The 51,211-nt window shown below is 46.7% G+C and carries 43 protein-coding genes and 2 tRNA genes (1 of these 45 running past the window's edge); 25 read left to right on the top strand and 20 right to left on the bottom strand.

All coding sequences use genetic code 11. The features are described 5' to 3' along the window. Nucleotides 1-150 precede the first annotated feature (150 nt). Complete coding sequence (gene glyS / locus PMG25_RS21970) at nt 151-2,289, bottom strand: glycine--tRNA ligase subunit beta (protein ID WP_283769038.1); 2,139 nt, start codon at nt 2,287-2,289, stop codon at nt 151-153. A 325-nt stretch (nt 2,290-2,614) separates the two neighbouring features. On the opposite strand from glyS, the gene PMG25_RS21965 reads away from it, so the two are divergent. Next, nucleotides 2,615-3,343 (top strand): Bax inhibitor-1/YccA family protein, encoded by a 729-nt coding sequence (locus tag PMG25_RS21965; RefSeq protein ID WP_283769037.1) that lies wholly within the window; start codon nt 2,615-2,617, stop codon nt 3,341-3,343. A gap of 88 nt (nt 3,344-3,431) precedes the next feature. Here the strand turns inward: PMG25_RS21965 and PMG25_RS21960 are convergent, their stop codons facing one another. From PMG25_RS21960 to PMG25_RS21945, 4 genes are all read right to left on the bottom strand, one after another. Continuing rightward, nucleotides 3,432-3,683: a hypothetical protein gene (locus tag PMG25_RS21960; RefSeq protein WP_283769036.1), complete on the bottom strand. Its 252-nt coding sequence runs from the start codon at nt 3,681-3,683 to the stop codon at nt 3,432-3,434. 238 nt (nt 3,684-3,921) lie between these two features. Beyond that, nucleotides 3,922-5,187 (bottom strand): carboxyl-terminal processing protease CtpC, encoded by a 1,266-nt coding sequence (ctpC, locus tag PMG25_RS21955; protein WP_283769035.1) that lies wholly within the window; start codon nt 5,185-5,187, stop codon nt 3,922-3,924. A gap of 194 nt (nt 5,188-5,381) precedes the next feature. Continuing rightward, nucleotides 5,382-6,605, bottom strand: coding sequence for a (E)-4-hydroxy-3-methylbut-2-enyl-diphosphate synthase (gene ispG / locus PMG25_RS21950; RefSeq protein WP_283769034.1), 1,224 nt, complete (start codon nt 6,603-6,605; stop codon nt 5,382-5,384). 77 nt (nt 6,606-6,682) lie between these two features. Continuing rightward, nucleotides 6,683-6,889, bottom strand: coding sequence for a hypothetical protein (locus PMG25_RS21945; RefSeq protein ID WP_283769033.1), 207 nt, complete (start codon nt 6,887-6,889; stop codon nt 6,683-6,685). A gap of 146 nt (nt 6,890-7,035) precedes the next feature. On the opposite strand from PMG25_RS21945, the gene PMG25_RS21940 reads away from it, so the two are divergent. Further along, nucleotides 7,036-7,109, top strand: a tRNA-Val gene (locus PMG25_RS21940). A 117-nt stretch (nt 7,110-7,226) separates the two neighbouring features. Here PMG25_RS21940 and PMG25_RS21935 read toward each other — a convergent pair. After that, nucleotides 7,227-7,299: transfer RNA gene (locus tag PMG25_RS21935), tRNA-Ala, on the bottom strand. Nucleotides 7,300-7,435: 136 nt separating this feature from the next. Between PMG25_RS21935 and PMG25_RS21930 the strand changes: the two genes are divergently transcribed. Then, complete coding sequence (locus tag PMG25_RS21930) at nt 7,436-8,512, top strand: RuBisCO accumulation factor 1 (RefSeq protein ID WP_283769032.1); 1,077 nt, start codon at nt 7,436-7,438, stop codon at nt 8,510-8,512. Next, nucleotides 8,509-8,979 carry a P-loop NTPase family protein gene (locus PMG25_RS21925; protein ID WP_283769031.1) on the top strand — a complete coding sequence of 157 codons (471 nt, stop codon included), beginning with the start codon at nt 8,509-8,511 and terminating at the stop codon, nt 8,977-8,979. Before PMG25_RS21930 ends, PMG25_RS21925 begins: the two co-directional genes overlap by 4 nt. Here the strand turns inward: PMG25_RS21925 and PMG25_RS21920 are convergent. Then, complete coding sequence (locus tag PMG25_RS21920; RefSeq protein WP_283769030.1) at nt 8,963-9,163, bottom strand: hypothetical protein; 201 nt, start codon at nt 9,161-9,163, stop codon at nt 8,963-8,965. The two genes, PMG25_RS21925 and PMG25_RS21920, sit on opposite strands and share 17 nt — an antisense overlap. A gap of 198 nt (nt 9,164-9,361) precedes the next feature. On the opposite strand from PMG25_RS21920, the gene PMG25_RS21915 reads away from it, so the two are divergent. The 11 genes from PMG25_RS21915 (at nt 9,362) to PMG25_RS21865 (ending at nt 20,541) form a co-directional block, all read left to right on the top strand. Beyond that, nucleotides 9,362-10,120: an RNA polymerase sigma factor gene (locus PMG25_RS21915; protein WP_283769029.1), complete on the top strand. Its 759-nt coding sequence runs from the start codon at nt 9,362-9,364 to the stop codon at nt 10,118-10,120. Next, entirely contained in the window at nt 10,110-11,018 is a 909-nt protein-coding gene (locus tag PMG25_RS21910; RefSeq protein ID WP_283769028.1) for a DUF1822 family protein, read from the top strand. The genes PMG25_RS21915 and PMG25_RS21910 overlap by 11 nt, the downstream gene beginning before the upstream one ends. A 153-nt stretch (nt 11,019-11,171) precedes the next feature. Beyond that, the gene (locus PMG25_RS21905; protein ID WP_283767998.1) at nt 11,172-12,338 is read left to right on the top strand and encodes an RNA-guided endonuclease InsQ/TnpB family protein; all 1,167 of its coding nucleotides are present in this window, start codon (nt 11,172-11,174) and stop codon (nt 12,336-12,338) included. A 163-nt stretch (nt 12,339-12,501) separates the two neighbouring features. Next, nucleotides 12,502-13,449, top strand: a complete 948-nt coding sequence (locus tag PMG25_RS21900) for an ABC transporter ATP-binding protein (RefSeq protein WP_283769027.1) — start codon at nt 12,502-12,504, stop codon at nt 13,447-13,449. Nucleotides 13,450-13,526: 77 nt separating this feature from the next. Next, entirely contained in the window at nt 13,527-14,726 is a 1,200-nt protein-coding gene (locus PMG25_RS21895; protein WP_283769026.1) for a Coenzyme F420 hydrogenase/dehydrogenase, beta subunit C-terminal domain, read from the top strand. 120 nt (nt 14,727-14,846) lie between these two features. Continuing rightward, nucleotides 14,847-16,502, top strand: coding sequence for a tetratricopeptide repeat protein (locus tag PMG25_RS21890; RefSeq protein WP_283769025.1), 1,656 nt, complete (start codon nt 14,847-14,849; stop codon nt 16,500-16,502). A gap of 59 nt (nt 16,503-16,561) precedes the next feature. Then, nucleotides 16,562-18,628: a potassium channel family protein gene (locus PMG25_RS21885; RefSeq protein ID WP_283769024.1), complete on the top strand. Its 2,067-nt coding sequence runs from the start codon at nt 16,562-16,564 to the stop codon at nt 18,626-18,628. 101 nt (nt 18,629-18,729) lie between these two features. Then, nucleotides 18,730-19,065, top strand: coding sequence for a photosystem II reaction center protein Psb28 (gene psb28 / locus PMG25_RS21880; RefSeq protein WP_283769023.1), 336 nt, complete (start codon nt 18,730-18,732; stop codon nt 19,063-19,065). 55 nt (nt 19,066-19,120) lie between these two features. Further along, nucleotides 19,121-19,585, top strand: coding sequence for a DNA phosphorothioation-associated protein 4 (locus tag PMG25_RS21875; RefSeq protein WP_283769022.1), 465 nt, complete (start codon nt 19,121-19,123; stop codon nt 19,583-19,585). Between the two features lie 88 nt (nt 19,586-19,673). Next, on the top strand, nt 19,674-19,844 hold the full coding sequence (gene rpmF / locus PMG25_RS21870; RefSeq protein WP_271940070.1) for a 50S ribosomal protein L32: 171 nt from the start codon (nt 19,674-19,676) through the stop codon (nt 19,842-19,844). A gap of 100 nt (nt 19,845-19,944) precedes the next feature. Then, nucleotides 19,945-20,541, top strand: a complete 597-nt coding sequence (locus PMG25_RS21865) for a sulfite oxidase-like oxidoreductase (protein WP_283769021.1) — start codon at nt 19,945-19,947, stop codon at nt 20,539-20,541. Nucleotides 20,542-20,564: 23 nt separating this feature from the next. Here PMG25_RS21865 and PMG25_RS21860 read toward each other — a convergent pair whose 3' ends face one another. Then, a complete protein-coding gene (locus PMG25_RS21860; protein WP_283769020.1) occupies nt 20,565-22,007 on the bottom strand; it encodes a PAS domain-containing sensor histidine kinase in 1,443 nt (480 codons plus the stop codon). A 168-nt stretch (nt 22,008-22,175) separates the two neighbouring features. Here PMG25_RS21860 and PMG25_RS21855 point away from each other — a divergent pair, with 168 nt between their 5' ends. Together PMG25_RS21855 and hflX are read left to right on the top strand one after the other, a co-directional pair. Further along, entirely contained in the window at nt 22,176-23,234 is a 1,059-nt protein-coding gene (locus PMG25_RS21855; RefSeq protein WP_283769019.1) for an AMIN domain-containing protein, read from the top strand. A 204-nt stretch (nt 23,235-23,438) separates the two neighbouring features. Continuing rightward, nucleotides 23,439-25,127: a GTPase HflX gene (hflX, locus tag PMG25_RS21850; protein ID WP_488199670.1), complete on the top strand. Its 1,689-nt coding sequence runs from the start codon at nt 23,439-23,441 to the stop codon at nt 25,125-25,127. A 71-nt stretch (nt 25,128-25,198) separates the two neighbouring features. Here the strand turns inward: hflX and PMG25_RS21845 are convergent, their stop codons facing one another. The 7 genes from PMG25_RS21845 to PMG25_RS21815 form a co-directional block, all read right to left on the bottom strand. Next, nucleotides 25,199-26,026 (bottom strand): pentapeptide repeat-containing protein, encoded by an 828-nt coding sequence (locus PMG25_RS21845; protein ID WP_283769017.1) that lies wholly within the window; start codon nt 26,024-26,026, stop codon nt 25,199-25,201. Between the two features lie 114 nt (nt 26,027-26,140). Next, nucleotides 26,141-27,973: a biosynthetic-type acetolactate synthase large subunit gene (gene ilvB / locus PMG25_RS21840; protein WP_283769016.1), complete on the bottom strand. Its 1,833-nt coding sequence runs from the start codon at nt 27,971-27,973 to the stop codon at nt 26,141-26,143. Between the two features lie 329 nt (nt 27,974-28,302). Continuing rightward, on the bottom strand, nt 28,303-28,722 hold the full coding sequence (locus PMG25_RS21835) for a DUF2996 domain-containing protein (protein WP_283764301.1): 420 nt from the start codon (nt 28,720-28,722) through the stop codon (nt 28,303-28,305). 101 nt (nt 28,723-28,823) lie between these two features. Further along, nucleotides 28,824-29,714: a hypothetical protein gene (locus PMG25_RS21830; protein WP_283769015.1), complete on the bottom strand. Its 891-nt coding sequence runs from the start codon at nt 29,712-29,714 to the stop codon at nt 28,824-28,826. Nucleotides 29,715-29,795: 81 nt separating this feature from the next. After that, nucleotides 29,796-30,470 (bottom strand): vWA domain-containing protein, encoded by a 675-nt coding sequence (locus PMG25_RS21825; protein WP_283769014.1) that lies wholly within the window; start codon nt 30,468-30,470, stop codon nt 29,796-29,798. Nucleotides 30,471-30,553: 83 nt separating this feature from the next. Continuing rightward, complete coding sequence (locus PMG25_RS21820; RefSeq protein WP_283762581.1) at nt 30,554-30,889, bottom strand: XisI protein; 336 nt, start codon at nt 30,887-30,889, stop codon at nt 30,554-30,556. Next, on the bottom strand, nt 30,877-31,293 hold the full coding sequence (locus PMG25_RS21815) for a XisH family protein (RefSeq protein ID WP_283762582.1): 417 nt from the start codon (nt 31,291-31,293) through the stop codon (nt 30,877-30,879). The genes PMG25_RS21820 and PMG25_RS21815 overlap by 13 nt, the downstream gene beginning before the upstream one ends. A gap of 344 nt (nt 31,294-31,637) precedes the next feature. Here PMG25_RS21815 and PMG25_RS21810 point away from each other — a divergent pair, with 344 nt between their 5' ends. From PMG25_RS21810 to PMG25_RS21795, 4 genes are all read left to right on the top strand, one after another. Next, complete coding sequence (locus tag PMG25_RS21810; RefSeq protein WP_347178910.1) at nt 31,638-32,900, top strand: FGGY-family carbohydrate kinase; 1,263 nt, start codon at nt 31,638-31,640, stop codon at nt 32,898-32,900. Nucleotides 32,901-33,138: 238 nt separating this feature from the next. Then, entirely contained in the window at nt 33,139-35,604 is a 2,466-nt protein-coding gene (locus PMG25_RS21805) for a response regulator (RefSeq protein WP_283769012.1), read from the top strand. Continuing rightward, nucleotides 35,601-36,599, top strand: a complete 999-nt coding sequence (locus PMG25_RS21800) for a diguanylate cyclase domain-containing protein (RefSeq protein WP_283769011.1) — start codon at nt 35,601-35,603, stop codon at nt 36,597-36,599. The genes PMG25_RS21805 and PMG25_RS21800 overlap by 4 nt, the downstream gene beginning before the upstream one ends. Nucleotides 36,600-36,647: 48 nt before the next feature. Next, the gene (locus PMG25_RS21795) at nt 36,648-37,952 is read left to right on the top strand and encodes a hybrid sensor histidine kinase/response regulator (protein WP_283769010.1); all 1,305 of its coding nucleotides are present in this window, start codon (nt 36,648-36,650) and stop codon (nt 37,950-37,952) included. Nucleotides 37,953-38,196: 244 nt separating this feature from the next. On the opposite strand, the gene PMG25_RS21790 is transcribed toward PMG25_RS21795, so the two are convergent. The 3 genes from PMG25_RS21790 to PMG25_RS21780 form a co-directional block, all read right to left on the bottom strand. Beyond that, nucleotides 38,197-38,805: a Uma2 family endonuclease gene (locus PMG25_RS21790; RefSeq protein WP_283769009.1), complete on the bottom strand. Its 609-nt coding sequence runs from the start codon at nt 38,803-38,805 to the stop codon at nt 38,197-38,199. 200 nt (nt 38,806-39,005) lie between these two features. Then, nucleotides 39,006-39,338: a (2Fe-2S) ferredoxin domain-containing protein gene (locus PMG25_RS21785; RefSeq protein ID WP_283769008.1), complete on the bottom strand. Its 333-nt coding sequence runs from the start codon at nt 39,336-39,338 to the stop codon at nt 39,006-39,008. Nucleotides 39,339-39,442: 104 nt separating this feature from the next. Further along, nucleotides 39,443-39,922, bottom strand: coding sequence for a hypothetical protein (locus PMG25_RS21780; protein ID WP_283769007.1), 480 nt, complete (start codon nt 39,920-39,922; stop codon nt 39,443-39,445). Between the two features lie 131 nt (nt 39,923-40,053). Between PMG25_RS21780 and aroA the strand changes: the two genes are divergently transcribed. Together aroA and PMG25_RS21770 are read left to right on the top strand one after the other, a co-directional pair. Beyond that, entirely contained in the window at nt 40,054-41,403 is a 1,350-nt protein-coding gene (gene aroA, locus PMG25_RS21775) for a 3-phosphoshikimate 1-carboxyvinyltransferase (protein WP_283769006.1), read from the top strand. Between the two features lie 214 nt (nt 41,404-41,617). After that, nucleotides 41,618-45,076, top strand: coding sequence for a PAS domain S-box protein (locus PMG25_RS21770; protein WP_283769005.1), 3,459 nt, complete (start codon nt 41,618-41,620; stop codon nt 45,074-45,076). Between the two features lie 110 nt (nt 45,077-45,186). On the opposite strand, the gene PMG25_RS21765 is transcribed toward PMG25_RS21770, so the two are convergent. Continuing rightward, complete coding sequence (locus tag PMG25_RS21765; protein ID WP_283769004.1) at nt 45,187-46,371, bottom strand: NAD(P)H-quinone oxidoreductase subunit H; 1,185 nt, start codon at nt 46,369-46,371, stop codon at nt 45,187-45,189. A gap of 46 nt (nt 46,372-46,417) precedes the next feature. Between PMG25_RS21765 and PMG25_RS21760 the strand changes: the two genes are divergently transcribed. Both PMG25_RS21760 and PMG25_RS21755 read left to right on the top strand, forming a co-directional pair. After that, a complete protein-coding gene (locus tag PMG25_RS21760) occupies nt 46,418-46,960 on the top strand; it encodes a hypothetical protein (protein ID WP_283769003.1) in 543 nt (180 codons plus the stop codon). A 176-nt stretch (nt 46,961-47,136) separates the two neighbouring features. Then, the gene (locus tag PMG25_RS21755) at nt 47,137-50,769 is read left to right on the top strand and encodes a PAS domain S-box protein (RefSeq protein ID WP_283769002.1); all 3,633 of its coding nucleotides are present in this window, start codon (nt 47,137-47,139) and stop codon (nt 50,767-50,769) included. Nucleotides 50,770-50,772: 3 nt separating this feature from the next. On the opposite strand, the gene PMG25_RS21750 is transcribed toward PMG25_RS21755, so the two are convergent. After that, nucleotides 50,773-51,211 carry the 3' portion of an EVE domain-containing protein gene (locus tag PMG25_RS21750; protein ID WP_283769001.1) on the bottom strand. The gene runs 11 nt beyond the window's last position, so 439 of the gene's 450 nt are visible here — the last part of the coding sequence; the start codon falls outside the window, past its right edge; it ends in the stop codon at nt 50,773-50,775.

Raw genomic sequence — 51,211 nt, 5'->3', positions numbered from 1 at the left:
TTTTGTTGTGGTATAATTTGTGAAAATGAAAACCCCCTGCTTTTTAAGGGGGGCAAGGGGGGATCTTTTCCTACTGTCCACCGATACAGCGCAAAGCGCTGTAACCCGCCCCTTGACATCCAAGACAGTATCTACAATAACCTGGGTTTTTTAATTGACGATCGCCCCAAAATCCGCCAATACCCGCGCATGATTCCGCAGAATGCTCAGTAAATTTAACCGGTTAGTTTGTATCTTTGAATCTTCCGCCATCACCAGGACGCTATCTTCGCCATCGAAAAAGCGACTCACCGTAGGCGCAATTTCGGCTAAAGCATTGACCAAATCTTGATAGTTGCGGGTTTCTTGACAGCGTTGGGTTTGGGGCACAATTTTTACCATGGCATCGTAAAAGGCTTGTTCTGAGGCTTGCTCGAATAAGTCGGGTTTGACGACTCCTACGGGATCGAGTTGTTCTTTATCCAAACTTCCTTTAGCGGCTAACCGAGTGGAACGGTTGACGGTGGCGTAAATGTCGTCTAATTTGCCGGATGTGCGGATTTCTTGCAAAAATAGGGCGCGTTTGAGCAAGTCTAGCAGATCGGCTAATCCACGACTGGCGTATTCTGGGTCATCTTCCCCTAAAACGGCATTGACGAGATCGTAATCAATGCTTTTATCTTCCTGGAGTTGGGTGCGGATGCGTTGCAGGAAGAAGTCTTCTAGGGTGGGGACTAAGTTGGGAAGGTCGCTATTGGGCCAGCAGGAGGCTACACTATCGGTTAGGAGTTGATGCAGATCCAGGGGTAAATAGCCCTCCCAGGTAATGCTAATGATGGCATTAGCCGCGCGTCTGAGGGCGAAGGGATCGGAGGAGCCACTGGGAATCATGCCTAAACTAAAGATACTAATTAAAGTGTCCAGGCGATCGCCCATTCCCACGACTTGACCCACTAGAGTTTGCGGTAAACTATCCCCAGCGCCTTTGGGGAGATAATGCTCTACAATGCCCGTAGCAACGGCTTCCGGTTCTCCACTGGCACGAGCATACTTTTCTCCCATCACTCCCTGCAACTCTGGGAACTCGTACACCATTTGGGTAACTAAATCTGCTTTACATAATAGGGCCGTGCGATCGCATAATTCCCTATCTTCACTGCTTAACTGGAGTTGCTCGGCCAACACCCGCACACAAGTGCGAATGCGCTCCACCTTATCGCGAACGGAGCCTAATTTTTCCTGAAATGTCACCGTTTCCAGCTTCTCGACATAACGTTCCAGGGGTTGAGCTAAATCCGCTTGATAGAAAAACTGACCATCAGCGAGTCTAGCGCGAATCACCCGTTCATTTCCCTGGGCAATGAGGTCAGATTTGGCGGGGTCACCGTTAGAAACGGTAATAAAATAGGGTAAGAGTTCTGCTGATGTTTCCGATTGAAACACGGGAAAATAGCGTTGATGGGACTCCATTTCCATGGTGGTCACTTCGGTGGGGATTTGCAGAAAGTCATCATCAAATTTGCCCACCACTGCCGTCGGATATTCCACTAGGTTAGTCACTTCTGCTAGTAAATCCGGTGAAATACGGGCATATCCGCCCACTTTTTCCGCACAAGCAGCCACTTGAGTTTTAATGATTTCTTCGCGCTTTTTGGGGTCAACCTGAATAAAAATCGACTCCATGGCTGCTAGATAGTCCGATGCTTGCTCAAGACTCACCGGTTGAGGATGGAGGACGCGATGACCGTAGGAGAGGCGATCGCCAAAAATTGGAGTTGAGCCATTTTCCAGTACAATCGGCAATACCTGCCGATCGAACAGTGCCACTAACCAGCGAATGGGACGAGGAAAGCGAATCTGACCATCTCCCCAACGCATAAACCGTCTTCCCTCTAACCCAGAAATCCATCGAGGAACCCATTGGGTCAACAATTTGGGAACAACGGAGCCAGGAATATGTTGGCGAATAAAGACAAAATCACCCTTTTCCGTCGGTCGAATCTCCAAGTCTTCTACATTCACCCCTTGGTTTCTGGCAAATCCTTCTGCGGCCTTTGTCGGTTTCCCGTCCTTAAATGCAACTTTTGCGGGGGGGCCTTTGATCTCTGCTTCTCGGTCAGGTTGTTGTAGAGGTAATCCCTCAATCAGGACACAGAGACGACGGGGAGTCCCATAGACCTCGATACTTCTGGGAGTCAGCAGTTCGTCTGCTAAACTTTGGGGAATGAGCGATCGCCACTGGTCGATAGCACTGGCGATAAAATCCGCAGGGAGTTCTTCTGTACCAACTTCTAAGAGGAATGTAGACATATAACCAGACGTTCAGGACGCAAATTTCAGGCGATCGAGATTCTTCAGTTTACCTTGGTTTGGCTCTGATTCACCCAAAATACACCCATCAGAATCATAGCACCGGCGATCGCCCCTTTCAGACTTAAACCACTTCGTGCTGCGATCGCAACCCCCAACGCCGTTAGAACTTTACCTTAAATCCTCAAACCTAGTTATCATAACCTTTTCGCCCTTGCCTTTTGGAACCTTAAAAAAGAAACTTGGGCAATTTGCTGAAACTCTACAGAGCTTTGCGCCACAATATAAGATAAGGCTTTGTGATAGACGTTTAACCTGAATACCCATGAGTAACAGTTCTAACTTTCTCAATGACATTCGCGAAGCAAAGGGGCAACTGATTGTCGGCCCCAATGTAATTCCTAATGCCCTTCCCTATGTCGGTGGAGGCCTGGTTTTAACTGCCCTAGGAACCTATGGCGGTTTAACTGTAATCAACACGAACCCTGGTATCTTCATGCCCACCTTTATTGTGGCCATGATTGCTGAGTTAGTGCTTTTCTTCATTGCTAGAGGAGTCGCTGAAAAAGCGAATAACAGCACGGCTTTGCCCTTACTGGCAACCTATAGCCTCCTCTCCGGTTATACCCTCAGTGGCTTAGTTTACGTTGCCCTAGGGACTGAAGGAGTCGGTATCCAAGGCATTGCCTTTGCCGCTCTCGGTTGTGGAGTCGCTTTTGTTCTCGCCCGTCAAATTGGATCAAATCTATCTGAGCAAGATGGTTTGGCCTTAACGCAAACGATTCAAATGGCCTTAGTTGCCTTTGTCGTGGTTATCTTAGCCCAATTTATCTTTGCTCTGTTTGGCGTTTATACTCCCAACTGGTTAGAAATTGCCATTTCTGGTTTTGGGGTTTTCCTCTTCTGTGGCGTTGCTGTAGTCGATTTCTTTATTCTGCCCCGTACCTATCAGGATGAGCAATACCTATCGGCTGCTTTGTCGATGTACCTCACCTACATTAACTTGTTTGTGTTTATCTTGCGTCTCCTGATTGCTATTTTTGGCCGAGATTAAGAGATTCATGAACTAAAATGAGGGTTAGCTGAAAAAAATCAGCTAACCTTTTTTTTGCTTTTTTAATATTATTCAACGATAATTGGTTCTAGAAATAATCTTTTTTCTTTTTTTTCTTCTTCTTGCTAATAAAGTTTTCTTGGATAATTTTATATCCTTTTGTACCTTGTTCGAGTAAGCTGGCAACTTCTGAATCGCTTAATCCATTTTTTTTTGCTTTATAGATCAAGTCAGCAATTTCTTTATCGGTCAAACTGTTGGTGGCTAATTTTTGAACAGTTGAGAAGCCTTTTTTAAGGGTTTTTCTCGCTTGTTTCGGATCGAGCAGGTCATCAAGCATGACTGTTTTGTTCAGAGAGTAAGTGAGTCTAACAGGCTGGGGAGAGGAGAGTCAGTTTACAGGTCTGACTCTCAAAAAGGACTCAGGTGGGCAGGGTCTGCGTGTATACTTTGAATGATATTGTGGCTTTCCCCTGCCCACCCTACGATGAGGGGTCATCATAGTGGTTTAATCGGACTTCATATCATGGGTATTTTTCGGCATGTTCTTTATAAGCCCTAGAGATCCGAGCTAGACGTTACTGTTTGGCGATTTCTTGAGTAAGAATCTTCAGGGCTTCGGCATATTGGGGATCGGTCTTCGTCCCAATTTGATCCCGATGTTTAACCAAGTATTCTTTTTGTTCTTCCGTGAGTTCTACAAGGATATCGGGTTCAATGCCCAACTTATTAATATCGCGACCATTGGGGGTGAGATATTTAGCAATCGTCACTGCTAACCCCGATCCATGGGCTAGAGGTTGCACCGACTGAACTAATCCTTTACCAAAGGTTTTTGTTCCCACAATTACCGCTCGTTCATTATCCTGTAAAGCTCCAGAAAGGATTTCACTGGCACTGGCCGATCCGCCATCGACTAAAACGACTAAGGGGAGATCTGTTAACGGTCGATTATTCGCCCGTTGCCGTTCCGTTTCTCCCTGTCGGTTAACCGTAGAAACGATCGCCTCCCGGCCCGGTAGCCACATGCGGGCGATCGCCACACTCGAATAGAGCAATCCTCCAGGATTTGAGCGTAAATCTAAAATATAACCCGATACGCCCTCAGATTCTAAATCCTCAATTGCGTCGCGCATCTCCTCAGCCGCCGGAGCGCTAAACTGGGTCAGTCGAATATAGCCTATATTATTCCCAGGCCCTTCCTGACGATAGCTATAGCGCACGGGATGGATTTCAATGCGTTGGCGCTTAATCGGAAAATCAATTTCCTCTTGACCGCGCAAAATGGTTAACACCACTTCAGAATCCACCGGCCCCCGGATCAGTTTTACCGCATCATTAACATCCATGCCTGCGGTATCTTCGCCATCAATTTTGACGATAAAATCCCTGGCCTGAATTCCCGCTTCAAACGCGGGAGAATCTTCAATGGGAGCAACCACTACCAATCGATCCGTTTCCTCATCCATGGAAATCTGAATACCTACCCCGGTCAGTTCCCCAGAAGTATCAATTTGCATATTGTTGAACTCTTCTGGGTCCATAAACCGGGTGTAGGGGTCGTTGAGTTGCTTCAACATTTCTCTGATGGCTGCATAGGCTTCTTGATCCGAGGTATATTGGCGACTCAGGTATTCCTGACGCACCTCTTGCCAATCAACCTGGTTAAATGTGCCATCAACATATCGATTGTTGATAATTTGCCAGACTTCATCCACTAATTCTTTTGGGCCATCCTGGAAAAATGCTTGGCCTCTTAAATGGATTCCTGCACCAGCAACGGTTACAGCGGTCAGCATAACTGCCGTTGCACCTAAAACAAGTCCGCGTGTGGTTTTGGTCATAAGCTTACTGAACCGGGGATATTACTTTAGGGGGAGTTTAGCCCAATCTAACACATGCTACTCTACACCGAGCTATAGAGAAGCGATAATGCTCCGCATCGCTTCGCGATCGCTCCTTTATGGTTCCCTTATGCGATCGCTCTTGAGCCAATTCCGGAGAATTCAATTCGACCTTCCCCTCCCTTATGATCAAGTTACGGATCGACCCAACGGCCATCCGCCTTAATTAAATTAATTAATTCTTCCACTCCTTGGTCTTCTGGAACCTTTTTAATTTCTTCTTTCCCGCGATACAGAGAAATATACCCCGGCTGTCTACCCACATAGCCATAGTCTGCATCTGCCATTTCTCCGGGCCCATTCACGATACAGCCCATGACTGCAATATCCAAACCCGTTAAATGGTTGGTCGCTTCTCGCACTTTATGCAGCACTTCTTCTAGGTTAAACAGGGTGCGTCCACAGGAGGGACAGGCCACATATTCAACCATGGTTTTACGCAGTCCCAGAGCTTGAAGAATGCTATAACAAACCGGAATTTCTTTTTCTGGAGATTCTGTTAAGGAAACTCGAATTGTATCCCCAATACCATCGGCTAGAAGGGTGGCAATACCTGCGGTAGATTTAATCCGCCCATACTCCCCATCTCCTGCTTCTGTGACTCCCAGGTGCAAAGGATAGCTCATTCCCAGCTCATCCATGCGCTTAACCATCAGGCGATAGGCCGCCAGCATGACTGGAACTCGTGAAGCTTTTAGGGAAATGACAATATTGTAAAAGTCCAGAGATTCACAAATCTGGATAAATTCCAGAGCCGATTCTACCATGCCCTCTGGGGTATCCCCATAGGTAAATAGCATCCGCTCTGCCAATGACCCATGATTGACCCCAATACGCATGGCTTTTCCCTGGTCTCGTAGAGAAATTACGAGGGGTTCTAAGGTTTGGCGAATTTTATCCCCGATTTCGGCAAATTCTGCCTCTGTATATTCTGTGCGATCGGCTTTGGGTTTTTCAAATACATATAACCCTGGGTTAATCCGCACTTTATCCACATGCTTGGCCACTTCCAGGGCAATTTTCATGCCATTGTGGTGAACATCAGCCACCAGGGGAACCGGCTGATAAGTATCTTTGAGTTTTTGCTTAATTTCACTGAGGGCTTTAGCATGGGCCAGACTCGGAACTGTGACCCGCACAATTTCACAACCGATTTCATGCAATCTGCGAATGGCTGCCACTGACCCTTCAATATCCAGGGTATCTTCGTTAATCATCGATTGGACGACCACAGGATGTCCGCCACCAATGGTAATATTTCCCACGGGAACGGGTCGGGTTTTCCGTCTCTCGATGCTCGTGGCGATCGCCGGTGACGAGGTTGATTGAGTTTGGATAGGATTGGGTAGAGTTTGCATAAACACTCAATACGGATGGAAAGGCTATCAATAGCGTCTCACATTCGGGCCGTCCTGGGAATAGGCAAGGCCCCTAATCATTCTTCATTAGCATCAGGGATAACCCATTGAGGAGGGGCCATTCTTTTTTTCCGCAGGGCCTCATCTGCAATATCCAGCATTCGATCGAGAGAAGTGTCTTTAATAAAATTGGAGGCTTGTTGAGCGTATTCTCGGTGAGGACATTGATCACCTAATACACATCCATTAACACAGGCTTTGGCACAATCAATTTTTGATTCCATGGTCGAGTTTCCTTGCTTCTACTCTTGACGTACCTTATCTTATCTTTTGCCAGTTGGACACCTCGATCTGGTTTCTATTGCTCAGGGGGTAAAAATGTTGAGATTCTTGATCTATGAGCTAAATTGTGCTATATTACCTGAGTTGCGGACGTATAGCTCAGTTGGTTAGAGCGCCACGTTGACATCGTGGAGGTCACAGGTTCGAGTCCCGTTACGTCCATTGGGATAACGCCTAAAAATCCCCTGAAACTGGCACGAAATTGGAACAAATAGCAAAATAAGATAGATTCGGGGAACCCAATCAAATCAAGCGGGGGAACCATTGCCCATCGGGGAATGGAGCTAACCGGACTCGAACCGGTGACCCCCTCAATGCCATTGAGGTGCTCTACCAACTGAGCTATAGCCCCGAAGTGCATTTAACAGTATGCCTTGATTCCGAATCGTTTGTCAAGAGCTAGACTGAAAATTGATATCCTCCTAGGCCGATCGCCCCCCAGAAAGCGATAAAGTAATCAAAGGACTATCGAGTGAAGAGTTACGGCCATGAGTTATTCCCCCTATTCAGCCCCTAATGCCGAACCCATTGATGCAGAGGCCTTGTTGCTGCAACTGCGGCGCAAACAAGGTACATGGGTTGACTGGGGACACGCTTGTAGCCAATTGCAAAAGGCGGGATATCAACCCGATCGCATTTTTGAAGAAACGGGATTTGAACCGGTACAACAAAATCAGGTGATGGTGGCGGCTCAAGTTTACACCAGTTTAGTCAAGGGGGAGATTAACGAAAATGTGCGATCGCACTATAACCAAAAAGGCTCAGATCTTCTCTATGAGTTTCGCATCCTCAGCCAACCCCAACGGGTGGCAGCAGCCGAGTTTAGCTTAGAGCAGAACCTGGATGCCGATCAGGCCCACGAACTGGCCAGAGCGATCAAAGACTTCTCTGGCAACAGTTCCCCCAGCGAAGGCTTTTCTCAGCATCCGGGAGATATCATGGCCCATCAATGCTGGAAAAGTGCGCGGCAACACAAAGATATTCAAGAGCGATCGCGGCTGATTGCTAAAGGATTGCGGTATGCTCACAGTGCGACAGCTCGCCAACATCTGGAACATCTGCTGACGGATTTTACCGTCGTTCCTCAAAAAAGCGCCCCCAGATTGCCGGTATATCGCCTGGAATCGGTGGATGAATCTCCCCGCGTGATTCCGGTGGTCGGTCAATTTCCCCTCAGTTTCGATGATTGGAAAGCTGTACCCTTTATCGAACCCCTTGAACCCTTTGGCGTGGTTCGTAGCGAGGGAAATTCGGCCTTTGTGGCAGTTCCTGGATGGCCGGTGATTCGGGGAATGGGCGATCCGGTAGCTCTGTTAGCCAACAGCGAACAATTGCCCCAATCCCTATCGCAGAATTCAGAAACGGTTTTAATTTTAGTCGATCGCCAGGAACGAGAATGGCATAGCGATCGCTATTTTTTGGTCAACATCGGGGGTCAACTGGAACTGCAATGGTCAGAAACTGAACCCGATCATCCCCTTTTGGCTCAACTGGTTTTAATCATGCGCCCCCATCGTATCCTAGACCCAGAATTTACCAAACAACTCTGGCAAGTCGAAGAATGAGAATGATTCTGCTGGGTAACGCGGGTGCAGGCAAAACCACCATGGCTCGTCGCTTAATTGGCGATCGGGCCATTACTCGCTTATCCCTAGATGAAATTGCCTGGAACCCAGGGCCCGAAAGAAAACCCCTGGATGAAAGTATTGCCCTATTGCTCTCGTTTATTCAAGAACATGAACAATGGGTAATTGAAGGCTGCTACGCTGATTTAGTCGAAGCCGCCTTACCCTACTGCACCGAACTGCGTTTTCTCAATCCAGGTATCGAAACCTGTGTCCGTAACTGTTACCAACGCCCTTGGGAACCGGAAAAATTTGCTGCCCCCGAAGACCAACAGGCGATGCTTGAAGTTCTCGTTGATTGGGTCAAGCAATATGAAACGCGCAACGACGAATATGGACTATCGCGCCATCGCGCTCTCTACGATCGCTTCACTGGGACAAAACAAGAGTTTAACCAGCAACCCTAGAGGCACTGCGAGACTCTTGTTCCACCTTCCCGTTTAAAACCCCCTGCTGGAGCTGGTGAAAGGCTTGAATATCTTCTAGTCCGTAGCGCGTACATTGGAGAAGATACCGAAGTTGCTCTTCGTGGGTACGTGAGAGATATCCACTCATCAGGGTTTGCTGGACAATATCGCGAATTAAAATCATGGGATGAATCTCCTAGGGAACGCTAAAATCGCCAAGACTTCATGAAGCCTTCATTAGATCTCTCAGAAAAATCCCTAGGTTTTTATGCAAAACCCCCGGATTTTGTCATAAAAATTTACATTTATCGGTTTTTATGTAAATTTTTGTAAATTCTGCATAAAAAGCCCCCTAAAAAACTGAGAACCCTATAGAGGTGTCATGCAGCACCTTGCCCTTAGAGGTTCTCTCATTAGTACGGAAGGCATGGCAGAGTTACCAGACTTAACAGAGTTAGACCAAACGTTGAAACCCTTGGCGATCGCCGCCAAGCAACACCCTCCCAAAAGTTTGCACCGGAAGCAGCTTTTGGACAAACTGATCCGGACTCTGATCGACTCCGATCAACTCGCCAGACCGAGGCGTAATCAATTCAAAAACCACTATGCAGAGATTTATGCAGAAGCCAAACAGCAACTGTTTTACCATCTTTGCCACCGAATTGATGACTACGATCCGGACAAAGGCGAAGTGTTGCAATGGGCCAACTATCTCCTAGAAAAACGGTTTTTCATTGAAGCGTCTCGGTGGGTGTTACAAAGCATTCCCAGGGGCGTACAACGACTCAGCCTCGATGATTTAGAAAAACAGTTTAATCAGCCCGAAAAGCCCGTCACCTTAGAACAAATCTATCCAGAACGAATGCCCTTAATTTCAGAACAGGTGATTGGTTGGATTCGCGCCGATCCGGACGGACTCTTTCAGCGAACCCATATTGTAGGCAAACCGGCTGCTAATTTTCAGTTTCTTGCCCTGAGAATGATTGAAGGTTATTCCTGGCAGGAAACCGCCGATCAATTGGGCATTCGCCTAGTTACAATTAATCGGTTCTATCACCGATGTTTAGCTAAATTTTCTGCCCAGATCCAAACCTATATTTTGACCCAACCTATTTCCAACTCGAACGATGATGAAAACTAATCCTACAATCACCATGCCCTTAACCCTGAAGGTTCACGAGCAGGCAGCCCGATGCGCCCAAAATCAAGTCGATCCGGGTAAAGCGAAACAAGTTTATCTGAATACATTAGCGATTCAGGCAGTGAAAACCTACTTAGAATGGTTCGATCTCGCTCCGGATGGGGAAGCCTCTGACAGTCATAACCCTATTTTGCAATCTCTTTCTAATAGTGCTGATCTATGGATTGAGGGCAAAGGTCGAGTGGAGTGTCGGCCGGTTTTACCGGGAGAATCTAGGTGCGTTATTCCGCCAGAAACTTGGGGCGATCGCCTAGCCTATATTGCCGTTCAACTCAACTCAGACCTCACGGAAGCCAATCTGGTGGGATATTTGCCCCATGTCTATCACTCAGAAGTCCCCTTAACTGACTTTCACTCCCTCGATACTCTCTTGGAACATTTGCATCCAGTCATGCTGACTCAATGGTTGGATAATTTAGAGGATCAGCTGGCTTCGGGTTGGCAAACTTGGAGGGAATTTTGGTCAACCTCCCAACCCCAATTGGCTTTCAGTTTTAGACATCCTAGTGTTACCGCTTCTGCACCTAACCACTGTGAACGGGGCAAAAAGTTACAATTAGACCCCAATGGTGAGCCAATCGGATTATTTATAGGTATTCATCCGATGGTGAATGACGAATTTGATATTTTTGTACAAGTCTATCCCCTAGGGAACCAGTCCCATTTACCCCCAGACCTGCAATTGTCGATTTTAGATGACGAAGATGAAGTGGTGATGCAAGCTTCTTCTAGAAGTACAAAATCTATGCAACTCGATTTTAGTGCTGAAATTGGCGATCGCTTTTCGGTTAAAGTGTCCCTAGGGGATATTAGTCTTACTGAATGGTTTATGATATAACCGCTTATCTCCCCTTCAACTCATACCCAGGTGATTGAATTAATCATGAGAGCCTCCACTGAGCTTGGAAACCCCGTCTCTTTAGAGCGGGGAGGAAAAGCGAGGCAAGCGGCTTTAGCCGCAGTCTCACACAATAAATGATATAATGTGAGCATGACTCAAAAAGCATTTAAGTTTCGTTTTTATCCAACTCCTGAACAGGAAACCCTGTTGAGGAAGACGCTTGGCTGTACTCGCTTGATCTATAACCGTGCATTAGCGGCAAGGACTGAAGCATGGTATGAGCGGCAAGAGCGTATCGGATATAAGGAAACGTCGGCAATGCTAACTGAGTGGAAGAAACTGGATGAATTAGACTTTCTGAATGAAGTTAGTTGTGTCCCATTACAGCAAGGCTTAAGGCATTTGCAGAAGGCATATACAAACTTCTTTGCAGGCCGGGCTAAGTATCCCAATTTCAAGAAAAAGTCGAACGGCGCAAGTGCAGAGTTCACCAAGTCTGCCTTCAAGTATCGTGATGGCAATGTATATTTGGCGAAGTGCGCTGATCCATTACCGATTCGGTGGTCTAGACAACTCCCTAAAGAAGCAGTGCCTAGCACTATCACCGTAAGACTTACACCTTCTGGTTGCTGGTATGTATCCTTGTTGGTTGATATCAGCATTGCGCCATTGCCACCAGCTACCGGCAAGCTAGGGATTGACTTGGGTATTTCCAGTTTGTTGACCCTGAGTGACGGCACTAAGATAACCAACCCTAAAACGTTTCGGGATAAGCGTCGGAAACTTCGCAAAGCTCACAAAGCACTGGCACGGAAACAGAAAGGCTCGAACAACCGATATAAGGCACGGCTTAAGGTTGCTCGTATCCATGCTGAAATTGCCGATGCTAGACAAGACCATCTTCACAAGCTGACGACTCAATTGATTTGTGAAAACCAAATGATCGTTGTAGAGGACTTGGCTGTGAAGAACATGATCAAAAACCACAAGCTTGCCCTTTCTATTAGTGATGCAAGTTGGGGTGAGATAGTTCGACAGTTGGAATACAAAGCGGAATGGTATGGGCGGGAACTGGTCAAGATTGACCGTTGGTTCCCATCATCTAAACGTTGTTCTAACTGTGGGCACATCGTTGACAAAATGCCGCTTAATATTCGTGATTGGGTGTGTCCTGACTGTGGGTGCAACCATGATCGTGATGTTAATGCAGCAAAGAATATTTTGGCCGCTGGGCTGGCGGTTTCAGTCTGTGGAGCGACTGTAAGACCTGAAGAGAGTAAATCTCGGAAGGCTGGTGCGATGAAACAGAAACCCTGATTAGTGATGATTAGGAATCCCCGTGTCTTTAGACCGGGGAGGAGTCAAGCAAACGTTGTATGTAGGGGCGAAGGGCCCTTTGCCCCTACCGGTGGGTGTCAATACACACCCAGCAACTTGCTATACTGACAAAAAACCTCGATTGTGCCTAGTGAAGTGATCTATGACCGAAGACACTGCTTGTGTAATTGAAACTTGGGATTTGAGTAAGGTTTACCGGACGGGGTTTTGGTTAAACCAGAAGATAGAATCGCTCAAATCTTGCTCTGTGAAGGTGTATCCTGGAGAAACCTTTGGCTTACTTGGGCCCAATGGGGCAGGGAAAACCACACTGCTGAAGACCTTACTGGGAATTGTGCGCCCGACTTCTGGACGGGGGGTTTTGTTGGGTCGTCCCTTGGGCGATCGCCACATTAAGCAACGGATTGGCTATTTGCCGGAAAATGCCTATTATTACGATTATCTCACCGGTTGGGAATTTTTGCTCTTTACCGCCGGTTTATTCCAAATTCCTGCCACCGTTTCTCGTACCCGTATCCCCGAACTCTTAGAGCAGGTGGGATTAGATGTCAAAACGGCCAAAACCAAACAACTGCGCCAATATTCCAAGGGGATGAAACAGCGCATTGGCTTTGCCCAAGCCTTAATTAACGATCCAGAAGTGGTCTTTCTTGATGAACCTATGTCCGGCTTAGATCCCATTGGGCGCTATCAGATCCGCGAGATTATATTATCTCTGAAGCAGGCCGGAAAAACCCTGTTCTTTAATTCCCATATCCTCTCGGATGTCGAACAAGTGTGCGATCGCATCGCGATTCTATCCCAAGGGGAGTTAATTTGTTGTGGTTCTTTAGATGAATTATTAGGACAAGTGCAATCTTACCAAGCGCGAGGGAAAGGAGGCACTCTAGAGGTGATTAAGCGCTGGATTCCCCATCTCTCGTTCGATCGCGGCTGTTGGGTGGGTGAAGTCCAAGGGAATCCCTATGATTTTATCGCCAGTTTGCGCTTAATGGATGCTGAACTGCTGGAGTTAAAGTTAGCTCGTCAGTCCTTAGAGGAGTTTTTCCAATCTAAAATTGGAGCGTTACGGGCTGGTAATGGGGAATAAGAGTTGGGGATTACTCATGACTCCTTAACGCGGTATGGTAATAAGAAGTTGTCCTCTTGTGATTCTGTATTGCCCTCATGACTTCTACTGCTCCTAAGCACCATAAAGCCAAAGCCCTGAAACCCGGTAGTGTGCCTCCGGCGAAAGAACTCTGTAGTGAATGTGGGCTGTGCGATACTTACTATATTCACTACGTTAAGGAAGCCTGCGCGTTTATTAATCAACAGATTCCTGGACTGGAAACGGAAAGTCATGGCAGAGCGCGGGATCTGGAGAATGAAAATGAACTCTATTTTGGCGTTCATCAGGAAATGATGGCTGCGCGGAAGGTAGAACCCATCGAGGGGGCGCAATGGACAGGAATTGTGAGTACGATCGCCATTGAAATGTTGACTCAGGGCAAGGTAGAAGGGGTGGTGTGCGTGCAAAACACCCCGGAGGATCGATTTCAACCTATGCCGGTAATTGCCCGCACTCCAGAGGAAATTCTGGCGGCACGGGTGAATAAGCCGACCCTTTCCCCGAATTTGTCGATTTTGGAGCAGGTGGAACAATCGGGGATGAAGCGCTTGTTGGCGATCGGGGTAGGCTGTCAAATTCAAGCCCTGCGAGCGGTTGAGAAGGAATTGGGGTTAGAGAAGCTCTATGTGTTGGGAACGCCTTGTGTGGATAATGTGACTCGCGCGGGGTTGCAAAAGTTCTTGGAAACCACCAGCCGATCGCCGGAAACTGTAGTTCATTATGAGTTTATGCAGGATTTCCGGGTACATTTCAAACATGAGGATGGCTCGACGGAAACCGTGCCCTTTTTCGGACTGAAGACGAATCAACTGAAGGATGTGTTTGCACCGTCGTGTATGACTTGCTTTGACTATGTGAACTCCCTGGCTGATTTGGTCGTCGGCTATATGGGTGCGCCCTTCGGGTGGCAATGGATTGTGGTTCGCAATGATACGGGTAAGGAAATGCTGGATTTGGCCATGGAGCAACTGGAAACTCAGCCGGTGATGTCGAAAGGCGATCGCCGTCAAGCCGTACAACAGAGTATTCCAGCCTACGATCAAGGGGTTACTCTTCCCATGTGGGCAGCCAAATTAATGGGGGTAGTGATCGAAAAAATCGGCCCCAAAGGGTTAGAATACGCCCGCTTTTCCATTGATTCCCACTTTACCCGCAACTATCTGTATACGAAGCGTAACTATCCGGAAAAACTAGAGCAGCACGTGCCAGAGTTTGCGAAGAAAATTGTGGATCAGTATCAGTTACCGGAAGATTAACGGTTTCGGTAACGTGCCAAGAAGATGGGTTTCTAGCGGGTATTTTTATCCTCAGTCTGCTCCAGAAGTTTCACCAGAGCGGCGATCGCCTGAACATTTCCTTCTTAATTGTTAATTAAAATGACGACGGAAGAATTATTAAAACAGGGTTTTGGCTATCACCAACAGGGAGAATATACCCAAGCAGAACGGGTATATGAGCAAATTTTGCGCCAGGAACCAGAGAATACCAATGTGCTGTGTTTATTGGGGATGGTGGCACGGGTACAGGGAAAGTTAGAAGAAGCGATCGCCTGTTACCAAAGGGCGATCGCCCTGAAACCGAACTTTATTGAAGCGCGGTTTAACTTAGGTAATGCCTTAAGTGCCAGCCAACAGACAGAAGAGGCGATCGCCTGTTATCAAACTCTTTTGGAGTTACAACCGAGTCATGCTGGGGCGTATAGCAATCTGGGGTTACTCTACCATCAACAGAATCAGGTGGAAGAAGCGAAACGCGCTTATGAACAGGCGATCGCCATTGACTCCAATCAGGTGGAAAGCTTCTATAATCTCGGTAATCTCTATAAAGCTGAACAAGACTTCGATCGCGCCATTGCCTACTACCAGCAAGCCTTGAATCTCAATCCTAACTTTGCCCAAGCGCTACTTAATTTGGGCAATACCCTACAAGAGCAGGAACAAGTTACCGGAATTAACCTAAACCGTCGTCAGGAGGCGATCGCTTATTACCATCGCGCTCTCCAAGCTAACCCCAACTCTACCGAAGCCTATTGTACTCTCGGCCATGCCCTCATCCAACAAGGACAGATCGCCGAAGCCATCCTTGCCTATCAAAAATGCCTCAAACTCAACGCCGAAGAACCCAAAGCACATACGGGACTTGCTTTTGCGCTGCTGAGTCTCGGTTTTCTCGAACAAGGGTTTAGTGAATATGAATGGCGCTGGAAAACCGAAGAATTCACCGCAGGCAACCTCACCCAACCCTCTTGGAATGGCGAACCCCTAGCCGGTAAAACCCTGATGCTCTATAGCGAACAAGGCTTAGGGGACATGATACAAATGATCCGCTATCTCCCCTGGGTGAAGGAACAGGGAGCCAAAATTATCCTCGAATGTCGTCCACCTCTAAAGCGTCTCTTTGCCACCTTGCCCCATGTTGAGCAAATTGTTACCAGGGAAGAGACCTTACCTACTTTTGATGAACATGCCTCCTTAATGAGTTTGCCTCACCTGAGCAAAACTTCATTACAAACCATTCCAGCCCCGCTTCCGTTTACTTTACCGGATCTTTCTCAAAATTCGATCCTCCCAGAAACGCCAGGTCAACTGAAAGTAGGGTTAGCATGGCAAGGTAACAGGGAACATCCCAATAATTATTTACGAACTTGTTCGTTTTCTGACTTAACACCTCTGTTCAATTGCGAAAATGTACAATTTTATAGTCTTCAGAAAGACCTCTCAGAGGGAGATCGGCTACAACTAGAGCAAACCCCCATCCAGCCGTTCCCCTCAGACTGTGAGGACTTGCTAGACACCGCGCAAATCATCCGGCAACTGGATTTAGTGATTACTGTGGATACGGCGATCGCCCATTTATCCGCAACATTAGGCAAACCCACGTGGATACTGCTACATTTTAGCTGCGATTGGCGGTGGATGCTCGTGCGCGTTGATAGTCCTTGGTATCCTACTGTCCGCTTATTTCGCCAAACCCAACCCGGAGATTGGTCTACCGTCATCTTTCAAGTGCAACACGCACTGGGGGAACTCTGAACAATATTTCAGTGAACCCCTGTTCCTTGTTTCCCAGTTCTTAAGCGAGAAACCAGGTTATGTCAACTCTTTCACCGACTCCCCCAGAAGCCAATGCTCCAGAGTTAAATGGCGATCGCTTTTTGATCTGTGGCTTAGGTCGTCTCGGTCAAGAATGTGTGATTGCTCTGAAGAATTTTGGAGTCGTTGTCAGTGGTATTGAAAAAATCCCTCCTGCTGAATGGGAATTACCGAAAATTCCTGAATTATTAGATACATTAATTGTGGGAGACTGTCGGCAACTGCACATTCTCGAACAAGCTCAAATTCAAACCTGTCGGACAGTTTTAATTGTCACCAGGGATGAAGAAGTAAACGCCCAAACCGCTTTAGCAGTACGGCAACTGAATCCCAGCGTCAGAATTGTCGTGCGTTCTGCGGCCCATAATTTGAATCAACTGTTGAGCGAACAGTTGGGTAATTTTTTTGCGGCTGAACCGACGCAAATGATCGCCAGTGCCTTTGGTTTAGCGGGTTTGGGGGCCCAAACCTTGGGGTTTTTTGAGCTAGAGGGTCAAAATCTGCAAGTGATTGCCCATCGACTAGAAGAGGGTCATCGATGGTGTAACACGCGATCGCTTCAAGACCTCAATACCAGTAAGCGACGGGTGTTGTTTTATTTCCCTAGACCGGGGTTAGCGCCGGTTTTTTATCAGTGGAATCCCAAAAAAATTGTCAAGCCAGGAGATACAGTGGTTTATGTAGAAGTCGTGGAAAAGTTTTCACTGACCGATCATCGACCCGACCCCAAATTTAGGAGGCATGGGTCTGAAGCAGAAAGGCCTCAAACAATCGGCTCAAGATTCAGTTACTTGGTGCAAAAACAACTCTTTAACTTAAATTTTTGGCAGTTGCAAGGGCAAAAATTTAAAACTATTTTTTTGATCAGTGGAGTACGAAAAGTCGCGATAATCAATGGTATTATTGTCGCTTTTTTATTAATCCTAGGAACAGTTTTATTTAGATTTTACTATCCCAACACAACCTGGCTTTATGCCTTTTATGCCACAGGAATTCTTTTACTCGGAGACTATGGAGAATTGTTTGGCGAATTGGAACCCGTCGCTAAAATTCCTCCAGGTTTACAGTTATTTGCCTTTACCCTCACATTGGTGGGTACTGCATTTGTGGGAGTCCTGTATGCTCTGCTCACTGAAGCAATTCTTTCCTCTAAATTTGAATTATTGCGTCGCCGTCCTCCCATTCCTAAAACGGATCATTTAATCTTAGTGGGACTCGATCACCTCGGTCAACAAGTGGCGAGTTTCCTGGAGAATCTAGAACAAGCGATCGTCGCTATTCCCTTTAATCCCCATTTCGATCAAAGTTTATTCCCCCATATTCCCCTAGTTGTCGGAAATTTAACTGAAAGCCTAACCCAAGCCAATGTAATGACCGCTAAAAGTGTGATTATTACCACAGATAACGAAATGTTGAATCTGGAAATTGCTCTTATGGCTCGGCGGTTAAATCCGAACACTCATTTGGTGATTGGCACGTATGGCCAAGGCTTAAGCCGATATTTAAGTCATTTACTCACCAATGTGCAAATTTTGGGAACCTATGAAGTGGCAGCAGAAGCCTTTGCAGGAGCCGCCTTTGGTGAAAATATTATTAGTCTGTTTCGCTATCATCAAACCATTTTAGTCACGGAATATCAAATTGAACCGATTGATACGTTACATGGATTACTGATTAGTGAAGTGGCTTATGGGTATGGGGTGGTGGTGGTTCTTCATCAAACATCAACAGAGACGGCAACCTTGATGCCTTCTGACGATCTGCTGCTGACAGTGGGCGATCGCATTGTGGTATTGTCTGCCATTGAAGGCTTAAAACGGATTGAGCAAGGAACGATCGCTTCCCCGACGTTTCAGGTTCGTATCAATTCTGCCTTGAGCATGGATTCGGCTTTTGATGGCGCTAATGTGATTGCTCGGATTGCTGGATATCGTTTAAGTAGCGCTCGTGAGTTGATGAATCACTTGCCCCACATCTTACCGAAGCGGCTCTATCTACATCAAGCAGAGCGTTTAGTGCGAGAATTAAAGCGATCGCGAGTCAAAGCTGAATTAATCCGACCCTAATCCATCACCAACGCCCAGCCCTATAGTTGCACAAGTTCCCTGGGACTGAGATGATAGTAAAATACCTTCAATCCATTGGAATTACACTAAATCATAAAAATATGGCAGAAATTCAGTTAACCAAAGGAATCACAGAAAAAGATGTTCCAGAAGTGCGTCTGACCCGTTCTAAAGATAAAAGTAGTGGTACAGCAACCTTTATTTTTTCCGATCCCACTGTTTTTAAGGAAGGCAATACCGATGAAGTGACTGGGTTGCACCTGATTGATGAAGAAGGAGAATTGGTCAGTCGGGAAGTGACGGCTAAGTTTATTGATGGTAAACCCACCACGGTAGAAGCCTTCTTGCTGATGCAGGGAGAGGCGGAGTGGGATCGGTTTATGCGCTTTATGGAACGCTACGCTCAAGAAAATGGTTTAGGGTTTCAGAAAGCATAAGACATCCTTGGGGCGAACTTCGTCCCCAATAACTTTCTGAATCAAGGGGAGGAGGATGGCAGGATACCGCATTCGATTAGCAAAAGATAAGGGGGAGTTGGTCAAGCGGTTGGTTGAGTCTGATGAGGATAATGCGCCGTTTGAAACCTATGCGGATGTGGTGATGTTTGCGGCTTCCCTGGGCTATCAGCGCAATCAAGCTATTCCCCTCAATGACACCATTGCCAAGGAGCCTGCTCCCATTGCCTGGGAGATTTTTCGATCGCGAGGATACGATCGCACCATTCGCCTGTTGGCGATCGCCAAAACAGAGGATGTCAGCGTACTTTCCCTGTCCTCCCCAGAGGCGATCGCTCGGCAAATTCAAATTGTCGAAGAATATGCCAACGGGGGGCTACAAATCCTAGAAGATGAATTACGCGGCATTGTTGATATTACCCATCATCTGCCCCTGATGTTGCACAAGCAACGGCATCCCCAAGAGTCACCCTCAGAATTCGATTTACGCCAATTTCTCTAGCCCTGTTTGCCTTGGCCAAAGCTCATTTTTACCTTATAATTGAAAGGTTGTGGAAAAATCACCCTCTGAAGAGGGTCTCTGACATCCTATGGCTGTTCCCAAGAAGAAAACCTCTAAAACCAAACGCAATCAGCGTCGCGCTGTCTGGAAACGCAAGGCAGCACTCGAAGCCCAGAAAGCCATGTCTCTGGGTAAGTCCATCCTTACGGGACGATCCAATTTTGTTTATCCTTCTGATGAGGATGAAGAAGAAGAATAAAGTGCCCATTAACGTCAGGGAAAGGTCTGGGAATGGGTGGCATTAGGTCACCCATTCTTAATTATGATGATAGACAAGACAACTCTTAACGCTTTGTGGTATGGCAATTGGTAAATTTTTTCACAAACCCGATCCAGATGTGAGCGATCGCACTCCACCTGGACAATATTTGAGCAAGGGGTTTCCAGTTCTCACCTATGGGGAAACGCCGGAAGTGACTGCCAAGACCTGGGAATTAAAGGTATGGGGATTGGTCAAAGAAGTAACCTTCACCTTCTCTGACTTGATGGCCTTGCCCCAAAAAGACTTTACGAAAGACTTTCACTGTGTTACTCGCTGGTCAAAGCTGGATGTAAAGTGGCGTGGGATTCGAGTGGTTGACTTCATGCAACAGATCGACCTTGACCCAACAGCTACCCATGTCATGCAACATGCCTATGGAGGATACACCACCAATCTGACTCTGGAGGATTTCTTAAACCAAGATAACTTCTTTGCCCACACCCTCTTTGGTGAACCCTTACCCGCAGACCATGGTGGCCCCGTTCGCCTGGTTGTCCCCCATCTGTATGCTTGGAAAAGTACCAAGTGGATTCATGGGTTAGAATTTCTCGATCATGAAGAGCTAGGGTTTTGGGAGCGCAATGGTTATCATCGTCGCGGGGAACCTTGGGCACAAGAGCGATATAACGGGTAATGGGTAATCGGTTAAACAAACTGTTATTGAACTGCCAGCTCAATAATAAATGTGGTTCCTTCACCCGGTTGAGAGTCACATCTCAACTGTCCGCTATGGCGTTCATTGATAATTTGTTGACTTAGGGATAGTCCCAATCCTGTGCCTTTGCCCAGAGGCTTGGTGGTAAAGTAGGTATTAAACACTTGCTCCTGAATCTCTGGAGTCATACCTGTTCCATTATCAGCAATGCGAACTTCCACCCGATCGCCAGAGGATAAGCTAGTGGTAATCTCAATTTGGGGATTTTCCGTAGCATAACCGCCTTGTTCGAGCTTTTCTTCAATCGCATCAATAGCATTACTTAACAAGTTCATGAAAACTTGATTGAGTTGTCCCCCATATCCCACTACCTGGGGAATTTCACCATACTTTTTATCGATGACAATCTCTGGTTGATTGCCCTTGGCTTTTAAGCGATTATGTAAAATCATTAAGGTGCTATCCAAACCTTCATGGAGATCCACCGGTTGCAGGGTTTGATCGTCAGCACGAGAAAAATGGCGCAAACTGCGAACCAGTTGCTTAATGCGGTTGGCTCCCACTTCCATAGAAGTCAGCACTTGGGGTAAATCTTCGACTAAAAACTCTACATCTAGATCTTCTTCGGCCTCTTTAATTTCAGCCACCGGTTCCGGATAGTGGGTTTGGTAGAGTTCAACTAACTCTAATAAATCTTGAGTATAGGCGATCGCGTGGGTCAAATTCCCACACACGAAACTGACAGGATTATTAATCTCATGGGCGACTCCTGCAACCAACTGACCCAAGGCCGACATTTTTTCCTGCTGCACCAATTGACTTTGGGCCAGTTGTACCTGGTCTAAAGCCTGTTGCAGGGCTTCGGACTGTTGGCGATAAGATGATTCTGACTCTTTGATCGTTAATTCCGCCTGTTTGCGATCGGTGATATCCTGAACCATGCCTTCATAATAGAGAAGGACTCCGGCTGCATCCCGCACTTCCCTGGCAGTTTCCGAAATCCAAATCACTTGGCCATCCAGTCGGCGAATTTGCGATTCAAAACCGCGTACCCGTCCTTGCTTCGTTAATTGTTCAACGAACTCCTGGCGGCGGTCTTTGTCTACATAAAAAGCTGTTACTTGAATTCCCTCACACTTCAGGGCTTCTACACTAGAATAACCATAAATCTCAGCTAGAGCTGGATTCGCACTGATTAACTCCCCTTCTGGGGTACTTTGAAACATGCCCTCCATGGCATTCTCAAACATGGAGCGATAGTTTTCTTCCACTTGTCTCCGCTTGGCGACTTCATCCGCTAACTCTAAGTTAGCTTGGGCCAATTGCTGGGTGCGTTTTACCAGTCTTTTATGAACATTGGGGGTTGAGCAGGAGCTAAGTCCTTCAGAGAAATTCATCCGTCCAATATGGGTTGTGGTGGTCGCGTCGTGTTCGTACAGGTACATAGCATCGTTCCCCCCCTAGGATTACGCAGGTCTATCTATTAGTATCTAAGAATTCATGAAATCTTGATGTGATGATACCATCGTCAACTTGTGATTTTTTTGCTGCAAAGGTGTGATATGAATTACAGACCAATCAAAGAATTTAGAATACAGGCATGGGTATCTAAAATGAAAATGACTGTGAATGGGTTAGGTTGGCTCGGAGCGATCGCCTTATCGTTTTTGGCTTGTCCCTCCCTCGCTGGGGAACTCAGACAATGGCAATATGACCCCCTGAAAACCGAATTAGAGTTAACCCTTGCAGGAGAGATCTCACCTCGGTACTTCGTTTTCGAGAATCCCCTCAGAGTTATTATAGAATTACCCAATACGGAAATTCAAGTACCAATTGAAAAAAATAGTTACTCTGGAGCCGTTCAGCAAATTTCCTTAGAGCGTTCAAACGCCAATCAAACACAGTTAATTTTATACTTATCTCCTGGAGTGAGGTTAGCCCCGGAATCCGTAGCGATCGAATCCTATCCCACATCAGCCGGACTGTACAAAATGGCGATCCGTCCGTTGATGACTCAAGATCCCTCAACATCAGTCCTGAATCTGCCACCAGGGAGGTTTGAACCGCCAGCTAATCAGCCTCTAGTGTCGGTTCCTGACCTGTTTCCCCGTTCCCAACCGCCAGCCACCCAGACAGAAGAACCCACCCCCGGAGCCTCAGCCGCTTCCCTCGTCACCCAACCAGCTTCCGTCGAAACAACACCAGATTTAGTCGGCATGAGGCGGCGATCGCCATCTCCAACCCCTGCCCCTACCTCAGATCTCCCTCCCATCGGCTCTACGGTGATTCCTGTCATTGAATTTGGGCAAGACTTTCCCTCGTCAAATTCACGGAGGAGAATCGCCGAGAATACCAACTCCGTTCTCCCTGGCGGAATACGCCTAAAATTACGATATCCAGGTCAGGAGAGCCTTTATCTCAGTTCCAGTATGCCCCTGCAAGAAGTGTTAATTGTTCATGAAGCCATCACAGATCGCCAGGGGAGTTTACTGATCCCGGTGGGAACTCCCGTAATTGGACAATTTCAAACCCAAGGGCAACAGAGTCGTTTTCAAGCTACAGCCCTGGTTCTCGGATCTGAGGGCGCTTTCCCCATTCAAGGACAATCCGATCGCCTCACCTCCCCCATTGTTGAACCCGGACAGGTGATTGAGGTTCGTTTAGGGAGATAGTGGGGAGGGGAGATGGGGAACATGGGGAGGATGGTAGTGCGAGCATCTTGCTCGCTTTTAACCTCTTAATTGTTAATTGTTTCGGCTGTCGCCGACATGAAAATTGTTAATTGTTAATTGATAGAACTCCATACTACAATTGTGTTATACCTTTTGAGGTAATATCTATTTAATCTTGTGCAACTGCTCAGGGAGAGAGAGCCTATCGATACCATCTACGGCAACATTCAAGGATTGAAGCCGAGTCAACTGAAACAACTGCAACGGCTGTATCATCAACGGCTACCGGGCGATCGCCTAACCACGTCCGAGTTTGCCCAGCGCGTTGCTGCCATCAGCTCAGATATTAATCAACCCGTCTGTAGCTACATTAACCGTCGCGGCCAGGTGATTCGCGTAGGTGTCGGCAGTCCCCACCAAACTCAGATCCCCCCCCTGGAACTGCCCCGCTATGGCATGGAGCGACTGAGCGGGATTCGCTGTATTGCCACACAACTCAAACAGAGTCCTCCCAATAAGTCCACCCTGACAGCTATGGCTTTGCAACGGTTAGATGCTCTGGCGGTGTTAACCCTCAGTGGTGGCGGTTCTTATCGTCGGGGTAAAGGGGCAACGGGATATGTGAAATCCGCCTATCTCGCCCATTTAATTGCCGATCCCGAACTGAATTGGATTCTTTCTCCTCCCGTGACTTTGGAGCAATTGACCGATTCTGATTTTCTAGACTTGGTGGAAGAGCTAGAGAATGAATTTCGCAAAGAAGCGGTTGCTCAAGATGTTGATTCCCAGCAAGACCGGGTGTTATTGGTGGGTCTGCACGTAGATCAACTGAGTCCGGAACGGTTCTCGGAAGGGTTGGAAGAATTAGCCCGACTGGTGGAAACGGCTGGCGGTATGGTCTTGGAGACGATTCAGCAGAAGCGATCGCAGCCCCATCCGCAAACGGTTGTCGGTAAAGGTAAGGTTTCGGACATTGCGTTAACGGCTCAAACCCTAGGCGCGACTTTAGTGGTGTTTGACCGGGATTTATCGCCCGCTCAAATCCGAAATTTGGAAACTCAAATTGGCATTCGGGTTTTAGATCGTACTGAGGTAATTTTGGATATCTTTGCCCAACGGGCCCAGTCCCGTGCCGGGAAGCTTCAGGTCGAATTGGCTCAACTGGAATATATGTTGCCTCGGTTAACGGGGCGCGGTCAAATGATGTCCCGGTTGGGCGGTGGTATTGGAACCAGAGGCCCAGGGGAAACCAAGTTAGAGACTGAGCGACGAGTGATTTCGCGGCGCTTATCGCGGTTGCAACGGGAGGTGAACCAACTGCAAGCCCATCGAGGCCGGTTGCGTCATCAACGGCAACATCGGGAAATTCCGGCGATCGCCATTGTCGGCTATACGAATGCGGGTAAATCCACCTTGCTCAATACCCTGACTAATGCCGAAGTTTATACCGCAGATCAATTATTTGCCACCCTGGATGCCACCACCCGTCGGTTAGTCGTTCCCCATGCAGTGAGCGGAGATCCGCAAACCATTTTGATGACCGATACGGTGGGATTTATCCATGAACTGCCCCCGCCCTTGGTGGATGCATTCCGAGCCACCTTAGAGGAAGTCACCGAAGCCGATGCCCTGTTACATTTAGTCGATCTGTCCCATCCCGCTTGGGAACAACAAGTAGAGTCAGTGACGACCCTATTATCCGATCTGGCGATCGAACCTTGTCCTAGTTTGATGGTGTTTAACAAAATCGATCGCGTCGATGGCGATACCCTGGCTCTGGCTCAAGAGTATTATCCCCAAGCTCTATTTGTCTCCGCCAGTGCGCGTCTTGGTTTAGAAACCCTACGTCACAAGCTGGGTCAACTGGTACATTATGCGGCCCATCAGAGTTAGGCAGGGAGATGGAGAACTGGAGGAATGGCTGTTGTAGTGGGCGCTGATCGCCGTTGCGAGTCTGGGGAGTCTCACAAGAGGAATTGGAGCAACATGGGAGCGAGTTGATTAACGATACTCATAAACCCTCCCCGTCGTTTGCCTCTTTTGCTCTCTTCGATCGCCTTTTCTGTGACTTCAATGAATTCTTGGGAGGTTTGGAAACCTTCTTCATTGCCCTGGGTTTCAAAAATAGTACGGGCTACTGTCCAATCGGCGATCGCCCCACTGCCATCTCCGAGTTGCAAACGACTCACGCCACGGCCCAAATAAGCGGGGGCAAAATTCGGATCGATCTGTAGGGCTAAACTATGCTTTTCCAGCGCCCCTCGATGGTTCCCAGAACGGGCATCCACAAAGGCTAACCGATAATAATCCTCCGGAGTCAGAACCCCACCAGGAAAATCAATCACCCCATTGAGAATAGCCGTATTAATGATGGCTCCTTCAATTTGGGCATTGGCCATATACGCGCCACTCAAATTCGCCCCAGCTAAATTGGCCCCAGTCAGGTCAGCATAGGATAAGTCTGCCCCGATTAAGTTGGCTCCGGCTAAATTGGCTCCAGCTAAATTGGCCCGTCGCAGATCTGCCTTATATAGCAGCGCTCCCGTCAGATCTGCGCCACTTAAAGTGGCTCCACTTAAATCGGCATTATCCAAATTGGCAAAACTTAAGTCCGCTTCGGTTAAGTCGGCATTTTCTAACTGAGCCATACTTAACCCTGACTCGCTCAGGTTACACATCGGACATTGTTTAGAAGAGAGCAGTTGTCTGAGATGCTCTAAATCTTCTGCGACCACAGGGGTGGCGAAGGTGAAACCGAGAAAAATCAGTGCGGTGGAGATTGCTTTATTCATAACCCAAGTGCCATAGCGATCTGTTCTATCTTAAGGGCAGATGGGGAGAATGGGGGAATGGGGGAATGGGCGATCGCCCATTACTCATTACCCATTACCCATTCCCGTTACCCATTAGAGTTTTGCGCCACATTCAGGACAAAACTTGTTACTGGTAACGTTTTTGGCTCCACAACTCGCACAATAGAGCAACTCTAGAGACTGCTCTTTGTTCACCGTGGGCAAGCCAATCATTTGGGCATTGCTCTTGCCGGGGGCCACCATGGGATAACAGTTTTCGTTACGGGTGACATGAGCATCAAGGATCACAGGGCCATCATGGGAGAGCATTTCGGCGATCGCCCCTTCGAGCTGATCTCGACTGTCGATTTTCATGCCTTTAATGCCATAAGCATCTGCCAATTTGACAAAATCAGGCATTCCCATTTCCATGTTGGAAGCCGAATAGCGTTCGCCGTAGAAGGTTTCTTGCCACTGGCGTACCATACCTTGCCAACCATTATTGATGATCACCACTTTCACATTAATGCCATATTGGGCGATCGTTCCCAGTTCCTGGATATTCATCTGGATACTGGCATCTCCAGCGATACAAATCACCTGTTCATCGGCCAAAGCCACCTTAACACCCATGGCTGCGGGGACACCAAAACCCATGGTTCCTAATCCACCACTAGAAATCCATTGACGAGGCCCATTTTCCAGGAATTGCGCTCCCCACATTTGGTGCTGACCCACATCAGTGGTATAGAAAGCGTTGGGGGCTTGTTGGCCAACGGAGTAGATGACCTCTTGAGGAGAGAGCTGACCTTCTGGGCGAGGAATGACTAAGGGATAGTCGGTGCGCCAGCGATTGATCCGCTCTAACCAGAGGGTGGTTTTCGTCGGTTGACCGGACAGGCCCATTTGATGGCAACGAGCGAGTAAATCGATCAACACTTGGCGCACATCACCGACGATGGGCACATCGGGGGTGCGGTTTTTGCCCACTTCTGCCGGATCAATATCGATATGGATGACTTGAGCGCGGGAGGCAAACTCATCCAGTTTTCCGGTTACCCGGTCATCAAAGCGGGCCCCAACGGCGATCAGCAGGTCACATTCACTGACAGCAAAGTTGGCATAGGCTGTACCATGCATTCCCAACATGCCGACGGATAAGGGGTGTTTTTCATCAAATGCCCCTTTGGCCATGAAGGTGGTTGTTAGAGGAATTTGGAACAGTTCGGCCAATTCTTTGAGTTCTGCATGGGCCCCAGAGGCGATCGCGCCCCCCCCAACATAGAGTAGGGGCCGTTCAGCGTTTTGCATTAAGGCGATCGCCTGATTAATTTGCCGAGGATTGCCCTTAATGGTGGGCCGATAGCCTGGTAATTTAATCGTTCCCGGTTCTACCGGCACATAGTCACACTCTTCTATACCCACATCCTTGGGCACATCAATCAGAACCGGCCCCGGCCGTCCGGTACTAGCAATATGGAAGGCTTCGGCCACGATTCGAGCCATATCTTGGGCCCGACGTACCACATAGGAATGTTTAACCACAGGCAGGGTGATGCCGTAAATATCAGTTTCTTGGAACGCATCTGTACCAATGGCTGCCCTAGTCACCTGTCCAGTAATGACGACCATGGGAATCGAGTCCATTTGAGCCGTAGCGATACCCGTGACCAAGTTCGTCGCTCCAGGGCCAGACGTGCCAAAACACACGCCCACTTTACCCGTTGCACGAGCATAAGCATCTGCCGCATGGGAAGCCCCTTGTTCGTGTCTCACCAAGAAATGTTGGATTTCTCCATTGGCTTCACAGCGATACAATTCATCATAAATCGGTAGAATGGCTCCCCCTGGATAACCAAAAATATGCTTGACTCCGTGCCGTTTTAAGCTATCTATCAGAGCATATGCTCCAGTTCTTCGAGTCGCCATTACTGTGGTGGCCTGCATAGGTCGTTCTCCTTTATCTTGCTTGCCTTGTTAATCGTCTTTGAATTGTATCGCTTCTATTTTGAAATAATCCACACAATTTAAGGACTATTTTAGAGTCTTGTTAATTCTTAAAACTTGAGTGCCGCCCAGGGGAATGGGGAATCGGTAATGGAGAGCTGTCCTTTCTAGAAACGAAAGGGTTTAAGTGAGGTCAGTTGGGGCGGATACGTTGTTATCAGGATTTGATGACTCGATGGGGATCGATCGGGTGCAGGGGGATTTCATTGATCGCACTCTGTAAGAATAAATGCTTAGAGGGGAAGTTTCCCCTCCACTGGTACAACCCTCTAATTAAGCGTGAGCCACTTTTGTCCATTCAAACGAGTGACGACCCCAAAGACCAACAAACCCAGGTTGATTTTCCGCTCGTCGATCAAGAAGGGTTCTAGGGTGCTGGGTTTGGCTCCCTTGTGGGAATAGGAAAAGGCCCGTTGTCCTTTAATGTCTTCTTTAAAAAAGTACACATTAAATTGGTGTTGGCCGTTTTTCCAGGTTCCGACTACCTGCCAACAGGGGGGTTCTTTTTCCATGCCCTGTACAGCGATCGCCGCTTGGGTAAAGTCGAGCTTCAGGTCACTAATTCCCTGTTTTTCTAAGCCCTCTTGCAGAGCAGGAAGATAATCCTGTTGAATAAATTCGGCAAAGGGTTTGTCTTCCGGAGCGGGTGGCTTTTCTTTCTTTGAGGCTGTGCTTTTTTCGTCTGCCATAATCTGAGTCTTGAGAAACTGTGCTGTCTTTCCTAATGATAGGGGGGAATGGGGGAATGGGGTCATGGATCGTCCCCGTGTCCCCCCATTCTTTCAAAAAGTTAGATCTCTGCCACTGCTCGTTCTATTAAACGATGGGCTAGGGTCTGAATTCCTGTATGTTCATAATAGTTCGTACTCATGTCCAGGAATGCACCTAGATAATCTAATTTATCATCGCTGAATTCCACAAAACTCTGTAGACTGTTAGCCACATTAGTCGGGGTAATGCCGCGATCGCTGACAAAATCTCCCATCCAACCCGACACCGAACTGAACGATTCCCCAATAAAACCCAACTTACTGCCCGGATCGTCTCCTGGAATTACCGATTGTAACTGTTGGAATTGATCGTTGTCCTCCAAATCCCCCGCCGACAAATTGCCAATCCAATCCGAAACCACCCCCAAGAAATCTGGCCCCAAAGGAATCAAACCATCAAAACAAACGAGGGCAGCCATCCGCATCAAGGACTCGCCACCATAATCTCCTAAAGCACCCACGAAATCCCCAATGCTATCACCCGGAATACCATTAATTGAGCAAAACCCAACCAATTCTCCCACCACTTTTAACGATAAATCAATACTCTGAGCTTTCACCGGTTTAGGAGTCATCTTCGTTAATAACCCCCCAACCAAAGGAATTTTATCGCCTACCATATTCGCTAAGGTAGCCGCACCCAGAGCGCGACCCGTTCCGCTCACGGTCTGATAAATCCACAGGGCCCGTTGATAACCTTCTTGATCATCATTAAACAGTTCAATCGCCCGATTACCGATCGCCTGAATCATCTCCTGATCTTCTTCGCCGGTAATGGTGCAGATCGTATTCTCAAACCCCACCAAGTTATCCCACTCTCCTGGAACCACAAAATCCAAAGCACGCAAGGCCTTAATCGTAATATTATCCGTGGGCAGTTCATCCACTAATTCAAAAATTGCTTTACTCATGGTTTTTTCCTCAATTACTCCTGAATCTTAAAACGGTTGACTCATTAATCATTACTCATTACTCATTACCCATTACTCTATTTAAACCGTGCCCCAACCCGGAGGAGGAAGCGCCACCTGATCGTCGAGCTTAGAATGGGAAACGGCAGACATCGAAGCGGATAACCACAAGAACATTTCCACAAAATTGAGTCCCTTCAATTTTACCGGAGTCCGCACCACAATCTCGCTTAACTGGGCTAAATCCGCATTTTCCACACCCACCGCAAAAAACGCCACTTGTTTATTATTTTCCGCTTGTTGAATGCGTTGAGCCGCTTTTTGCACTACCTCTTCCGGTTCCCCTTGGGGCGCTCCATCAGTGATTAAAAATACCCAAGGGCGATAATAGGCAATCCCATTGGCACGATATTCAGCTTTTCGCGCCTCAATTAAATCCAACCCTGTATTAATGGCACTCCCCATATACGTCATTCCTGATGCTCTAAGCTTGGGAGTTTCAAATTGATCGGCGGTTACAAAGTCAAGTTCTACCTTAATTTCATTGTTAAAACTGATAATAGCCACTTCTACCCGACGAGCGGCTAAGGTATCCTTATTCAAGTCAGTGCGAAAGGTTTCTAAACCCTGGTGTAAAGCATCAAGAGCTTCTCCCTGCATGGAACCAGAGGTATCAAGCAAGAGGACACAGGGACAACGGGGTTCTGGGTTCTCCGCAAATTCAACGGCTTCATCAAGTCTTAAGGGTTCTGGCATGGCGTTCGGCTAATCTCTACTCCGGTTCTATGCTACTCAAAAGTATATAGTGCAATGTGCGGGTAATGGGCCATCCGATTGCCTTAAATGGGCGCATACTCTGTATATTGCCGCATGTTAGGGTCTTGGAAGCCTAACACAATTTTGTCTTTGGCTACTCCTCGATTCACCAGTTCTTGAGCAATTCTCATTTCAGTCATGTTATGCTGCACCCAGATCTTGCCGTTGATAATATCGAGGTGCAAGACACAACCATAGACGCGGCGATCGCCATCCCATCCAATATTGACCACTTGATAATGATCTTGTTGAGTATCAAAAACAGTGTAGCAATCAATCTCCCCGTTGGCGATGGGAATGGCAGCATATTCGGTTAATATGGACTGAATGATCTGGCGATATTGTTCTAGGATATCCATCGTACAATCACCTCTTTTTCTGGATCGTAAATGATTTGTTTAATTTGATATCGTTCTAGGGAAATTTGTGTGAATTCTCGCTGAAAAAATCCTTTATAGGTTCTGGTGGGTATGGCTAAATATAACCTTCTTGTCGGATCGTTAATTTCCAAGGCGAGCTGATAATTCAAAAACTGTCCTAATGCTGCATGGTAATCGGTTAGGGGGGAATCGCTCAAAAATGTCTTGATTTCAACGGCTATTTTTTCTTCCCCTCGCTCTGCGGCTAATAATTGCTCTGCGCCTAAATCAAGTTCAAACTTTGTTCCAGCAACTTCGAGTCGCAAGGGATCATCTGTAATGTTCCACTGCTCCTTTTCTAGGGCAATTCTAACCGCAGAATGATATTTATCTCTAGCTGCCATCAGGTTTTTAGTTCTAGAAGGAACAATTTCTTGAGTAAGAATACTTTAGCTATCTTTATCTAAGAATTCATTATATATTACTTCTAATGGGTTGGTAAATTTGAAGTGCCCTCTCCCTTTCATGTCCGCTTTGCGGAAAATCCCTCTCCCACGGGAGAGGGACTTTCCCCCTTCTCCCTTCGACTTCGCTCCCTTCGGCTACGCTCCCTTCGACTTCGCTCAGGGCAAGCAGGGCAAGCAGGACAGCGCCCTTCGACTTCGCTCAGGACAGCGCCTGCGGGAGAAGGGGGTAGGGGGATGAGGGGCAACTGTTGATAACTCAAACTCAATTGAAAATGCTGGATATGGGATTAGTGTTAGGAATGGATTTTGGTACATCGGGAGCAAGGGCGATAATACTTCGCATCCCTGAAGCGATCGCCATTAACCCAGATCGGGATATCATTGCACAAGCAACCTGCACTTATAATCGCCAACATCCCGAAGTCTGGAAAACTAGCCTATTTTCCCTATTCGAGCAACTGCCGTTAGACTGTCGGCAACAGATTACCCGAATTTTGATTAATGGCACGTCTGCAACCGTCTTGTTTTGCGATCGCGAGGGAGAGGCGATCGCCCCCCCACTGATGTACAATGACGACCGGGGAAAAGCCATGATTCCCCAAATACAAGGGTTTGCCCCTGCGGATCATCTCGTTTTAAGCGCCACATCGAGCTTGGCGAAACTCCTTTGGGGACTCGAAAACCTATCCTTAGAGGGCCGGATCTATTTTCTCCATCAAGCAGACTGGTTAGCTTCTTTACTCCATGGGCAACTCGGAATCAGTGATTATCACAATGCGCTCAAACTGGGCTATGATGTCCAGAATCTTTGCTATCCGGATTGGTTTCCTCCCCTTCCCGATCGCCTAACTTTACCGAAAGTTTATACACCGGGAGAGGCGATCGCCCCCATTCTCCCCCAAATTGCCCAAACATGGGGCTTTCCGGCCGATTGTCTCATTTGTGCCGGAACCACGGACAGTATTGCCGCCTTTATCGCCAGTGGTGCATCGGTTCCCGGTGATGGGGTGACCTCCCTCGGCTCCACTTTAGCGTTAAAACTGCTCAGTGAAACCCCTGTGAATAATAGCCAGTATGGGATTTATAGCCATCGGTTTGGCGATCGCTGGTTAGTCGGGGGAGCCTCCAATACCGGGGGTGCAGTCCTGCGACATTTTTTTACTGATGTAGAATTAGAGACCCTATCGAGTCAAATTAACCCCAACCAAGAAAGTCCTCTAGACTACTATCCCTTACTCGGAAAAGGCGATCGCTTCCCCATCAACGACCCCAACCTCCCCCCCCGTCTCCATCCCCGTCCCGAAGATCCCGTCGAATTTCTCCATGGACTCCTGCAAGGTATCGCCCGTCTCGAAGCCCTCGGATATCAACGCCTCACCGAACTCGGAGCCACTCCCCTCAAACGCTTATATACGGCAGGAGGTGGTGCAAAAAGTAATACCTGGTCACAGCTCCGGCAAACCTACTTATCTGTTCCCTTTCTCACTCCCATCAGCCCTTTAGCCGCCTATGGGAGCGCCCGTCTAGCCCTGAACTCTGTTTAAGCATAAATACTGATTTTTTTAAAAAAAAGTCTTAAAAGCAACCTTTATAATTGAATATAACAAGTTTTTAAGCCAATTTGAGATTAGACAGAAATTGATATAATAAGTAGATTATTAAAGGATAGCGGATCGGAGCCGTTTATCTATGGGGTTTCCTACGATCTAGTAAAAATCGCCCCTAAAACCAGCTATAAACTCTTAATTGTACATCGATAGACTTACGGTTTTGGTGTGAACTATGAAGAAAAAACAAAGAGGAGCATCGGAAAAAACCGGTGAACTCTTGCCATCGACAAACCATAACCGGGGTGCATCCAACGATTCCTCAGCAGCATGTTGGTCAATTTTAGTCATCGATCGAGATCCAGGAATCTATCAGATTTTTAGCGAGCAATTTCATGACTTTGTATTTCAAGGAAAACCCTTGCAGGTGAAATGGATAGATAATGAGGAACAAGCGCGAAGTTACCTGGAAGAAAACCCAGATTTAAGCCTTGTGTTTGTGGATCTCGATCTAGAAAAACCCAGGGGAGGTTTAGAGCTGGTTCAGTTTATTCGGGAGGATCTCAAAAACTCATCCCATCGGATTATTGTATGCGCCCCAGAGCCAGATCAAGCCCTAGAATTTTCCATATTGCTCAATTATGACGTTAATGATTATCAACAAAAAACTAACTTAAACCCACAAACCTTGGGTATGAGTTTAGTCAAAGCCTTACGCTCCTATCAGGAACTTCAAAACTTAGAAGAAAACCGCCAGGAACTCACGGCCCTATCTACCCAACTGAAGCACTTAAATCAAACTCTAGAAGCACAGGTACAATCCAGAACCCAAGAGCTAGAAACTAAAACCAAGCAACTCGAGCAAGAAATTAGCGATCGCACCCTAGCCGAAACAGATAAGCGAGCATCCGAAGATAAATTTTCCATCGTCTTTCAGTGTACCCCCCACCCCATCACCATCACCGCCATGAAAGATGGGCGACATCTAGAAGTCAATGATGCTTTCCTGAGAACCACCGGATACACCAACGAGGAAGTGATTGGGCGCACGGCCGTAGAATTGCAACTCTGGACAAAAATGGAACAAAGGGTCAACCTCTTTGAAACCCTGGTTAATCAAGGCTTTATCCGGGATTATGAATTTGAATTTTGTACCAAATCCGGAGAGCGTCGGATTACCTTACTCTCCGCCGAGATCATAAAACTGAGGGGAGAAGACTGTTTACTCTCGGTCACCAATGATATTACCCAACGCAAACAAGCAGAAGAGGCTCTAGCTCAAGCAAAAGAAGCAGCAGAACATGCCAATAAAGCCAAAAGTGAATTTTTGGCCAATATGAGCCACGAGCTACGCACCCCCTTAAATGCGATCCTCGGCTTTACCCAAATTATGAGTCGAGATGCTTCGCTGAAACGGGAACACCAAGAAAATTTAGAGATTATTGGGCGATCGGGCGAACATCTTCTAGAGTTGATTAATGATATTTTGGAGATGTCTAAAATAGAAGCAGGTCGAGTCACTCTAAATCCCAGTAACTTCGATCTCTATCGCCTGCTGAAAAGTATTGAAGACATGCTTCAACTTAAAGCCACCTCCAGAGGATTACACCTGCTCTGTGAATACGATCCCAATGTTCCCCAATTTATTAGTGGAGATGAAGGAAAACTGCGCCAAGTCTTAATTAATTTGTTGGGAAATGCGATTAAATTTACTCATGATGGGGGGGTGGCGTTGCGAGTCAGTGCCAAATCAGAAGCCAATAAACTCAATCAGATCATTGAGTTTCAGGTCGAGGATACCGGGCCGGGAATTTCTCCCGAAGAATTGGAGCATTTGTTTGAACCCTTTACCCAAACTGAAACCGGGCGCAAATCTCAACAGGGGACAGGATTAGGTTTACCCATTAGTCGCCAGTTTGTACAGTTAATGGGGGGAGATTTAACCGTAACATCCGAGGTCGATCGCGGATCGACCTTTACCTTTTCCATCGAGGCAAAACAGGTAGACCCCAGTGAAATTGAGTCCTCGGTTCCCACTCGCAAGATCAAAGGATTAGCCCCCGGACAAGAGCGAAAGCGGATTTTAGCCGTAGACGATCGCCAAGAAAGTCGGATGTTACTGATGCAACTGTTAGGCAATTTGGGCTTTGACGTTGAGGTTGCTTCTAATGGCCAAGAGGCGATCGCCATCTGGAAACGATGGTATCCCCATTTGATTGTCATGGACATGCAAATGCCCGTCATGGATGGTTACGAAGCCACCCGACAAATAAAAAGTACCACCAAAGGTCGCAGCACCATCATTTTTGCCCTCACCGCCAGCGCCTTTGAAGAAGAACGCAATTTAGTCCTCAGTGCCGGCTGTGATGAATTTTTGCGTAAACCCTTCCGAGAAAACGTCCTCCTAGAAAAAATTGCCCATCATCTAGGAATTGAGTATCTTTATCAAGAGAACGAAACTTCATCCGCTCCAGTCGATCCAGGCCCAACCCTTCCCTTAGAAGACTATCTGGGACAAATGGGACAGGAGTGGATCGAGGACCTCTATCAAACCGCCATTAAAGGATTTGACGATGAAATGGTCTTACTCATTGACGAAATTCCCGAATCCTTAAGTCCCCTTTCCCAGCAATTGTCAGAATGGGCCCATAATTTTCGCTTTGACTGTGTGGTGTCGTTAATTGAAAAGGTAAGACCATGACCACAACATTGGAACCCATGGGAGGCGATATCTTAATTGTGGACGATCTGCCTGATAACCTGCGTCTGCTCTCCCAAATGCTCACCCAGCAGGGGTATAAAGTACGAAAAGCAATCAACGGCGAAATGGCGATCGCCTCCTGCACCGCCCAACTCCCAGATTTAATCCTACTCGATATCAATATGCCCGGCATGAATGGTTATCAAGTCTGCGATCGCCTCAAAGCTTCTCCCACAACCGCCGAAATTCCCATTATCTTCTTGAGTGCCTTAGATGAAGCCAACCACAAATTACAGGCCTTCAAATCCGGTGGACTCGACTACATCACCAAACCCTTCCAAGTCGAAGAAGTTCTAGCCAGAGTAGAACATCAACTTAGCCTCTGTTGTCAACAGAAAAAACTCAAAGAAGAACTGCAAAAACTCAAACAAGAGGTCAACCAACAGCAACAAACCCAACAAAACTTAGAACGGTTAGTCACCCTAGACGAACTCACCCAACTCAGCAACCGTCGCCATTTTAATGATTATCTCCAACAGGAATGGAAACGCTTATTTTCCTTACCTGCCTATAGCAGCAGATATTCCCAAGCCCTATCTTTGATTTTAGCTGATGTCGATTATTTCAAACTTTATAACGATACCTATGGCCATGTGAAGGGAGATCAATGTCTACAAAAAGTTGCTCAAGCCATGCAACGAGTCGTCACCCACTCTGGCGCTTTAGTGGCTCGGTATGGGGGGGAAGAATTTGCCGTTATCTTACCCAATGCATCCTCCGACTACGCCCTACAAGTCGCTGAACTCATTCGCCTAGAAGTCGAAAACCTCAAAATCCCCCATAGTCAATCTAACGTGAGTTCCTATGTTACCGTTAGCTTGGGCGTGGCTTGTCGGTTTCCGGATTCCGATTTATCTCCTGAAGACTTAATTGCCAGTGCCGATCAAGCTCTCTATCATGCCAAACAACAAGGCAGAAATTCTGTCTATCGATAAGCATTAATTGCCGAAAATCCCCAAGTTTATACTGCTATACTCATTCTTATGGCAAATCCTACTCTAGATTCAAAAAACCTTTTAATTGTCGATGATACCCCGGATAACATTCGCTTACTTTCCATGATGTTAGCCGACCAAGGGTATAAAGTCCGTAAAGCGCTCAATGGGGAAATGGCCTTAAATTCTTGTCAGGCTGATCCTCCGGATTTAGTCATTCTGGATATTAAAATGCCGGATTTAGATGGCTATACAGTGTGTGAACGTTTAAAGCTGAATCCAGAGACGGCGGAAATTCCAGTTATTTTTATTAGTGCCCTAGATGATGTCCTCGATAAAGTGAAAGCCTTTCAAGTTGGGGGCGTAGATTATATTAGTAAGCCGTTTCAGTGTGAAGAAGTCTTAGCACGAGTGAGAAATCAATTAACGATTCGGGAATTAACTTTTAAGCTAGAACAAAAAGTAGCAGCTCGAACGGCTGCTTTATTGGGCGCTTTTGAAAGCTTACAAGATACTCAAATTCAGTTGGTACAAAGTGAAAAAATGGCGACCTTGGGACAATTAGTTGCCGGAATTGCCCATGAAATTAATAATCCTTTGGGATTTATTACCAATAATCTGCAATTTGCCCAAGAAGGAGTCGAGAGTTTAATGGAGCATTTGCAGATCTATCAGCAGGAATATCCCCAACCCACAGAAGCAATTGTTGAACACTCAGAACATATTGATTTAGAGTATTTGTTAGAAGATTTGCCTAATCTTCTCGATTCCATTAAAGTTGGTAGCGATCGCATCCAACAATTAAGCGTATCTTTGCGTAAATTCTCCCGTAAAAATAGCGATAAACCTGTAGAATCTGATATCCATGATGGACTCGAAAGCACCCTACTCATCCTCAAACATCGCCTCAAAAGTAATGCCAATCGATCGGAAATTGAAATCATAAAAGAGTATCAAGAATTACCTCAGATTCTCTGTTATCCAGAACAACTCAATCAAGTGTTCATGAATCTGTTAGCCAACAGTATTGATGCTTTAGATGAGCGCTGTGAAAAGCAGGGGGATTCCTCAGCACAAGCATGTCAGATTACCATTGCCACTGAATTTATCAGCGATCGCTCCCAAATCCAAATTCGCATTACCGATAACGGCTTAGGCATTCCCGAAGATATTCAAAGTCAGATTTTTGACTATCAATTCACCACCAAACCCGCCGGAAAAGGCACGGGCATAGGATTAGCGATCGTGCATCAAATTATTCAACGCCATGATGGACTCCTCGAATGCCACTCCACTCCCCAACAAGGAACCACCTTTACCATCAGCCTACCGATTAAAAATCAGATTGACTAAGCCTAAACAACCAAGACTACAGCACTTTCCATTGCGCGACAAACTACAATATAGCAAACCTAAATGAGTTATGTAATGGCTGCCCCTCATCCCCCAGCCCCCTTCGGCTACGCTCAGGGCAAGCCTTCTCCCGCAGGCGCTGCCCTGAGCGTAGCCGAAGGGAGAAGGGGAGTAGAAGTCCCTCTCCCTTGGGAGAGGGATATAGGGAGAGGGCATTTCCAATTGCACAACTCATTTAGACTAGCTATAGAGAATTGGGAAGAAATTGGCTCACACTAAACTGTAATCCTAGTAAATGCTTGGATATTACTTCATCGCCGCGTCGAAATAGCTGTGTATCATAAACACCATCAACCCAGTGACACACAGTAATGGTGGGTTGCTTGGGTTTACCAATATAGCGGTGTCCTCCCAAACCTAGCGGATCGACAATCCAGTATTCGGGAATTCCCATGGCCTCATAATCCTCAAACTTACGGGCGTAATCATCAGGCCAATTCGTGGATACCACCTCTACGACAAGCTTTAGGGAACTTCCCAACGTAATCACTGACTCACGTTCCCAAAGAGGCTCATGGGATAATTCGGCAGGATCAACCACCATCAAATCGGGTTTATAGCCACTTTCAAATCCCAAGGGTTGTATCATCGCTGTATTGGGAATAAAATAAGCCAAATTTTGCCGATCTAGCCATACGTTTACCTTGCGGTTAATTACCCCAACTACTTGTTCATGAAAGCCTGTTGGCTGCATTTCAAAAATTACCCCATCGTGTAACTCATACCGCCCTGTTTCTGGCTTCCAGGTCAGAAAATCTTGAAACGTTGTTAATTGGGGACGTGCTTGTACCATAACCAAATTCTGCTGTATTCGAGTCGCATCAATTCACTGGGGGAGTTTATATAGCAAACCTAAATGAGTTGTGTAATGGCTGCCCCTCATCCCCCAGCCCCTTCTCCCGCAGGAGAAGGGGAGCAGAAGTCCCTCTCCCTTGGGAGAGGGATATAGGGAGAGGGCATTTCCAGTTACACAACTCATTTAGACTAGCTATATTATTCACTGTAATATTGATATTGAAAATGGATGCGAGGGTGTAAAAGCTTCTGTACCGGTTCCCCTCCTTCAAGATGGGATTCTACAATCTCAGAAACATTTTCTGGTTTTACCCGACAATACCAAGTCTCATCGGGTAAAACCCGCACAGTCGGCCCTAGATTACACTGACCTTGACAGCCTACCCCCTCAACTCTAACGGTTTCACTGGCATACTGTTCAAAAGCAGCTAAAACCTCAGCCGATCCTTGCTTACAACAAGATTCATGTTGACAAACCAACACACAGCGACTATTTACTTTTTCTGGAGAAGAATCTAACCCATTACCCATTACCAACACCTTGAGCAACTTTATCGTAGGGTGGGCAGGAGGATAAGCAAGATCATTCAAATTCTACAACTCTACCCATACTATTCCCTATTCCCTATTCCCTATTAGTGATGAATATCCAACGATAAAATATATTGACCTAAATTCAGACGCTCGCACCACAGCTCGTACTCAATTCTCAAGTGTTCCGGTTGCGAATACCCCGTTAAAATCAAACTGCGGGTAAAATTGCGGAGGCGCATTTGTCCCACCTCATGGGCGGATTCTCCAGAGAGCCAATATCGAGATAATCCATACATTCCCTGTTCCCAGAAATGGCGATAACTCAATTTGCCATTGCCCTGCATGGTCATCACCACCCGATAAGGAGAAATCTCTAACCATAATAATCGCGGCGGCCCGGCTAAGGGAATGGTGGGGTCAATTTCTGGGTTACGGTCGTAGAGTCCCGGTTCATTGAGTAAGAGATGAAAGCGGTCTCGATCCTTACGGTATAAGGTGGCAGCAGTTTCCACAAACGAATAAATGGGCAGATCCGTCGAGGAAAAAGACAGACTAACAGGTTTGCGGTGGTTTTTAAGCATATCTATGAAGTGAGAACGACAATTGACAGATCTAAGACAGGTCTAAGAAGTGAACCCCTACCAGCCTGTAACACCATAAGGTATGATTGCGCTACAGAGTCTTAATTTTCACTTATTTTTAGTTTATCTCCATGACTGCTCCGATCGTTAGTCTAAATTTAATTGGCCCTGATGAAGATTTGATCGTGCAACCCCCAACGGCTGGGGTGGCGCTACAGGGCAAGATTCAAGTGCCTGGAGATAAATCGATTTCCCATCGATCGCTCATGTTAGGCAGTTTAGCCCAAGGAGAAACAACGATCGCCGGATTGCTGATTGGAGAAGACCCCCAAAGTACGGCCGCTTGTTTCCGGTCAATGGGCGTAAACATCACAAAACTTAACTCCGAACAGGTTCAGGTGAACGGTTTAGGTGTTGGATCGCTACAGGAACCGACAGATATTTTAGATTGTGGCAATTCTGGAACCACCATGCGCCTGATGTTAGGGATTTTAGCCTCCCATAAAGACTGCTTTTTTAGTGTAACCGGAGATCAGTCCCTGCGATCGCGGCCCATGTCCAGAGTCATCCAACCCCTACAACAAATGGGCGCTCAAATTTGGGGACGCAAAAACAACACCCTCGCCCCCCTAGCGGTACAAGGAACCCAACTTAAACCTATTCACTACCATTCTCCCATTGCCTCGGCCCAAGTCAAATCCTGCATTCTTCTAGCTGGACTGATGGCCGAAGGGGAAACCACCGTTACTGAACCGGCCCTATCCAGAGACCACAGCGAACGCATGTTAGCGGCCTTTGGCGCAACGGTGAAACGAGACCCCGAAACCCATTCGGTCACTGTAGTGGGGCCAGCCCAATTATCGGGTCAATCGATTATTGTTCCTGGGGATATTAGTTCAGCCGCCTTTTGGTTAGTCGCAGGAGCCATTATTCCCGATAGCGACCTAATCATTGAAAATGTCGGCATCAACCCCACCCGCACGGGAATTTTAGAGGTATTAGAGAAAATGGGAGCGAATATCGAATTCCTTAATCAACGGACAGTCACCGGGGAACCGGTAGCGGATTTACGGGTTAAATCCAGCCGTTTACAAGGGTGTGAGATCGGGGGAGAAGTGATTCCCCGCTTAATTGATGAAATTCCCATTTTAGCCGTCGCAGCCGCCTTTGCCGAAGGGAAAACGGTGATTAAAGACGCGGCAGAACTGCGGGTCAAAGAAAGCGATCGCCTGGCCGTCATGGCCTCCGAACTCGGCCGCATGGGAGCCAACATCACCGAACACCCCGACGGCCTAGAAATTATCGGCGGCACAGCCCTCAAAGGAGCCGAAGTAGACAGCCATACCGACCACCGGATCGCCATGAGTTTGGCGATCGCCGCCCTCAACGCCCAAGGACAAACCACCATCCACCGCGCCCAAGCCGCCGCCATCTCCTACCCCACCTTTACCCCCACCCTAGAGGAGTTGCTGGGAGATTGAGGGATAAATAAGGAGGATTGCCTATTGCCTCTTTCCTATTCCCCATTCGCCACTACCAACTGTCCTAAGATAGAATGAAATAGAGGAAACCTAATTAATTTTTCCTGAAACCCCTGGTTTAAACCCATCCCAGAGACATCCCGAAAATTAGCTATTTTCAACCACGGGATTTTTCAGTTAAGCTCTGGGTAACCTGATGTGTCCCTAGTCGCGAATGGACAGTCCAAATCCCACTCTAGAGTTATTGCAACTATTTGTTGAACAAACCCCCGCCGCTGTGGCCCTGTTCGACCGACAAATGCGTTATTTACTCACCAGCGATCGCTGGTTGACTGACTACGGTCTTCGGGATACCCCCCTAAACAACCTCACCTTCTATGACACCTTTCCCCAGTGTCCAGAGCAATGGAAACCTATTCATCAAGAATGTTTACTGGGAAACTATGAAGGGTGTGAAGAACATTATTTTTTCGGAGCAGATGGAAAACTCCAATGGGTGGAATGGGATATTCGCCCCTGGCGCACCCCTTCCGGAGAAATTAATGGTCTGATGATGTTCACCAAAAATATTACTAAACGTAAACGTGCAGAGGCGGCCTGGATGAAAATTGAGAATCGGTTTAACAAACTTACAGCAAATGTCCCTGGAATTATCTGTCAACTCATCCTTAAACCAGAACACCCCATCCAATTCACTTACGTTAGTTTAGGCTGTACCAAAATCTGTGAGCTAGATCCAGATGACCTCCAACAACAGCCCCATCTGTTTGAAGACTTAATTCATCCAGACGATCGCCTAGAATACAAAGCCTCAATCAACAGAGCCATTCAAAACCGCTCCTCTTGGTTTTGGGAAGGGCGCATTATTACCCAATCTGGAGAAATCAAGTGGTTAGCTTGTTCCACCTCTCCCCCAGATGAACAACACTCCATCGAACAGCAGTTCTTAGACGATCTTCCCTATGACGTGACCCCCAACGAATTAATCCTAGATGGCCTATTTATTGAAGTCACAGAACGTAAACAGGCAGAATTGAGTCTTCTGCAACAAGAAACCCAATTAACCGCCCTGTTCAAGGCCATGACCGATCTGATCCTTGTCCTTGACCGCGAAGGACATATCCTAGAAGTCGCCCCAACCAACTCCAAACTTTTGGCTCACGATCGGGTAGAACTCTATGGCATGAAGGTTAACGATCTCATGCCCGCTCAAAATTCTAACCTTCTACTGGCAAACCTACGTCGCTCCTTAGAAACGCAAAAAACCATTGATGTAGAATATTCAATTATCCTAGATGACCAAACCTTTTGGTTAGCAGCTAAAGTTTCCCCCTTAGATATGGATACTGTGGTTTGGGTCGCCCGTGATATTACCCGTCGCAAAGAATCAGAAGGAAAATTAGAACAATATCGAGATAGCCTCGAAGAGCGAGTCGAACAAAGAACAGCAGAACTAGAAGCAGAAGTCAAAGAACGCCAACAAATTGAACAGGCCCTACGCCAGCATGTGCAAATGCTGGATTTAGCCAATGATTCTATTATGATTCTCAACTTAGATGGAACGATTAAATACTGGAATCATGGGGCCCATAAACTCTATGGTTGGACAAAACAACAAGCCCTTAATCAAAATATTCATACCCTCTTGCAAACTGAATTTAGTACCCCTTTACCCACGATTCATCAAGTCCTAGAACAACATGGCTATTGGGAAGGAGAATTACAACAAACTAAGCGAGATGGAACCGCAGTAACCGTCGCTAGTCGATGGACGCTTCAGCGAAATGAGCAGGGCGATCCCGTGGCGCTTTTAGAAATTAACAATGATATTACTTATCGCTTTGAAACTGAGATGGCCTTGCGAAAGAGTGAGGAACTCTATCGGACGTTGGCCCAGAACTTTCCCGATGGTGCGGTCGTGTTGTTCGATCTTAACCTCCGGTTTACCCTTGCTGAAGGTCGAGAGTTAGGGAAATTACGATTGGGGAAAGAACAATTGGAAGGATCAACTCCAGCAGAAGTGTTTCCCTCATCGGTAAGTCAATTGATGGAATATCATTACCAAAATGCTTTAGCTGGACAAACGGAACAGTTTGAAGTGGCTTTGGGAGATCATTTTTATTTATTTCAGACCCTACCGGTCAGAAATGATGAAGGTCAGATTATGGCAGGGATGGCGTTAATGCAGAATATTACCCAGCGTAAGCGTTCTGAGGAAGCCATCCGTAAAAGTGAGGCTCGCTATCGGGAAATGGCTCAACGGGAAGAGTTGATTAACCGTTTGGCTTCTCAAGTCCGCAATTCTTTGAATCTTAACCAGATTTTGGAAATTGCGGTGGTGGAAATTCAGAATTTGTTACGGGTGGATCAGTGTTGGTTTGGTTGGTATCAGTCCCAGGGAATAGAGGAAAAGCAAACGCCGGAAGCGTCTCCCCATGGCTATTTAAATGTGGTGCAAGAGGCTAAAACAGAAACGTTACCATCGGTCTTGGGGTGTTTTCCGGTACAGGCCGACGATCCTCTGTTGAGTAATTTACTCAATTTAGAAATGCTGCAAGTGGATGATGTGTTCAGTCATCAGGATCTGGGAATTCATCAGCTTTATGATAGTCGAGGCTATCGGGCGATCCTGTTTTTACCGATTAAAACGGCTTATGGGGAGTTGGGTTGTGTGAGTTGCGCCCATTTTGATGGCCCCCGTCGCTGGACAGAAGATGAGGTGGAATTGTTACAAACGGTAACGGATCAGTTGGCGATCGCCATTAGCCAAGCCGAACTCTATCGTCAGGCAACCCTGGCCGCTGAAAACGCCGATCGCAAAGCCACAGAACTCGAAGAAACCCTCAGACAACTGCAACGCACCCAAGCTCAACTGATTCAAAGCGAAAAACTCTCTAGTCTCGGTCAAATGGTAGCCGGTGTAGCCCATGAAATTAATAATCCGGTTAACTTTATTTATGGTAATTTAGTTCCCGCCAGAGATTACACGGCAGATATTCTCGGACTCTTACAACTGTATCAAGAAACCTATCCTGAGCCAGCCGAGCTGATTGAAGAAGAAATTGAAGCCATCGATCTAGAGTTTATCAGTGACGATTTGCCCCGCCTCCTAGACTCCATGCAAGTGGGAGCCGAGCGGATTCGGGAAATTGTTCTTTCCCTGCGGAACTTCTCCCGTCTTGATGAAGCCGAGATGAAAAAGGTGGATCTCCATGAAGGTATCGATAGCACCTTAATGATTCTGCAAAATCGCTTAAAAGCGAAAGGCGATCGCCCAGGGGTCGAAGTGAGCAAAAACTATGGTCAATTACCCAAAATTAATTGCTACCCCGGACAACTGAACCAGGTGTTCATGAACTTACTCAGTAACGCCATTGATGCCTTAGAAGAACATAGCATCCCTGAGCCAAAAATTACGATTACGACCGAACTCATCAATAACAATCAAGCCATTATCCGGCTGGCCGATAATGGGCCAGGCGTTCCCGAAAAAGTCCGCCAACGGCTGTTTGATCCCTTTTTTACAACCAAACCTGTCGGCAAAGGAACCGGATTAGGGCTGGCTATTAGTTATCAAATTATTGTGGAAAAACACCAGGGACAACTCAGTTGTATTTCTGAAGTCGGTCAGGGCGCAACGTTTATGATTCAAATTCCAGTCGTTTCCCGTTAAATACAGCCAGCGATCTAGCCGAAGAAACTGCTGTAAGAAGCGGGCAAGATGCCCGCACTTCTAACAACTTTGCTCCTGAATTAGGGTTATTTTTTCGGACTGGATATCACTTAGCGATCGACCGATCCCATAATGATATCGATGCTACCGAGAATCGCCATAATATCGGCAACTTTCATACCGCGCAACAAATGGGGCAGAATTTGCAGATTATTAAAATCAGCAGCCCGAATCTTAAAGCGCCAAGGGAAAATATCATCACATCCCTGAATAAATACACCCAGTTCTCCTTTTCCAGACTCTAGGCGAACATAATGTTCTCCAGAGGGAATTTTGAACGTTGGTGCTAATTTTTTACCCAAAAATTGATAATCAAAGCCATTCCATTCAGATTTTGGCCCCCCGGCCATCCGTTTGGCTTCTAGGTTCTCGTAGGGGCCGCCGGGTAATCCTTTCAAGGCTTGGCGAATAATCTTAACCGATTCTCGCATTTCCCGAATCCGCACCAGATACCGAGCAAAGCAGTCGCCAGCCGTTTCCCATTGGACTTCCCAATCGAAGTCATCGTAGCATTCATAGTGGTCTACTTTGCGTAAATCCCACTTTACACCCGAACCCCGTAACATGGGGCCAGAGAGTCCCCAGTTAATGGCTTCTTCGCGGGAAATTGTGCCAATCCCTTCAATCCGACGGCGGAAAATGGGGTTATTGGTAATCAGCTTTTCATATTCATCCACTTTGGGATCGAAGTAGTCGCAAAAGTCGATGCATTTATCAACCCAACCATAGGGGAGGTCGGCGGCTACGCCACCCATGCGAAAATAGTTGTTGTTAATCAGCCGTTGTCCGGTGGCGGCTTCCCAGAGGTCATAAATGAGTTCTCGTTCGCGAAAGATGTAGAAGAAGGGCGTTTGAGCGCCCACATCAGCGAGGAAGGGGCCGAGCCACAGGAGGTGGTTGGCAATGCGGTTGAGTTCGAGCATAATCACCCGAATATAGCTCGCACGCTTGGGGACTTCGATCCCGGCTAGTTGTTCGGGAGCGTTAACGGTGATGGCTTCATTAAACATCCCTGCTGCATAGTCCCAACGGCTAACATAGGGGACAAACATGATGTTGGTGCGGTTTTCGGCGATCTTTTCCATACCCCGATGGAGATAACCGATGACTGGTTCGCAGTCAATTACGTCTTCTCCGTCGAGGGTGACGATTAACCGCAAAACTCCGTGCATGGAGGGATGATGCGGCCCCATGTTGATAACCATTGGGTCGGTTTTGGTCTCAATCCTAGTCATAGGCCTTGGTGTTAGAGGTATGGTTTGGTTACGTCTTTTTAATTCTATGATGAAGTCGCGAAAGAAGAAGATTACGGTTTATTTGACCACCGAGAATGAGGAGTTATTGGATGAGTATCGCCAAAGTCAGGGCAAAATCCAGTATAGTCGGGCGGTTAATGAGATTTTGGGGGAGTATTTTGAGCAGCAGGATGGGGAGGTGGTGGAGGAGCGGTTATTGGGGGTGGAGGAGCGATTATTTGAGTTAGAGCAGGAGTTGACCCAACTGAGGCGTTCCCCAGATTATGGTCAGGAGATGGAGCAATTGCGATCGCAAATTACGGAATTAACCGAGCGCTGCGATCGCCTGATCGCCATCAATAACCAGCAAAAACAAGCTCTCTTGAACGCTCAACATCGAGAGCGTCAGTTTTGCCAGCAGTTATCCCAAACCCTGGAAACGGTTCAAACCCAGGGGACAGCGCCCTCTGATGCTCCAAAGACTACTGAACCGGAAGATGAAGGGTTTGATATTTTAGATGCGGAACTGGTCGATAACTCGGCAGAGGATCTCTTACACAAGTTATCCCAAGAGCTGGGGTTGATTTGAACCGAGGAGAGGGCAGGACATTTATCCCATATTTGGCTCTTACTCGATTTTACGAGTATAATTTAAGCGTTAATTCATGATTGTTACCCCCAATTTGGCTGAGTCTCTAAGGGCCAAACTCAAATTAAAGCACTCATGGATTGATTGAGGGTTAACTGCACTGGCTTTGATCTATTATGTCCTCAGAATTTAATCAGGAGCAAGAACGAATAGCTGCCCTTGAGTCTCAAAACCAAGACCTACAAGCTGCTCTAGCTCAAGTGACTCAATGTTGGCAAGACACCGTTGAGGAACTACAAACGGTTAAAGCCGATTTAGAGCGTCTACACAGATATCAATCTGAGTCCGAAAAGTTTTTACATTTAGCGATTAACCATATTCCCGAACCCATCTTCTGGAAAGATCGGGATTCTGTATTTCTGGGCTGTAATCAATATTTTGCCAACTTTGCTGGTTTAACTTCTCCTTCAGAAATTATTGGTAAAACGGATTATGATTTACCTTGGCAACGAGAAGAAACGGAAAAATATCGAGCCGACGATCGCCGGGTTATGGAATCCGATACCCCAGAATTAAAGTTTGTGGAATCGATTCAACAACAAGATGGAAACCATCATTGGGTGGAAACTAATAAAGTTCCGTTGCACGATCGTTCTGGGGAAGTGGTGGGTATTTTAGGAACATTTATTGATATTACCGATCGAGTGATTGCCGAGCAAAATCTGCAAAAACTGAATCAAGATCTGGAACAAGAAGTTACGGATCGAACTCAAAAGTTACAAGCGACGGAAGCTCGATTACAACGGTTAGCCGATAATCTGCCTGGATTGATTTTCCAATTTCGGATGGAAAGGGATGGGACTCCCTCCTTTCCCTATGTTTCTGAAGGGTGTCGAGATTTGTATGGACTCGATCCGGAAAACTTTATCCAATCGTTTGATTGGGTTCATCCTACAGATTTACCGTTGCTAAAACAAGCGATCGAGAAATCGAGACAATCCCTAAAAGGATTTCAGCATGAACATCGGATTATTACTCCCCAGGGGGAGGTGAAGTGGGTACAGGTGATTTCGCGACCGGAAAAACAGCCAGATGGGGCAGTCGTCTGGGATGGGATGATTATTGACATTGGCGATCGCAAGCAAACTGAAGAGCGTTTACGTCAACAGGAAGCCCAATACCGGCAAATTTTTGAAACGGTCACTGATGGATTAGCCATTGTCGATCTAGAGGCTGGAAAGCTCGTGCAAATTAATCGGGCATTTCACCAGATGCATGATTATGAGTATGAAGAATTTATGCAATTATCCATGGCTGACTTTATTCACCCCCAGGCTTTGCCTTTATTTGCCAATTTCCTCTCGGAAATTAAAGCTGGGCGCTCTTTTACTTGTCTGGGAATGAATGTCGATCGCCACGGTCATCTGATTGAAGTCGAAGTTAAAGGGATTCCCTATCCTTACCAAGACAAAACCCATGCTTTAGCTATCCTGCGAGATGTGAGCGATCGCAAGCGTCAAGAACGCGCTCTGCAATCGATTGTGGAAGGAACAGCTTCCCAAACGGGAGAAGGTTTTTTTCAATCTTGTGTTAAATTTATTGCCCTATCTCTACAGGTGGCTTATGCTTTTATTGTTGAAGTAACCGATGAAGAGAATCAACTCTCAGGCAATGTCCTAGCGGCTTGGGAGCAATCAGATTTTGGAGAAACCTTTGCATATGAGCTTCAAGGGACTCCCTGTATTAATGTGGTGCAAAATAAAACCATGTGTCGTTATACCCAGGATCTCCAGTCCCGATTTCCTGGCGATCGCTACTTGATAGAGATTGAAGCAGAAAGTTATGTGGGGATACCCATCTTAAATCCCCAAGAAGAATTACTAGGGTTTATTGCCGTTTTGGATACTAAACCCATGGAAACCGATCTAGACTGGCAGGCTTCCATTTTAGAGATTTTTGCCGCACGAGCAGGAGCAGAAATAGAAAGAATACGAGCTGAAAACGCCTTGCGCCAGAAAGAAGCCCTCTTACAAATGACCCTAGAGGCGGGCAAAATGGGCTGTTGGAGTTGGAATCGTTACACTAATGATGTGATGTGGTCGGATGGAGTCGAAGGGATTTTAGGGTTACCTCCAGGCTCGTTTCAGGGCCGGTTTGAAGACTATGTTGGCTTGATTCACCCAGAGGATCGAGACTCAGTGTTGTCTGTAATTGAAGAAACTTTAGAGAAAGAGGAAGAATTTAGTATTGAACACCGTATTGTCAGTGCAGAGGGTAAAATCCAATGGTTGCGCTCAATTGGGGAAACTTGGCGCAATGAGCAGGGGGAGGCGATCGGATTATTGGGATCGGTACTTAATGATACCCATCGTAAGATGGCGGAGATTGCCCTGACCAAATCTGCTCAACGGATTGAAAAACAGGCCCAACGAGCTGAATTACTCAATCAAATTGCCAATCAAATCCGCACGTCCCTGGATCTCGACCAGATTCTCCAAACTACGGTACACGAAATTCAACAGTTTTTAGAAGTCGATCGCACTCATTTTGCCTGGTATGTGGAAGAAGCCGATCGAGCCTATTGGGATATCGTTTCTGAAGTCACCATTGAAGGTCTACCCAGTTTTGTGGGTAAACATCCGGTGGATAATTTTGGCCCCCTATCGGAGCTATTGTTATCTCGGAAAATTGTCCAACTCGATGATATTTCTACGGTTGAAGACCAAGAAACCCAAGAGATATTAATGGCTCTAGGCAATCAGTCTATGCTGGTTCTGCCGATCGCCACCGAATTAGAACAGTTTGGGATTATTGCCTGTATCCAGACTCAACGGGTGCGGCCTTGGCGCACTCATGAGGTGGATTTTCTCGAAGCTGTAGTCGCTCAAGTGGCGATCGCCCTTCAACAAGCTGATTTACTCTGGCAAAGTCAAAGCCGTGCCCAAGAACTCGAACGGCTTTTAGAGCAACTCAAATGGACGCAAACTCAGTTAATTCAAAGTGAAAAAATGTCAGGTTTAGGGCAAATGGTAGCGGGAGTTGCCCACGAAATTAACAATCCGGTTAATTTTATTCATGGCAATATTTCCCATGCCCAAACCTATAGCCAAGATTTAATGAATTTGGTGAAGCTGTATCAACAGTATTATCCTCAGCCCCATCCAGACATTCAAGCAGAAATTGAAGTAATTGATTTAGAGTTTATTCAGGAAGATTGCCAGAAAATTTTCCATTCAATGAAAGTGGGAACCCATCGAATTCGGGAAATTGTCCAATCTTTACGCACCTTTTCTCGTTTGGATGAGTCAGAACTGAAAGCGGTAGATTTGCATGAAGGAATTGAGAGTACCCTCAGTATCTTAAACCCTCGCCTACGGGCAATGAGTTGGCGGTCAGAAATTGAGGTGATTAAAGATTATGGTCAATTGCCTCTAGTGGAATGTTATGCCAGACAACTCAATCAGGTGTTTATGAATATTTTAGGCAATGCGCTCGATGCTTTAGAAGAGAAAGAACGCCATCTGCCATCAGAGAAGAGCGCTAGGAATAAGATTTGGATTGAAACTAGGGACATGGGGCGAAATGTGGTGATTCAGATTACAGATAATGGACTGGGGATGAGTAAGGAAACTCAAAGAAAGCTTTTTGACCCGTTTTATACGACTAAACCGGTGGGGAAAGGAACGGGTTTAGGGCTATCGATTAGCTATCAAATTATTACGGAAAAACATGGGGGTTCTCTCTCTTGTCTCTCTGTGCCTGGAGAAACAACATTTAAGATAGAAATCCCGATTGTGCATCAAAAATAAGCGCTAAATTGATGCTAGAATTTTTTCAGCTACTCCATCTAAAATCGGCATCACGGATAAGCGGTTGCCTCGTTTAACCACTAACAGCTCTTCTGGAGAAAATTGCTGTTTTAAGTCTGTAGTGGAGATGAGGCGGTGAAAGTGTTGAATAAATTCAATTTCTACGGTTTGCCAACGGGGATTTTCTGGTGTAGCTTTGGGGTCATAATGCTTATCTTGGGGATCGAATTGGGTCGGATCAACCACATTTTCCCGAATCACTTGGGCTAGTCCAACAATTCCTGGAGGTTTGGCGTTGGAGTGATAAATAAAGGCGTAATCACCGATTTTCATCTCTCGCAGGAAGTTTCTGGCTTGATAGTTGCGTACTCCATCCCAAAGGGTGGTGCGATCGCGCTCTAAATCCGTAATACTATAATCTGTGGGTTCTGATTTTAACAAC

Origin of the sequence: Roseofilum capinflatum BLCC-M114, assembly GCF_030068505.1 — a bacterium.
GTDB classification, from domain to species: domain Bacteria; phylum Cyanobacteriota; class Cyanobacteriia; order Cyanobacteriales; family Desertifilaceae; genus Roseofilum; species Roseofilum capinflatum.
Note: the sequence above shows the minus strand (reverse complement) of the source record. Positions and strands in the feature narration are given on the sequence as shown.

Coding starts and splice junctions, on each gene's coding strand:
- glyS (WP_283769038.1), bottom strand. CDS start 2,289: ATGTCTACATTCCTCTTAGAAGTTGGTACAGAAGAACTCCCTGCGGAT.
- PMG25_RS21965 (WP_283769037.1), top strand. CDS start 2,615: ATGAGTAACAGTTCTAACTTTCTCAATGACATTCGCGAAGCAAAGGGG.
- PMG25_RS21960 (WP_283769036.1), bottom strand. CDS start 3,683: ATGCTTGATGACCTGCTCGATCCGAAACAAGCGAGAAAAACCCTTAAA.
- ctpC (WP_283769035.1), bottom strand. CDS start 5,187: ATGACCAAAACCACACGCGGACTTGTTTTAGGTGCAACGGCAGTTATG.
- ispG (WP_283769034.1), bottom strand. CDS start 6,605: ATGCAAACTCTACCCAATCCTATCCAAACTCAATCAACCTCGTCACCG.
- PMG25_RS21945 (WP_283769033.1), bottom strand. CDS start 6,889: ATGGAATCAAAAATTGATTGTGCCAAAGCCTGTGTTAATGGATGTGTA.
- PMG25_RS21930 (WP_283769032.1), top strand. CDS start 7,436: ATGAGTTATTCCCCCTATTCAGCCCCTAATGCCGAACCCATTGATGCA.
- PMG25_RS21925 (WP_283769031.1), top strand. CDS start 8,509: ATGAGAATGATTCTGCTGGGTAACGCGGGTGCAGGCAAAACCACCATG.
- PMG25_RS21920 (WP_283769030.1), bottom strand. CDS start 9,163: ATGATTTTAATTCGCGATATTGTCCAGCAAACCCTGATGAGTGGATAT.
- PMG25_RS21915 (WP_283769029.1), top strand. CDS start 9,362: ATGCAGCACCTTGCCCTTAGAGGTTCTCTCATTAGTACGGAAGGCATG.
- PMG25_RS21910 (WP_283769028.1), top strand. CDS start 10,110: ATGAAAACTAATCCTACAATCACCATGCCCTTAACCCTGAAGGTTCAC.
- PMG25_RS21905 (WP_283767998.1), top strand. CDS start 11,172: ATGACTCAAAAAGCATTTAAGTTTCGTTTTTATCCAACTCCTGAACAG.
- PMG25_RS21900 (WP_283769027.1), top strand. CDS start 12,502: ATGACCGAAGACACTGCTTGTGTAATTGAAACTTGGGATTTGAGTAAG.
- PMG25_RS21895 (WP_283769026.1), top strand. CDS start 13,527: ATGACTTCTACTGCTCCTAAGCACCATAAAGCCAAAGCCCTGAAACCC.
- PMG25_RS21890 (WP_283769025.1), top strand. CDS start 14,847: ATGACGACGGAAGAATTATTAAAACAGGGTTTTGGCTATCACCAACAG.
- PMG25_RS21885 (WP_283769024.1), top strand. CDS start 16,562: ATGTCAACTCTTTCACCGACTCCCCCAGAAGCCAATGCTCCAGAGTTA.
- psb28 (WP_283769023.1), top strand. CDS start 18,730: ATGGCAGAAATTCAGTTAACCAAAGGAATCACAGAAAAAGATGTTCCA.
- PMG25_RS21875 (WP_283769022.1), top strand. CDS start 19,121: ATGGCAGGATACCGCATTCGATTAGCAAAAGATAAGGGGGAGTTGGTC.
- rpmF (WP_271940070.1), top strand. CDS start 19,674: ATGGCTGTTCCCAAGAAGAAAACCTCTAAAACCAAACGCAATCAGCGT.
- PMG25_RS21865 (WP_283769021.1), top strand. CDS start 19,945: ATGGCAATTGGTAAATTTTTTCACAAACCCGATCCAGATGTGAGCGAT.
- PMG25_RS21860 (WP_283769020.1), bottom strand. CDS start 22,007: ATGTACCTGTACGAACACGACGCGACCACCACAACCCATATTGGACGG.
- PMG25_RS21855 (WP_283769019.1), top strand. CDS start 22,176: ATGAAAATGACTGTGAATGGGTTAGGTTGGCTCGGAGCGATCGCCTTA.
- PMG25_RS21845 (WP_283769017.1), bottom strand. CDS start 26,026: ATGAATAAAGCAATCTCCACCGCACTGATTTTTCTCGGTTTCACCTTC.
- ilvB (WP_283769016.1), bottom strand. CDS start 27,973: ATGCAGGCCACCACAGTAATGGCGACTCGAAGAACTGGAGCATATGCT.
- PMG25_RS21835 (WP_283764301.1), bottom strand. CDS start 28,722: ATGGCAGACGAAAAAAGCACAGCCTCAAAGAAAGAAAAGCCACCCGCT.
- PMG25_RS21830 (WP_283769015.1), bottom strand. CDS start 29,714: ATGAGTAAAGCAATTTTTGAATTAGTGGATGAACTGCCCACGGATAAT.
- PMG25_RS21825 (WP_283769014.1), bottom strand. CDS start 30,470: ATGCCAGAACCCTTAAGACTTGATGAAGCCGTTGAATTTGCGGAGAAC.
- PMG25_RS21820 (WP_283762581.1), bottom strand. CDS start 30,889: ATGGATATCCTAGAACAATATCGCCAGATCATTCAGTCCATATTAACC.
- PMG25_RS21815 (WP_283762582.1), bottom strand. CDS start 31,293: ATGGCAGCTAGAGATAAATATCATTCTGCGGTTAGAATTGCCCTAGAA.
- PMG25_RS21810 (WP_347178910.1), top strand. CDS start 31,638: ATGGGATTAGTGTTAGGAATGGATTTTGGTACATCGGGAGCAAGGGCG.
- PMG25_RS21805 (WP_283769012.1), top strand. CDS start 33,139: ATGAAGAAAAAACAAAGAGGAGCATCGGAAAAAACCGGTGAACTCTTG.
- PMG25_RS21800 (WP_283769011.1), top strand. CDS start 35,601: ATGACCACAACATTGGAACCCATGGGAGGCGATATCTTAATTGTGGAC.
- PMG25_RS21795 (WP_283769010.1), top strand. CDS start 36,648: ATGGCAAATCCTACTCTAGATTCAAAAAACCTTTTAATTGTCGATGAT.
- PMG25_RS21790 (WP_283769009.1), bottom strand. CDS start 38,805: ATGGTACAAGCACGTCCCCAATTAACAACGTTTCAAGATTTTCTGACC.
- PMG25_RS21785 (WP_283769008.1), bottom strand. CDS start 39,338: ATGGGTAATGGGTTAGATTCTTCTCCAGAAAAAGTAAATAGTCGCTGT.
- PMG25_RS21780 (WP_283769007.1), bottom strand. CDS start 39,922: ATGCTTAAAAACCACCGCAAACCTGTTAGTCTGTCTTTTTCCTCGACG.
- aroA (WP_283769006.1), top strand. CDS start 40,054: ATGACTGCTCCGATCGTTAGTCTAAATTTAATTGGCCCTGATGAAGAT.
- PMG25_RS21770 (WP_283769005.1), top strand. CDS start 41,618: ATGGACAGTCCAAATCCCACTCTAGAGTTATTGCAACTATTTGTTGAA.
- PMG25_RS21765 (WP_283769004.1), bottom strand. CDS start 46,371: ATGACTAGGATTGAGACCAAAACCGACCCAATGGTTATCAACATGGGG.
- PMG25_RS21760 (WP_283769003.1), top strand. CDS start 46,418: ATGATGAAGTCGCGAAAGAAGAAGATTACGGTTTATTTGACCACCGAG.
- PMG25_RS21755 (WP_283769002.1), top strand. CDS start 47,137: ATGTCCTCAGAATTTAATCAGGAGCAAGAACGAATAGCTGCCCTTGAG.